This window comes from Ensifer sp. B1-9, assembly GCF_050474445.1.
In the GTDB taxonomy this organism is placed as follows: Bacteria; Pseudomonadota; Alphaproteobacteria; order Rhizobiales; family Rhizobiaceae; genus Ensifer.
The window spans coordinates 1-42,450 of sequence record NZ_JBCHVG010000032.1; the positions used below are offsets into that span (position 1 = coordinate 1).

At 62.8% G+C, this 42,450-nt stretch carries 41 protein-coding genes and 1 tRNA gene; 17 read left to right on the plus strand and 25 right to left on the minus strand.

The window, feature by feature from the left end:
* Positions 1-424: 424 nt before the first annotated feature.
* Positions 425-2,392, plus strand: a complete 1,968-nt coding sequence (locus ACQ5BM_RS33975) for a M23 family metallopeptidase (RefSeq protein ID WP_429820638.1) — start codon at positions 425-427, stop codon at positions 2,390-2,392.
* Positions 2,393-2,658: 266 nt separating this feature from the next.
* Here ACQ5BM_RS33975 and clpB read toward each other — a convergent pair whose 3' ends face one another.
* Positions 2,659-5,265, minus strand: coding sequence for an ATP-dependent chaperone ClpB (gene clpB / locus ACQ5BM_RS33980; RefSeq protein ID WP_429820640.1), 2,607 nt, complete (start codon positions 5,263-5,265; stop codon positions 2,659-2,661).
* A 272-nt stretch (positions 5,266-5,537) separates the two neighbouring features.
* Complete coding sequence (locus tag ACQ5BM_RS33985; protein WP_429820642.1) at positions 5,538-6,560, minus strand: NAD(P)-dependent oxidoreductase; 1,023 nt, start codon at positions 6,558-6,560, stop codon at positions 5,538-5,540.
* Between the two features lie 129 nt (positions 6,561-6,689).
* Between ACQ5BM_RS33985 and ACQ5BM_RS33990 the strand changes: the two genes are divergently transcribed.
* Positions 6,690-7,274: a TetR/AcrR family transcriptional regulator gene (locus tag ACQ5BM_RS33990; RefSeq protein ID WP_429820645.1), complete on the plus strand. Its 585-nt coding sequence runs from the start codon at positions 6,690-6,692 to the stop codon at positions 7,272-7,274.
* A gap of 194 nt (positions 7,275-7,468) precedes the next feature.
* On the opposite strand, the gene ACQ5BM_RS33995 is transcribed toward ACQ5BM_RS33990, so the two are convergent.
* From ACQ5BM_RS33995 to ACQ5BM_RS34015, 5 genes are all read right to left on the minus strand, one after another.
* Positions 7,469-8,125 carry a DUF4167 domain-containing protein gene (locus tag ACQ5BM_RS33995; RefSeq protein ID WP_429820647.1) on the minus strand — a complete coding sequence of 219 codons (657 nt, stop codon included), beginning with the start codon at positions 8,123-8,125 and terminating at the stop codon, positions 7,469-7,471.
* Positions 8,126-8,458: 333 nt separating this feature from the next.
* The gene (gene prmC / locus ACQ5BM_RS34000) at positions 8,459-9,328 is read right to left on the minus strand and encodes a peptide chain release factor N(5)-glutamine methyltransferase (RefSeq protein ID WP_429820650.1); all 870 of its coding nucleotides are present in this window, start codon (positions 9,326-9,328) and stop codon (positions 8,459-8,461) included.
* 3 nt (positions 9,329-9,331) lie between these two features.
* The gene (gene prfA, locus ACQ5BM_RS34005) at positions 9,332-10,414 is read right to left on the minus strand and encodes a peptide chain release factor 1 (protein WP_173520587.1); all 1,083 of its coding nucleotides are present in this window, start codon (positions 10,412-10,414) and stop codon (positions 9,332-9,334) included.
* A 71-nt stretch (positions 10,415-10,485) separates the two neighbouring features.
* Positions 10,486-12,753: a phosphoenolpyruvate--protein phosphotransferase gene (gene ptsP / locus ACQ5BM_RS34010; protein ID WP_429820653.1), complete on the minus strand. Its 2,268-nt coding sequence runs from the start codon at positions 12,751-12,753 to the stop codon at positions 10,486-10,488.
* Between the two features lie 87 nt (positions 12,754-12,840).
* Positions 12,841-14,115, minus strand: a complete 1,275-nt coding sequence (locus ACQ5BM_RS34015; RefSeq protein ID WP_173520585.1) for an aspartate kinase — start codon at positions 14,113-14,115, stop codon at positions 12,841-12,843.
* A 168-nt stretch (positions 14,116-14,283) separates the two neighbouring features.
* Between ACQ5BM_RS34015 and ACQ5BM_RS34020 the strand changes: the two genes are divergently transcribed.
* Both ACQ5BM_RS34020 and ACQ5BM_RS34025 read left to right on the plus strand, forming a co-directional pair.
* On the plus strand, positions 14,284-14,541 hold the full coding sequence (locus tag ACQ5BM_RS34020; RefSeq protein ID WP_429820655.1) for a hypothetical protein: 258 nt from the start codon (positions 14,284-14,286) through the stop codon (positions 14,539-14,541).
* A 218-nt stretch (positions 14,542-14,759) separates the two neighbouring features.
* Entirely contained in the window at positions 14,760-16,292 is a 1,533-nt protein-coding gene (locus ACQ5BM_RS34025; RefSeq protein WP_429820657.1) for an ABC-F family ATP-binding cassette domain-containing protein, read from the plus strand.
* Between the two features lie 71 nt (positions 16,293-16,363).
* Here the strand turns inward: ACQ5BM_RS34025 and ACQ5BM_RS34030 are convergent, their stop codons facing one another.
* Positions 16,364-16,879 carry a class I SAM-dependent methyltransferase gene (locus tag ACQ5BM_RS34030; protein ID WP_429820660.1) on the minus strand — a complete coding sequence of 172 codons (516 nt, stop codon included), beginning with the start codon at positions 16,877-16,879 and terminating at the stop codon, positions 16,364-16,366.
* Positions 16,880-17,028: 149 nt separating this feature from the next.
* On the opposite strand from ACQ5BM_RS34030, the gene ACQ5BM_RS34035 reads away from it, so the two are divergent.
* Entirely contained in the window at positions 17,029-17,580 is a 552-nt protein-coding gene (locus tag ACQ5BM_RS34035; RefSeq protein WP_429820662.1) for a dihydrofolate reductase family protein, read from the plus strand.
* A 111-nt stretch (positions 17,581-17,691) separates the two neighbouring features.
* Positions 17,692-18,438 (plus strand): bifunctional 2-polyprenyl-6-hydroxyphenol methylase/3-demethylubiquinol 3-O-methyltransferase UbiG, encoded by a 747-nt coding sequence (gene ubiG / locus ACQ5BM_RS34040; RefSeq protein ID WP_429820664.1) that lies wholly within the window; start codon positions 17,692-17,694, stop codon positions 18,436-18,438.
* A 15-nt stretch (positions 18,439-18,453) separates the two neighbouring features.
* Here ubiG and ACQ5BM_RS34045 read toward each other — a convergent pair whose 3' ends face one another.
* The 5 genes from ACQ5BM_RS34045 to ACQ5BM_RS34065 all read right to left on the minus strand — a co-directional run bounded on the left by ACQ5BM_RS34045 (position 18,454) and on the right by ACQ5BM_RS34065 (position 21,577).
* Positions 18,454-19,020: a GNAT family N-acetyltransferase gene (locus tag ACQ5BM_RS34045; protein ID WP_429820667.1), complete on the minus strand. Its 567-nt coding sequence runs from the start codon at positions 19,018-19,020 to the stop codon at positions 18,454-18,456.
* 105 nt (positions 19,021-19,125) lie between these two features.
* Complete coding sequence (locus tag ACQ5BM_RS34050; RefSeq protein WP_429820669.1) at positions 19,126-19,554, minus strand: DUF1178 family protein; 429 nt, start codon at positions 19,552-19,554, stop codon at positions 19,126-19,128.
* Positions 19,551-20,408 (minus strand): carbon-nitrogen hydrolase family protein, encoded by an 858-nt coding sequence (locus ACQ5BM_RS34055; protein ID WP_429820672.1) that lies wholly within the window; start codon positions 20,406-20,408, stop codon positions 19,551-19,553. The genes ACQ5BM_RS34050 and ACQ5BM_RS34055 overlap by 4 nt, the downstream gene beginning before the upstream one ends.
* 87 nt (positions 20,409-20,495) lie before the next feature.
* A complete protein-coding gene (gene grxC / locus ACQ5BM_RS34060; RefSeq protein ID WP_173520577.1) occupies positions 20,496-20,753 on the minus strand; it encodes a glutaredoxin 3 in 258 nt (85 codons plus the stop codon).
* 47 nt (positions 20,754-20,800) lie between these two features.
* On the minus strand, positions 20,801-21,577 hold the full coding sequence (locus ACQ5BM_RS34065) for a ComF family protein (protein WP_429820674.1): 777 nt from the start codon (positions 21,575-21,577) through the stop codon (positions 20,801-20,803).
* 58 nt (positions 21,578-21,635) lie between these two features.
* Between ACQ5BM_RS34065 and ACQ5BM_RS34070 the strand changes: the two genes are divergently transcribed.
* Positions 21,636-22,514: a methyltransferase domain-containing protein gene (locus ACQ5BM_RS34070; RefSeq protein ID WP_429820677.1), complete on the plus strand. Its 879-nt coding sequence runs from the start codon at positions 21,636-21,638 to the stop codon at positions 22,512-22,514.
* Between the two features lie 33 nt (positions 22,515-22,547).
* Here the strand turns inward: ACQ5BM_RS34070 and ACQ5BM_RS34075 are convergent, their stop codons facing one another.
* The 6 genes from ACQ5BM_RS34075 to ACQ5BM_RS34100 form a co-directional block, all read right to left on the minus strand.
* Positions 22,548-22,721 carry a Flp family type IVb pilin gene (locus ACQ5BM_RS34075; RefSeq protein WP_429820679.1) on the minus strand — a complete coding sequence of 58 codons (174 nt, stop codon included), beginning with the start codon at positions 22,719-22,721 and terminating at the stop codon, positions 22,548-22,550.
* 56 nt (positions 22,722-22,777) lie between these two features.
* Positions 22,778-23,098: a hypothetical protein gene (locus ACQ5BM_RS34080; RefSeq protein ID WP_173520573.1), complete on the minus strand. Its 321-nt coding sequence runs from the start codon at positions 23,096-23,098 to the stop codon at positions 22,778-22,780.
* A gap of 179 nt (positions 23,099-23,277) precedes the next feature.
* Complete coding sequence (mutT, locus tag ACQ5BM_RS34085; RefSeq protein WP_429820681.1) at positions 23,278-23,691, minus strand: 8-oxo-dGTP diphosphatase MutT; 414 nt, start codon at positions 23,689-23,691, stop codon at positions 23,278-23,280.
* A gap of 4 nt (positions 23,692-23,695) precedes the next feature.
* On the minus strand, positions 23,696-24,511 hold the full coding sequence (locus ACQ5BM_RS34090; RefSeq protein ID WP_429820683.1) for a GNAT family N-acetyltransferase: 816 nt from the start codon (positions 24,509-24,511) through the stop codon (positions 23,696-23,698).
* Between the two features lie 134 nt (positions 24,512-24,645).
* Positions 24,646-25,887 carry a bifunctional glutamate N-acetyltransferase/amino-acid acetyltransferase ArgJ gene (gene argJ / locus ACQ5BM_RS34095; RefSeq protein ID WP_429820686.1) on the minus strand — a complete coding sequence of 414 codons (1,242 nt, stop codon included), beginning with the start codon at positions 25,885-25,887 and terminating at the stop codon, positions 24,646-24,648.
* Positions 25,888-26,106: 219 nt separating this feature from the next.
* A complete protein-coding gene (locus ACQ5BM_RS34100) occupies positions 26,107-26,973 on the minus strand; it encodes a peptidylprolyl isomerase (protein ID WP_429820689.1) in 867 nt (288 codons plus the stop codon).
* Between the two features lie 242 nt (positions 26,974-27,215).
* Between ACQ5BM_RS34100 and secA the strand changes: the two genes are divergently transcribed.
* Positions 27,216-29,930, plus strand: a complete 2,715-nt coding sequence (secA, locus tag ACQ5BM_RS34105; RefSeq protein ID WP_429820692.1) for a preprotein translocase subunit SecA — start codon at positions 27,216-27,218, stop codon at positions 29,928-29,930.
* Positions 29,931-30,101: 171 nt separating this feature from the next.
* On the opposite strand, the gene ACQ5BM_RS34110 is transcribed toward secA, so the two are convergent.
* Positions 30,102-30,335 (minus strand): hypothetical protein, encoded by a 234-nt coding sequence (locus tag ACQ5BM_RS34110; protein ID WP_429820694.1) that lies wholly within the window; start codon positions 30,333-30,335, stop codon positions 30,102-30,104.
* A gap of 127 nt (positions 30,336-30,462) precedes the next feature.
* Here ACQ5BM_RS34110 and ACQ5BM_RS34115 point away from each other — a divergent pair, with 127 nt between their 5' ends.
* Entirely contained in the window at positions 30,463-31,854 is a 1,392-nt protein-coding gene (locus tag ACQ5BM_RS34115; protein ID WP_429820696.1) for a lipopolysaccharide biosynthesis protein, read from the plus strand.
* Positions 31,851-33,125, plus strand: coding sequence for a GNAT family N-acetyltransferase (locus tag ACQ5BM_RS34120; protein ID WP_429820698.1), 1,275 nt, complete (start codon positions 31,851-31,853; stop codon positions 33,123-33,125). The genes ACQ5BM_RS34115 and ACQ5BM_RS34120 overlap by 4 nt, the downstream gene beginning before the upstream one ends.
* Positions 33,126-33,167: 42 nt before the next feature.
* On the opposite strand, the gene ACQ5BM_RS34125 is transcribed toward ACQ5BM_RS34120, so the two are convergent.
* Both ACQ5BM_RS34125 and ACQ5BM_RS34130 read right to left on the minus strand, forming a co-directional pair.
* The gene (locus tag ACQ5BM_RS34125; RefSeq protein WP_429820700.1) at positions 33,168-34,808 is read right to left on the minus strand and encodes an AMP-binding protein; all 1,641 of its coding nucleotides are present in this window, start codon (positions 34,806-34,808) and stop codon (positions 33,168-33,170) included.
* Positions 34,809-34,929: 121 nt separating this feature from the next.
* Positions 34,930-35,014 (minus strand) — tRNA-Leu (locus tag ACQ5BM_RS34130).
* Positions 35,015-35,230: 216 nt separating this feature from the next.
* On the opposite strand from ACQ5BM_RS34130, the gene ACQ5BM_RS34135 reads away from it, so the two are divergent.
* Positions 35,231-35,743, plus strand: coding sequence for a disulfide bond formation protein B (locus tag ACQ5BM_RS34135; RefSeq protein WP_429820702.1), 513 nt, complete (start codon positions 35,231-35,233; stop codon positions 35,741-35,743).
* A 120-nt stretch (positions 35,744-35,863) separates the two neighbouring features.
* On the opposite strand, the gene ACQ5BM_RS34140 is transcribed toward ACQ5BM_RS34135, so the two are convergent.
* Both ACQ5BM_RS34140 and ACQ5BM_RS34145 read right to left on the minus strand, forming a co-directional pair.
* Positions 35,864-36,421: an HNH endonuclease gene (locus tag ACQ5BM_RS34140; protein WP_043623031.1), complete on the minus strand. Its 558-nt coding sequence runs from the start codon at positions 36,419-36,421 to the stop codon at positions 35,864-35,866.
* A 107-nt stretch (positions 36,422-36,528) separates the two neighbouring features.
* Positions 36,529-37,176 (minus strand): DNA-3-methyladenine glycosylase family protein, encoded by a 648-nt coding sequence (locus ACQ5BM_RS34145; protein WP_429820704.1) that lies wholly within the window; start codon positions 37,174-37,176, stop codon positions 36,529-36,531.
* Between the two features lie 54 nt (positions 37,177-37,230).
* On the opposite strand from ACQ5BM_RS34145, the gene gluQRS reads away from it, so the two are divergent.
* Positions 37,231-38,112 (plus strand): tRNA glutamyl-Q(34) synthetase GluQRS, encoded by an 882-nt coding sequence (gene gluQRS, locus ACQ5BM_RS34150; protein ID WP_429820706.1) that lies wholly within the window; start codon positions 37,231-37,233, stop codon positions 38,110-38,112.
* On the opposite strand, the gene ACQ5BM_RS34155 is transcribed toward gluQRS, so the two are convergent.
* Complete coding sequence (locus ACQ5BM_RS34155; protein WP_429820708.1) at positions 38,101-39,009, minus strand: YihY/virulence factor BrkB family protein; 909 nt, start codon at positions 39,007-39,009, stop codon at positions 38,101-38,103. The two genes, gluQRS and ACQ5BM_RS34155, sit on opposite strands and share 12 nt — an antisense overlap.
* Before the next feature lie 181 nt (positions 39,010-39,190).
* On the opposite strand from ACQ5BM_RS34155, the gene ACQ5BM_RS34160 reads away from it, so the two are divergent.
* The 5 genes from ACQ5BM_RS34160 to ACQ5BM_RS34180 form a co-directional block, all read left to right on the plus strand.
* Positions 39,191-40,024, plus strand: a complete 834-nt coding sequence (locus ACQ5BM_RS34160) for an SDR family oxidoreductase (RefSeq protein WP_429820710.1) — start codon at positions 39,191-39,193, stop codon at positions 40,022-40,024.
* A gap of 24 nt (positions 40,025-40,048) precedes the next feature.
* On the plus strand, positions 40,049-40,252 hold the full coding sequence (locus ACQ5BM_RS34165; RefSeq protein ID WP_429820712.1) for a twin transmembrane helix small protein: 204 nt from the start codon (positions 40,049-40,051) through the stop codon (positions 40,250-40,252).
* Between the two features lie 184 nt (positions 40,253-40,436).
* Positions 40,437-41,015 (plus strand): cob(I)yrinic acid a,c-diamide adenosyltransferase, encoded by a 579-nt coding sequence (locus tag ACQ5BM_RS34170; RefSeq protein ID WP_429820714.1) that lies wholly within the window; start codon positions 40,437-40,439, stop codon positions 41,013-41,015.
* A 69-nt stretch (positions 41,016-41,084) separates the two neighbouring features.
* Positions 41,085-41,876 (plus strand): rhomboid family intramembrane serine protease, encoded by a 792-nt coding sequence (locus ACQ5BM_RS34175; RefSeq protein ID WP_429820716.1) that lies wholly within the window; start codon positions 41,085-41,087, stop codon positions 41,874-41,876.
* Between the two features lie 291 nt (positions 41,877-42,167).
* Positions 42,168-42,450 (plus strand): electron transfer flavoprotein subunit beta/FixA family protein (locus tag ACQ5BM_RS34180; RefSeq protein WP_429819692.1); only part of this gene is annotated, 283 nt, incomplete at its 3' end.

Below are 42,450 nucleotides of genomic sequence, written 5' to 3' on the forward strand. Positions count from 1 at the left end.
TCAGCCTCAGCCAACCAAGGAAACTCTAGAGCGAAGGTCGTCGTCGCCAGCAGCGCCGCCGCCCTCGTCAGTGATCGGGCTTATAGACCCCACACCTCCAACACGTCAACAGACATTTTCAAAAAAAATGACAGATTTCTGACAAAGCCCGGAAACGCAGGACTTTGAGCCCCCAAAAAAGTTTTGCCTCCCCTTTTCGGCCTGTGGAGACACATTTTGGCCCTCACTTTTTCACAATCCGCCGATCTAAGCGAAATCGACGATGCGTCGCGGATGCTTTCGCGCGGGCAGACTTGGGATAGCTGGGATATCGACCCCCTCCCCTCCCCGTGATTTGACTCCATTACGCGAAAGATGCACATCTTCGCGCAACGTATCGCAGGCAAGAATACGGTTTAGAGAAATCGGGGACCCTCAGCTCGGCATGAACACCGACAAGAACATGGTCAGGTCGCTCGGCGACCAGCCGCCGATCCTTGCGCATGGCCGTCGCGCGCCCGACAGGCGCGAGATCTCCTTACGCTGGCTTTCCGGTACCTTTCTCACTGGCATCACCTCAAGTCTTCTCATGGGCGTTGCGCTTTTTGCCGCCCTCGACGGGCGACAGCAGCTTGCGATCCCTGCCGAAGCCTATGCGGCGCTCGACGCCGCGCCGAATGGCGACGAACAGGCGCGTGCCGTGCGCGGTGGTCGCATCCTTTCGCCGAAGCTCGTCGCCAAGCCGGCCGACAAGACGGTCATGGAAGTCTCCACCATGACTCATGACGGCGAGAAGGAAGTGGTCCGCAAGCAACCCTTCGTTCACGTCAAGATGGCGCTCGCCGCCAACCATCAGCCCTCGGAAAGCTATCCGGACTTTGATCCGCTGGCGATCTTCTCCGCCGACGAAGCGGACGAGGAATCCCCGGTCGCCCGCACCGGTACGCTCTACGGCTCGAACGTCGATTCCGAAGTGGCGTTGAAGACCGTCGATTTCCCGCTGCATGGCGGCGTTGCCTTCGACAGCTCGATGTCGCTCGAGGAGGTTGAGGAAAATGTCCGCACCAATGGTTCGGTCCTGACCGAGGGCAGCACGCAGGTCGCTTCGCTCTATTACGTCGACCCGCAGCGTTTCGCTTCCGAAAGCGATGGGCTTGATCTGCTTCAGGGCCTGACCGCCCGCATCGTCGAGCAGAACAAGAGCGACGCCGCCTACGAGACCATCGACGAGGAAAGCACCGAATACGCCGACGACATCATTCCGGTCAGGCGCCAGACCGATATTGCAACGGTGATGGTCAATGCCGGCTATGCCAAGGCACAGGCCGAAGACGCCGCCGGCTATATCGGCGACGCGCTCGGGGCGACGGAACTCAGCGAAGGCGATGTTCTGCGCATCGGCATCATTCAGAACGGCGAAGCGCAGAAGGGCGAAGAGGCCCGCATCGTGCGCGCCACCATCTATTCGCGCAATCGCCATGTGCTGACGATGGCGGTCGACGACAAGGGGCGCTTCGTTCCGGGTGCGGAACCGCCGAAACTCGACGCGGTCGCCACCGCCTTCGATGACAACGGCGCGCCTGTCATGACAAGCGGCTACGATTTGCCGCGGGTCTATGACGGCATCTACCGCGCCGCCCTTTCCTATGGCATGAGCGCCGACATGGTCGGCCTCGTCGTCAAGCTGCTCGCCAGCAACGTCGATTTCCAGGCGCAGCTGAAGCCGACGGACTCGCTTGAAGCCTTCTTCTCCGTGACCGACGAACGCGGCATGGCGACGGAAGACTCCGAGCTTCTCTATGTCCGCGCCAAGTTCGGCGATGCGGTCACGGCCTTCTATCGGTTCCAGGACCCGGAAGACAATTCGATCGACTACTTCGACAGCGAAGGCAAGAGTATCCGCCAGTTCCTGCTGCGCAATCCCGTGCCGAACGGCCATTTCCGCTCTGGCTTCGGCATGCGCCGCCATCCGATCCTCGGCTTCTCGCGCATGCATACCGGCGTCGACTGGGCCGCTCCGCGCGGCACGCCGATCATCGCCGCCGGTAGCGGTGTGGTGGAAAAGGCCGGCTGGGATTCGGGCGGCTATGGCAACCAGACGCTGATCCGCCACGCCAACGGCTACGTATCCTCCTACAACCACCAGAGCGCGATCGCCAAGAACGTCAAGGTGGGCAGCAAGGTCGTCCAGGGCCAGGTCATCGGCTGGGTCGGCACGACGGGTCTTTCGACCGGTCCGCACCTGCATTACGAGTTGATCGTCAACGGCAACAAGGTCGATCCGCTGCGCATCCGTCTTCCCGGCGGCAAGTCGCTTTCCGGCGACGCGCTGGCGAAGTTCGAAAAGGAACGCGATCGCATCGACGAGCTGCTGAACAAGGACGGCGCCGGCGCCGAAGTCGCAAGCAACTAAAGCGGGTCGCGATCTCTCAGATTCGCTCCTCGCGCTTTAGGTTTTGATATCGCACGACCGCTGCGCACTTTTGCACGACATGCTCTACTGCATGTTTCCTTTACTCGTAGCCGATTAAAGGACAAAAAAAGCAGCAATTCAAAGTGCTACAGCGACCTTTGCGCGTCTGATAAGACGCGCGGCGCTGTAGGCGCCCCCTCCCCTCATCAAAAATGTGCGCAAATGAAAAGGCCGCCCCGAAGGACGGCTCTGTCTTTGATGTCTTGTCAGGCGGCTTCCTTGTCCGCCGTCGCTCCGCGCTTGAAGTTGAGGCGGTCGGAGCCGGCGAGCACCTTCACGGTCGAACCATCCGGGAACTCGCCCTGCAGTATCTTCTCGGCGAGCGGATCCTGCACGTATTTCTGGATCGTCCGCTTCAGCGGACGTGCGCCATAGGCCGGATCGTAGCCCTTGTCGGCCAGGAACGCGCGGGCATCGTCCTCGAGCTCCAGCGTAATCTTGCGCTCGGCAAGCAGCTTGCGCAGCCTTTCGAGCTGGATATCGACGATCGCACCCATTTCCGAGCGGCGCAGCCGGTGGAACAGGATGATCTCGTCCACGCGGTTCAGGAATTCCGGCCGGAAGGCGGCCTTCACCACCTCCATCACCTGATCGCGAACCACATCGCTGTCCTCGTTCTCGCCGAGGCCGGTCAGATATTCGGCCCCGAGGTTCGAGGTCATGATGATCATCGTGTTCTTGAAGTCGACCGTGCGACCCTGACCATCGGTCAGGCGGCCGTCGTCAAGCACCTGCAAGAGCACGTTGAAGACATCCGGATGCGCCTTCTCGATCTCGTCGAACAGCACGACCTGGTAAGGCCGGCGGCGAACGGACTCGGTCAGAGCTCCGCCTTCCTCGTAGCCGACATAGCCGGGAGGTGCGCCGATCAGGCGGGCCACGGAGTGCTTCTCCATGTATTCCGACATGTCGATACGCATCAGCGCGGTTTCATCGTCGAAGAGGAAGCGGGCAAGCGCCTTGGTGAGCTCCGTCTTACCGACGCCGGTCGGGCCAAGGAAGATGAACGAGCCGATCGGCCGGTTCGGATCCTGAAGCCCGGCGCGCGAACGCCGGACGGCGCGGGAGACCGCCTGCACAGCGTCACCCTGGCCGACGACCCACTTCGCCAGCTCGTCTTCCATCCTGAGCAGCTTGTCGCGTTCGCCTTCCAGCATCTTGTCGACCGGAATACCGGTCCAGCGCGAGACCACATGCGCGATGTTGTCGGGGGTCACGACCTCCTGCACCATCGGATTGGCATTGGCGTTTTCCTGGCTTTCGGCATCGGCAAGCTCCTTCTCGAGCTTCGGAATGACACCGTAGGTCAGCTCGCCAGCACGCTGGAACTCGCCCTTGCGCTGGACGATCGCCAGTTCGTTGCGGGCTTCGTCGAGCTGCTTCTTGAGGTCAGCGGCACGACCGAGCTTCTGCTTCTCCGCCTGCCAGCGAGCCGTCAGCGCCGATGCCTGCTCTTCGAGCGAAGCGAGGTCGAGCTCGAGCTTCTCCAGCCGATCCTTCGACGACGCATCGGTTTCCTTCTTCAGGGCCTCGCGTTCGATCTTCAGCTGAATGACGCGCCGGTCCAGCTCGTCGAGTTCTTCCGGCTTGGAGTCCACCTGCATGCGCAGCCGTGACGCCGCCTCGTCCATCAGGTCGATCGCCTTGTCCGGCAGGAACCGGTCGGTGATGTAGCGGTTGGAAAGCGTTGCGGCAGCGACCAGCGCCGAATCCGAGATCCGGACCTTGTGGTGTTGCTCGTATTTCTCCTTCAGGCCGCGCAGGATCGAGATCGTGTCCTCGACCGTCGGCTCCTCGATCATGACAGGCTGGAACCGGCGGGCAAGTGCCGCATCCTTCTCCACGTGCTTTCGGTATTCGTCGAGCGTGGTGGCGCCGACGCAATGCAGTTCGCCGCGCGCAAGCGCCGGCTTCAAGAGGTTGGAGGCATCCATCGCCCCGTCCGCCTTACCGGCACCGACCAGCGTATGCATCTCGTCGATGAACAGGATGATCTCGCCGTTTTCGGACTGCACCTCGTTGAGAACAGCCTTCAATCGCTCCTCGAACTCGCCGCGAAATTTCGCACCGGCAATCAGCGCGCCCATGTCGAGCGCCATCAGCCGCTTGTCCTTGAGGCTTTCCGGCACGTCGCCATTGACGATGCGGAGCGCCAGCCCCTCGGCGATCGCAGTCTTGCCGACGCCGGGCTCACCGATCAGCACAGGATTGTTCTTGGTGCGGCGCGACAGCACCTGGATGGTGCGACGAATTTCGTCGTCACGGCCGATGACGGGGTCAAGCTTGCCTTCACGCGCGTCTGCCGTCAGGTCGCGCGCGTATTTCTTGAGGCTGTCGAACCCCTGCTCGGCATTGGCGCTATCGGCAGTGCGGCCCTTGCGGATGTCGTTGATCACCTGATTGAGCTTGGTCGGGGTCACGCCGGCCTTGGCAAGAATGCCAGAGGTCGCCGCCGAGCTTTCGATCGCAAGCGCCAGCAGCAGACGTTCGACGGTGACGAAGCTGTCGCCGGCCTTCTTCGCAGCCTCTTCGGCACTCGAGAAAACCCGGGCGAGCGGCTGCGACAGATAAACGGAGCCATTGCCGCCGGAAACTTTGGGGAGCTTGGCAAGTGCCGCATCATTGCCGGCACGCGCTTCGCGGGCGTCGCCCCCGGCGCGCTCGATCAGCGAGGCGGCCATGCCCTGATCGTCGTCGAGCAGCACTTTCAGTACATGCTCGGGCGTGAACTGCTGATGTCCTTGCGCCAGTGCATAGGTCTGCGCCGACTGCAGAAAACCGCGCACGCGCTCGGAATATTTTTCAATGTTCATACTTTACCTCCATAGCCCGGCAGGCCCGTCTCGTGGCACCCGTCGGTGTTTCAGGATCAAGCTCCCGCATTCGGCAAGCCTGTCAGTGTGGAGCGATCCCCGCCTTGCGCCGGATCAACGCATCCGAAGCGAATATGGGGCACCGATTTTGGAAATTAAAGAGCCGCCCATGGTCCCTCGACGGAAATCTGCAACCGAAAAATGCGGCCGCCTGACGGTTTGCCCCGCGGTCGCATTTGCCGTCGAGGAGGCGAGAACCTCCGCGGGCTTCGTTAAGCCGCGATCATCGACCGTTCGGTGAAGGACGCGCCGAACTCCTTCATGCGCCGCACATAGTAGGCGGGGTCGATCAGAACCTCCGGGAGGTAGAGACCGGGAGCCGGCGCGTCACCCCCCTCAAGGCCGAGCATGCGTTCCACGGCGAGCGCAATGCCGAGGGCGGTCAACGGCGCCTGGCCCTCCGGCTGCACGATCTCATGGCGATGATCGAGTGGCTGGCCGTCCCTGCCCCGCCCCGCCATCTCGATGACGATCTCGGTCGAAAACGGTTCGCGGCGACGCCTGCTCGCGGATTCGCTATAGGCAAGGTCCAGCCGGATGTTGGCGGCATTCGTCCGGGCCGCAAGCGCCATGACGTCGAAGGGCGAATAGGCAACCGCATCGAGTTCGACGCCGTCGACGCTGACATAGCGTGCCTTGGAATCCTCGCCGCCGGCCCAGCGAAACCTGCCATCCTTGACCGTCAAAGCCGCCGGCGCAAATCCGGTAATGCGGTTGTAGTCGGCGAGCGCAGCCGGGCCGCCCATGTCCTGTTCGTCGAGCAGGACCCCGATGCGGATCCTGTCGATCGCCGTATAGGCTTTCGCAAATTCGAGGATCGGGAAGACCGCGGCCCCGGCGAGCCAATGGCTGGCGAGCAGGATCGGCGCCTTGTCCGGCGCGTGGATATATTGCGCCATCTCCGGCCCCACCTCGAACGTGCCGCTGGACAGGCTGATATAGGGGATCCCATGGTGCTGGGCGTAGCGCATGGAGCTCAGCTTCTCATCCTTCAGAAAGATGACGACAGCGCTGAAGCGCAGCTCATCGCCAAGGCCGAGATCAGGCCGCTCCAGATCGACGCTGACGCCGACGGCGTTTCCCACCTCCCGCGCGACGGCCTCTGCCCTGCCGAGATCGCGGCCGCCGACGGCGAGCGGCAACGTGGGCTGTAGCCGACGGATGATTTTCGCGGCCTGCGATCCGACAACCCCTGAACCGCCGATCATCAAAACAGGCAGAAACTTGCTCGACATCTTCCTATCTCCTAAACGAAAAGTACCCGATTGGTTATCTAACTTACTTTTAGTAAGTTACCATTAGTAGATAAGTTGCCGAACACCGCTTTCAAGAGACGTGGCGACGCGAAAGGAGGATTGCGATCGATGGCCCCGACGAAAAGTCGAAAGCTCGCCAAACCCGAACGGCGTGCCCAATTGATCGAGACCGCCAAGGCGATCCTGCGCGAATGCGGAGCCGATGCCCTGACGCTCGGCCACCTCGCCGAGCGTGCCGGCGTCAGCAAGCCGATCGCCTATGAACATTTCGGTACGCGCGAAGGATTGCTGATCGCGCTGTCCCAGGAAATCGAAGATCGCCACGCGACCAAGCTGCAGGCCGCGCTCGCCCGGGCGCCGAAACAGCTCGGTGCGGTCGCCGACATCATCAGTTCGGTTTACATCGACTGCACCGTCGACAGTGGTGAGGAATGGCAGGCGATTTCCGGAGCGCTGCGCGGCAACGCGGACATGATCGCGACGCAGCAGCAACAGGCCGACGACTACGTCGCCATGATCGAGGCGGCACTCGCCCCCTTCGCGAAGATCTCCGCCGGCGATTTGCGTCTGCGTTGCACCGGTATCGCGGGAGCTGCAGAGGCGATCAGCCGCGAACTGATCCGAGGCCGGACGAACGAAACAGCCGCGCGTGCCAATCTTGCGGCATTGATCGTCGACAGCGTCGACCATTGATCGCCAACGGCTACTGCATGTCTCCTTAAATCGACCTCGATTGAAGGACGAAGATATGCGGCAAATCAAAGTGCTACAGCGACCTTTGCGCGTCTGATAAGACGCGCGGCGCTGTAGGCAAAGAAAAACCCGGCCATGCGAAGCCGGGTTTTTGGCATGCCCCTGAACGGGCAATGTCGTTGTCAGGCCGCCGCTTACTCGGAAGCGGCAAGCACCGGCGCTTCCGAGGCGTCGCCCGAGGGCTGGGCCTCGTCGGCAGCACCTTCCTGCGCGCTGCGGCGCGGACGGCGTGGACGCGGCGTATTGCGGCGGCGCGACGCGGCGCGGCCGGAGGCGGCCGGGGCTTCCTCTTCCATAGCCACTTCCGCCGGCGTGCCTTCGATTACCGGCTGCGGACCCGTACCATCGATAACAACGGGCTGCGGCTCGGTTGCAGGTGCTGCTGCAGGCACGGCAACCGGGGCCGGCATGTCGTCGACATAGACCTGATCCAGATCGTCCTGGTCCTGCTCGGATGCATCGTGGCCGCGGAAATCCTGACGGTCCTCGCGCTGGAATCGGTCCTGCATCTGCGCCTGTGCGGCAGCAATGATGCGGTTGTAGTGTTCGGCGTGCTGCAGGTAGTTTTCTGCTATCACCCGGTCGCCGGAACTCTGGGCATCGCGCGCAAGCGCTGCGTACTTCTCGGCGATGTGCTGGGCGGTACCGCGAATCTTCACGTCCGGGCCGGAGCTGTCGTAGGTCCGCGTCAGCGGGTTCGAGCCCTTGCGGTTGTGATTGTTGTTGTTTCCATTGTTGTTATTGTTGTTATTCCGCCCGCGGCCGCGCTTGTTTTGCTGTCCTGGCCTCATAGTACATTCACCCGAATTCTCTTGATAATGATGATCATGTGGTTTCGTCTTCCGGCCGGATCCGTTCACGCCCGACAGAACACGCACCGCTGCGCTCGCACAACGGCGGCTTCGGCGCCGACTGACGTCAAATTAACAGGTACCTGCACAAGGCACTTGTTGAACCCTAGCAACTCTTTCTTGAGAGCAATCCCCGTGGCCAGGTCATACCGGAACGAATCTTAGGTCCATGACCTTCTGCCCAGTGCGCGGGCAAACTAGCCCGCTTCCTCTGGGATTCCAAGCCCTTTCTTTGCCTGTGCAAGAAAGAAGATGCGTCAGTGCAGCATTTTTTCAACGGTTGATGTCGCGTTCGAAGATCAGGACGCGGTCATTACCACCAAGATCCTTCGCCTCTTCACGCAGACGGAAATCTTCGGCGTTAAAAAGCGCCGTCACCGCCTCTTTCTGGTCGAAACCGATTTCCAAGCCTATCACGCCATTTGTCTCAAGATGATGACCAGCCTGAGAAGCGATGGCGCGATAGGCATCAAGCCCGTCTGCTCCGCCATCAAGCGCTGCGGCCGGGTCGTGAAGTCTCACCTCCGGCTCAAGCTCATGAACGACACTGGACCGGATATACGGCGGATTTGAGACGATCACGTCGTAGCGTCCGTCCACCTTTTCGTACCAGTTGCTGAGAAGCGGCCGGAATCGATCGGCAAGACCGAGAGCGGCTGCATTCGCCGTCGCCGTTGCCAGTGCGTCCTGCGATATATCGGTAGCCGTGCCCCTTGCTTCAAGAACCTGCGACAGCAGCGCGATACAAATCGCTCCGGTACCGGTGCCGAGATCAAGAAGGGCGCAACTCCCCTTTCGCGCCACCACCTCGCGCAGGTAGGGGATCATCCGGTCGACGAGCGTCTCGGTATCCGGACGCGGCTCCAGCGTTTCCTTCGACAGTTTCAGCGGCAGGCCGAAAAATTCGCGTTCACCAAGAATGCGGTAGACCGGTTCGCGTGCCAGTCGCCGCGCCACGGCCGCCCGGATCTTCGCGGCATCCGCCTCCGACACAGGCTCCCTGCCCCGCGATACGACCGCGCTCAGCGACAGGTCGAGCAGGCCGGAGATCAGATGCCGGGCATCGAGCGCCGCATGCTCGATGCCGCCCGCCTGCAGGCGATCGCGGCTTTCGGCGACGAGGCTTGCAAGTGTTTCGGCCATGGCTCAGCCTCGCTGTTCGCCGAGCTGCGCCAACTGGCTTGCCTGATAATCGGCGAGCAGCGCATCGACGACCTCGTCGATCTCACCCATCATCATCCGGTCGAGCTTGTAGAGCGTCAGGTTGATGCGATGGTCGGTCAGGCGGCCCTGCGGGAAGTTGTAGGTACGGATGCGCTCGGAGCGATCGCCCGAGCCCACCTGGCTCTTGCGGTCGGCCGAACGTTCGCTGTCGGCGCGCTGGCGCTCCAGGTCGTAGAGGCGCGAACGCAGGACCTGCATCGCCTTTGCCCGGTTCTGGTGCTGCGACTTTTCCGAACTGGTGACGACGAGCCCGGTCGGAAGGTGGGTGATGCGCACGGCCGAATCCGTCGTATTGACGTGCTGACCGCCGGCGCCCGACGAACGCATCGTGTCGATGCGGATATCCTCGGGGCGGATCTCGATATCGATGTCTTCGGCCTCAGGCAGCACAGCGACAGTGGCGGCCGAAGTATGAATACGGCCGCTTGCCTCGGTCTCCGGCACGCGCTGCACCCGGTGCACGCCGGATTCGAATTTCAGCCGCGAGAACACGCCGCGCCCGGAAACCGTCGCAATGATTTCCTTGTAGCCGCCGGCTTCACCGTCGCTCGCCGAAAGCACCTCGACGCGCCAGCCTTTGGCGGCCGCATAACGCTCGTACATGCGAAAGAGATCCCCGGCAAAGAGCGCCGCTTCCGATCCGCCGGTGCCGGCGCGAATTTCGAGGATCGCACTCTTCTCGTCGGCCGCATCCTTCGGCAGAAGCAGGATCTGGATTTCCTGCTCCAGCGTCTCGATCGTCGCTTCGACCTCGGGCTTTTCCATTTCGGCGAGATCACGCATCTCCCGGTCGGTCGACTTGTCGGCGAGCATGGCGGTGATGTCAGCCAGCTCGGCCGTTGCCTTCTCATAGGCGCGGATCTTCGTCACGACCGGCTGCAGTTCGGAATACTCCGAGGCGAGCTTGACATAAACGTCCGCAGCTGGGCCGGCAGACATGCGGGCCTCGATCTCACCGAACCGCCGTTCCAGTTCGCGCATCTTTTCAACGGGAAGCTTTGCCAAGTCTCACTCCAAATGCGTCTCCCCTCGCCCGGATCTGGGTCCGGACGAGGGTCACGACGCGTCAATTCAACCTAAACCGGAATGCCGTTTTCCGCGGCGAAATCCACCAGCATCTGGCGAACGGGCGCCTGGTCGCGCGTGTCGTCAAGCGCCGCGTTCAGCGCGGCAGCAAGCTTGCCCGCGTCGAGTGCCAGGAGCATCGCCTTGACCGGTCCTACCGCCGTCGGCGACATCGACACCGAGCGGAAGCCTAAGCCCAGCAACGCCATGGCCGAGAGCGGCTTGCTCGCCATCTCGCCGCAGAGCGTCACCGGCGTATCGTGCCGGTCGCCGGCGCGCACGATGTCGCGCAGGATCCTGAGGAACGGTCGTCCGAGCACGTCGAAACGATCGGATACGCGGGCGTTGCCGCGGTCGACCGCCATCGCGAACTGGAAGAGATCGTTCGAGCCGACCGAGACGAAATCCACTTCGGTCATCAGCTCGTCGAGCTGCCACAGCAGCGCCGGCACCTCCAGCATCGCGCCGAACTGCAGCTTGCGCGGCAATTGTTCGCCAAGCTTCGACTGCCGCTCGATTTCCTTCTGCAAGAGATCTCGCGCAATCCTGAGCTCGGAAACCTCGGTGACCATCGGCAACATCAGCTTGAGCTCGGCACCGGCCGCAGCGCGCAGCATCGCACGAAGCTGGGTCCGCAGAAGACCGGGCCGGTCCAGCGACAGTCGGATCGCCCGCCAGCCAAGCGCCGGGTTTTCCTCTTCCGCCGCGCGGAAATAGGGAACGACCTTGTCGCCGCCGATATCGAGGGTGCGGAAGGTCACGGGTTTGCCGCCCGTCTGCTTCAGCACATTGCGGTAAAACGCTTCCTGCTCTTCCGCCTTCGGCATGGTCGAGGCGATCATGAACTGGAGTTCGGTGCGGAACAGGCCGATGCCCTCGGCACCCGCCTCGTTCAGATGCGGCAGGTCGACGAGCAGGCCGGCATTCATCTGCAGCGTGATGCGTTTGCCGTCCTTGGTCAGCGGCTCGACATCCTTCAGCGCCCGGAACTGCGCCTGGCGCCGCGCCCGGAAGCGAACCTTTTCCTCATAGGCGCGCTGCAGGTCGGCGAGCGGCCGCAAGTGCACCTTGGCATCGTCGCCATCGATGATGATCGCATCGCGGTTTTCCGCGAGCGCGACAGCCCCCGTCGCCTGTCCGATCACCGGAATGCCCATGGCACGGGCAACGATCACCACGTGGCTGGTGACGGCGCCCTCTTCGAGCACCAGGCCGCGCACGTTTTCGCGCGGGTAGTCGAGCAGCTCCGCAGCGCCCATGGCGCGCGCGACGATCACCGCATCGTTCGGGAAGTCGCTGGCCGAGAGCTTGGCGCCGTAGCCGGAAAGCTGGCGCAGCAGACGGTTGGCCAGATCGTCGAAATCGTGCATGCGCTCGCGCAGATACGGGTCCGTCAGGCGGATCATGCGCGCCTTGGTTTCGCTCTGGACGCGCTCGACCGCAGCTTCCGCCGTCAGACCGTTGCGGATCGCCTCTTCGAGCTTGCGCACCCATCCCCGGTCATGCGCGAACATGCGGTAGGTTTCGAGCACCGCCCGATGCTCGCCTTCCATCGACACCTCGCGGCGCGACAGCATGTCGTCGATCGAAATGCGCAACGACCCCAGCGCTTCGGCAAGCCGCTGCAGCTCCTGGTCGGTATCCTCGTTGAGGAGGTTGGTGACGACGATCCTCGGTTCGTGCAGGACGACATAACCGAGGCCGATGCCTTCGCCGTAGCTGTTGCCCTCGATCGAGACGGGGCGCGAGAGATCGAGCTCGAGGCCGGGCTTGGTGATCTTCTTGAGCTCGCCGGTCGCCACCATCTCGGCGAGAACCATGGCGGTCGTCTCGAGCGCCTCGACCTCGTCCTCGCGATAGTTGCGCATCGCCTTGTTCTGGACGACGAGAACGCCAAGCGCACGGCCCGTGCGCAGGATCGGCACGCCGAGGAAGGAGTGGTAGATCTCTTCGCCGGTCTCCGGCAGGTAGGTAAAGGCCGGATGCGACTGGGCATCGGACAGATTGAGCGGCCGCGCCGAGGCGGCAATGGTGCCGACGAGGCCCTGCCCCATCTTCAACTGCGCCAGGTGGACGGCGGCCTTGTTCAGACCTTCCGTCGCGTAGAGTTCGAGCACGCCGTCGGAACGCAGGACGTAGACCGAACACACTTCCGCAACCATGTTCTGCGCGATCTGGCGCACAATACGGTCAAGGCGCTCCTGCGGCTCCAGCGGTTCCGCCATAAGCTCGCGCAACCGCTTGAGGAGAACGCGCGGACCTGCGGAAAGGTCTCTCATCGCGTAGGGTCTCCCGAAATAGAGTAGACGGCGGCAGCCGGACGCGCGGCGTAAACCGCCGCGAATCCCAAATCAGTCGCCTGTCGATTAACTCTTATCGAGACCGTAAGCGGAATGCAAAGTGCGAACCGCCAATTCCGCATAGGGACCGTCGATCAGGATGGAAATCTTGATCTCGGAGGTGGTGATCGCCTTGATGTTGATGCCCTTCTCGGCGAGTGCGCGGAAGGCCGAAGCAGCGACACCGGCGTGGCTGCGCATGCCGATGCCGATGACCGATACCTTGACGAGGCCGGCCTCGGACTGAACGACGTCGTAGCCGATCTTTTCCTTGTTGTCGCCGAGCACCTTCAGCGCCTTGTCGACGTCGCCCGACGGAACGGTGAAGGTCATGTCGGTCTTCGAGCCGTCCTCGGAAATGTTCTGGACGATCATGTCGACGTTGATATGGGCTTCGGCGAGCGGTCCGAAGATCGCGGCGGAGACGCCCGGCCGGTCGGCGAGACGGCGCAGCGAAATCTGGGCTTCATCCTTGGCATAGGCAATGCCGGTTACGACTTCCTGTTCCACGATCTCATCCTCATCACAAATCAGCGTGCCGGGCGGATTGAGAAGGTCACCCATGCCCGGCGCATCGGGATCTTCGAAAGACGAACGCACGAAGGTGCGGACCTTGTGCACCATGGCGAGCTCGACCGAGCGCACCTGCAGCACCTTGGCGCCGAGCGATGCCATTTCCAGCATTTCCTCGAACGCGATTTTCTTCAGCCGCCGCGCCTTCGGCTCGATGCGCGGGTCGGTCGTGTAGACGCCGTCGACGTCGGTATAGATGTCGCAGCGGTCGGCCTTGACGGCAGCAGCGATCGCCACCGCCGAGGTATCGGAGCCACCGCGGCCGAGCGTGGCGACGCGATTGTCCGGCCCAAGGCCCTGGAAGCCGGCAACGACGGCCACCTGGCCCTCGCCCATGCGGCGGATGATTTCGGCACCCTCGATGTCGAGAATGCGTGCGGCGCCATGGGCGTTGTCGGTGCGGATCGGGATCTGCCAGCCCTGCCAGGAACGGGCGTTGATGCCCATCGACTGCAGCGCGATTGCAAGAAGACCCGAGGTCACCTGTTCGCCTGACGCGACGATCGCGTCGTATTCGCGCGCGTCGTAGAAGGGCGAGTTGGCGCCGGTGGCCTTCGGCATGTTCTGCACCCAGCCAACCAGTTCGTTGGTCTTGCCGGACATGGCGGAAACGACGACGGCGACTTCATGGCCGGCATCGACCTCGCGTTTCACATGGCGGGCGACATTGTGGATGCGGTCCAAATCAGCGACGGAGGTTCCGCCGAATTTCATCACGATGCGTGCCATGTGCCTCTACCGGTACCCAATTTTGCGCGCGCAGGGCGCGCGTGACAGGAAAGCCCCCGCCGGCGCCCGACGGTCAAAAAGCTTGGGAGACTTCTCGGACATCGGCAGTCACCGCTTCGGGGAGCGGAAAGTCGCGGCGTCTCTTAGCGGATCAGGGGGCCGCACGCAATGGCAAGCGGACACGGATTCGGGCCTCGCCGCCGGCTCGGACAGGTACGTTTCGCAACAATATTGCCAAAGGAATGGCATGACGGAAATATCTGTGCCGCAGGAGCCTGCAATGCCGCGTTGAAAATTACCGGCGCCGATGCTAAAGGTGGCTTGCAACTCGAATTCGAGAAAGGGGGGCTGCACGTGATTACATTCTTCCGGCACCACCGCCAGCGTGGCCCCGTCCAAGCCCTGCAGATGCGTTTGCAGGGCTGACCGGACATACTTCGCAATCTCGCGAACCTATCCCTGGTCTGCCCAGAGTGATGCAGTGCGGAACCGTTCCGGTTTGAACGCCTGCATCGTCTTCTATTACCGAGTGACGGCCCGAGTGCAGCAGCTTTGCTGTCGCGGGCTCGACCATCCGCCAACCACGGCATGAGCTTGCCGCCCACGGATGTCTCACCGTCGCTCGCGCAGTCCAGAGAACGACCATGGCCTTGATCAATATCCGCAACCTCGGCGTCAGCCTGAGTGCACCGCTTTTTTCCAACCTCAATCTCTCCGTCGCCGCCGGTGATCGCATCGGCATCGTCGCCGCGAACGGCCGCGGAAAGTCGACCCTCTTGAAATCGATCGCCGGCACCTTCGACCCAACCGCCGGCGAGATCACGCGTTCGCGGGGCCTGACCATCGGCCACGTCGAGCAGAACGTGCCTGCTCCCCTGCTACCTCTCTCCTTCCACGATGCCGTTCTCTCGGCCCTTCCGGCCGATCAGGCGGAGAACGAAGCCTGGCGCGTCGACATCGTGCTCGACTCCCTCGATGTGCCGGAGGCTCTGCGCCGCCGCTCTGTCTCGGAACTGAGCGGCGGCTGGCAGCGGCTGGCGCTTCTTGCCCGCGTCTGGGTCACCGATCCGGATGCGCTGCTGCTGGACGAGCCGACCAACCATCTGGACCTCGCCAAGATCGCCCGGCTCGAAGCCTGGCTGAACGCCCTGCCGCGCGACGTGCCGGTGTTGGTCGCCAGCCACGACCGCGCCTTCCTGGATGCGACCACCAACCGCACGCTGTTCCTCAGGCCCGAGCAGTCGCCGATCTTCGCGCTTCCCTACTCACGCTCCCGCGCAGCGCTCGACGAGGTCGATGCTTCCGAGGAGCGGCGCTACCAGCGCGACATCAAGGTGGCGCAGCAGCTTCGCCGCCAGGCTGCCAAGCTCAACAATATCGGCATCAATTCCGGCAGCGACCTGCTGACCGTGAAGACGAAGCAGTTGAAGCAGCGGGCCGAGCGGCTGGAGGACGCGGCAAAGCCCGCGCATCAGGAACGTTCCGCCGGCGCGATCCGGCTCGCCAACCGCGGCACCCACGCCAAGATCCTGGTGACGCTGGACGATGCGGCCGTCGAAACGCCGGACGGAACCCCACTCTTTCGCACCGGCAAGCGCTGGATCTGCCAGGGCGACCGCATCGTCCTGCTCGGCGAAAACGGCGCCGGCAAGACGCGGCTCGTCAACCTCATCCGCGCTGCGATTGAGGAACCCGGCCGCGCGCCCGAGCCTCTGAAGGCGACACCCTCGCTCGTGCTCGGCTATAGCGACCAGGCGCTTGCGGGATTGTCCGACGACGAGACGCCGCTTGCCGCGCTCTCCCGCCGCTTTTCGCTCGGCGATCAAAGGGCACGCACCCTGCTCGTCGGTGCCGGCGTCGGCATCGACATGCAGGAGAAGGCGATCGGCCGGCTTTCCGGCGGCCAGAAGGCGCGCCTCGCCATGCTGGTCCTGCGCTTGAAGGAGCCGAATTTCTACCTGCTCGACGAGCCGACCAATCATCTGGACATCGAGGGCCAGGAAGCGCTCGAGGCCGAGTTGCTGAAACACGAGACAAGCTGCCTTCTGGTGTCCCACGACCGCAGCTTCGTGCGCAATGTCGGCAATCGCTTCTGGCTGATCGAGAAGCGCCGCCTTGTCGAAGTCGACGACCCGGAGGACTTCTTCGCGTCCACCGCGGCGAGCGAGCTCGGGTAGCGACGGTGTCAGCGTGCCCGCACTCATCGCATCGGTGACGCCCGCGAAGGGCGGGCGTCACCGATCGGATCCTAGGAAGGCGGCCGGGCGATCACGCAGGCAACCCAGCCACCCTCGAAGACATGCTTCAGCCGCGCCTCGACCATCCATCGATGACGAAGGGCCGCGGCTTCGAGCCGTGCAACGACCTCGTCGGCATCAGTGGACGGCTCGTCATGGAAGAGAAAGAGCCGTCCTTCCGGCTTCAACAGCCGCACCAGCGCGGCAAACTCACGGGTGGGATCGCCCCGCGTGAACACGCCGACGCGCATCGCGAATGCCTTGTCGAAACGGCGACCGGCCAGATCGAGTGACCCGAGGTCAGCGACCTGCAAAGTGGCCCGACCGGCAGCAACATATCGGTCGTTTCGCCGCGCCGCCGCTGCGATCATGGCGGCCGAGCGATCGATGGCCGCAATCTCCCCGTCGACAAGCCGCTCGCAAACCCTCGTCACCGCAACGCCGTGGCCGCAGCCGATTTCGAGAAGCTGATCCGAAGGCTGCGGCGCAACGACGGCGACTGCCCAGCCGATCCTGTCCAACGACATCTGAATTCCCCTGCATCGCAGATTCGACGAAACTAGCACGGTGACGTGCTTCGGCGCGAACTAATCTGATGCAACAATTAAACCACTTGCAATATTAGATCAGTTTTGACAGTCTCCTCCAAACACAGCACCGCAACGGGAGAAAGACAATGCGCAAGGTCATCATGTGGGACATGGTCAGCGTCGACGGCTTCTTCGAAGCGCCGGGACATGACATTAGCTGGTTCGTCTTCGAGGACGAACTCGCCGCCTATATCGGCGAAACACAGCTCGAAGCGGACACTTTGCTTTTCGGCCGCGTGACCTATGAAATGATGGCTGCCTACTGGCCATCCGCCGAGGGCGACATTGCTACCTTCATGAATGGCGTCGAGAAGTTCGTCTTCTCGCGCACCCTGACATCCGCCGATTGGCACAGGACAACGCTCGTGGCCGGCGACGCCGCCAAGGAAGTCGAGCGACTGAAGCAACGCGATGGCGGCACGATCTTCGTATTCGGCAGTGCGGATTTCGCAGCGGGCCTGATCGAGAAGGGTCTCGTCGATGAGTATCGTCTCGGCATCAATCCCGTGCTTCTCGGTGGCGGTGTGCCCCTGTTCAAGCCGGGCCTGAAGCGGACGAAGCTGAAATTGACCGACACACGCCCGCTGAAATCGGGCGTAGTCATCCTGCACTACCAACCGGAGGCGGACGCGCTGTAGGAGACAGAACATCGCTCCCACCTGGTCTGCGCTCATCTGGCCCATCGCCGGCTCTTGACTTCCCTGCCTGATCGTCCGACTTCACCAGGGAAGATGCAAGGAGACGGCGACATGAGCGAGACCGCACGCACGACGATCGACCAGAGCGAGGTGGACCGCTTTTCCGCCATGGCAGCGGAATGGTGGGATCCGACGGGCAAGTTCAGGCCACTGCACAAGTTCAACCCCGTTCGCCTCGCCTATATCCGCGACAAGGTGGCCGAGCATTTCGGCCGCGATCCCAGGGGCCCGCAACCGCTGAAAGGTCTGCGGCTGCTCGATATCGGCTGCGGTGGCGGCCTTCTATCGGAACCAATGGCGCGCATGGGCGCCGACGTCCTCGGCGCTGATGCCTCTGAGAAGAACATCGGCATCGCCAAGACGCACGCGGCCGGAAGCGGTGTGGCGGTCGACTACCGCGCCGTGACCGCCGAAGCTCTCGCCGAAGCCGGCGAGAGCTTCGATATCGTGCTCAACATGGAAGTGGTCGAGCACGTTGCAGACGTCGATTTCTTCATGACCACCTGCGCCCACATGGTTCGCCCCGGCGGGCTGATGTTCGTCGCCACGATCAACCGCACGATAAAGGCGGCGGCGCTTGCCATTTTCGCGGCCGAGAACGTGTTGCGCTGGCTGCCGCGCGGCACGCATCAGTACGAAAAGCTGGTGCGCCCGGAAGAGCTGGAGAAGCCGCTTGTGGCCAACGGGCTCGAAGTCACCGAGCGCACAGGCGTCTTCTTCAATCCGCTCGCCAATCAGTGGAACCTGTCCAAGGACATGAACGTCAACTACATGATCGTCGCCAAGCGCCCGCTGTAAACGCTGCCGGCAGGTTCAGCCGGCCTGCCGACGCTCCTGCCATTCACGTCTCAGCAGCGCATAGACGAATTCGTCGCCCCAGATACCGTTGAACCGGTCGTTCTCGATCAGATGCGCCTCGCGGCGCATGCCGAGACGCTCGACGACGCCCACCGAACCCTTGTTGAGCGCATCCAGCCGGGCGAAGATCCGGTGAAAGCGCAGCGTCGAAAAACCGAGATCGAGCACGGCCCGCATCGCCTCGGTCGCGTATCCCTTGCCGGCAAAGGCGGGATTGAAGATGTAGCCGGTTTCCGCCTGCTCCGCCGCCCGGCTTGCGAGCTTCAGCAGCACCTCGCCGATCAGGGCGCCATCCTCCTGCCGCTCGACGGCAAAGACTGCGACATCTCCGTCTTCATCGAGACGCGGCTTCGACGCCTTGACGAACTTCGTCCGCGCCGCCACTTCGTCCAGAGGTTCGGAATAGAGATAGCGATAGACTTCCGGCAGCCGATGATAGGCGAAGAAGGCCGGAAAATCGTCGGGCGCGAATGGCCTGATGACGAGGCGATCAGTGGAAATGCGTAGCTCGGACAATGTCATTGGCTGAAAATCTCCCATTGCGAAGCCGCGACATGGGAAGCAAGACGTTGTTTTTAAAGTGCCGTCGGCAAAGTTTGCAGCATCGGACAGGCGTTGGGCCGCGCGTCAGTTGGCCTCGTCCGGCAAGATCGGCAGCGGCGCGACCGCAATTCCTTCTTCGAGAAGCGCTACGGCCTCTTCCGCCGTCGCCTTGCCGATCAGGCCGCGTTCTTCCGCTTCGCCATAATGGATCTTGCGCGCCTCCTCGGGGAAGCGCTCGCCGACATCCTCGGCGTTCTCGCGCACGGTCTTTACCAATTCGCGGATCTTGGCGATCGTTTCCTTCTGCGCCTGGTCCATGATCACCGCCCGCGTTGCCTCCTTCTTGCGCGCGGTCGCGACCGACGGCGCCATCAGTTGCTTGGCAACGGATGTTGAACTGCAAGAAGGACAGGAAATCAGCTTGCGGTCGACCTGGCGGTCGAAATCGTCACTCGACGAGAACCACCCCTCGAAGGAATGGCCATTGTCACAGGAAAGCGTATAGCGGATCAAGCGGCGACGCCTCCTTTCCCGGTTGGCGCCACTTCGTTGAGCACGAAACTGCGGGCGTTCTTCAAATTCGGTATCTTGGCGCGTGCCGAATGCACGGAGGCGACATCGATTTCGGCAAGCACGATCGCCTCACCGGTCGGGCCGGCCGAAGCAAGCACTCTGCCCCAGGGATCGATGATCATCGAGTGGCCGAAGGTCTCGCGCCCGTCCTCATGCGTGCCCCCTTGCGCAGCAGCGATGACGAAGAGGCCGTTCTCGATCGCACGGGCACGAAGCAGGATTTCCCAATGTGCCTCGCCGGTCTGGCGTGTGAAGGCGGCGGGCACCGACATGATCTCGGCGCCGGCCACCGCCTGCTGCCGGAAAAGCTCCGGGAAGCGCACGTCGTAGCAGATGGTGAAACCAAGCTTGCCGAAGTCGAGATCGGCGATGCGTGCCGTGCTGCCGGGCTGATAGGCGGCGCTTTCCCGCCAGCTTTCGCCGTTGTCGAGGTCGACGTCGAACATGTGGATCTTGTCGTAGTCGCAGATCTTCCCGCCGTCCGGCCCGAACAGCAGGCCGCGATTGGCGATCTTGCCATCGGCAAGCGCGATCGGCGTCGAGCCGACATGGAGATAGATGCCGAGTTCACCGGCAAGCTTCGCCGCTTCGCCGGCAATGATGTCGTTTGCCTCGTCCTTCAGGACTGCGCGCAGAGCCGCCCGGTCTCGCTGGAGCGCGCCGGTCATTTCCGGCGTCTGGATATAGGTCGCGCCCTGGGCAGCCGCCTCACGCACCAGTCGCAGCATCGTCTCCGCATTCTTGCGCGGATCGACGCCGGAACACATCTGAATGGCTGCGGCCTTGAAGGTCATCTTGCTTTAACTCCTGGCGCGCGCCGCTGCAGAGCGAACAGCCTCTCTCGCTCTAGCGACTTGCAAAACATCGGGTCGTCAGGCGCTTCAGGCGGCAAGCATCGCGTCGAGCTTGCCGGCCCGTTCCAGCGCGTGCAGGTCGTCACAGCCGCCGACATGGATGTCGTTGATGAAGATCTGCGGGAACGTCGTGCCGCCGTGCGCCTTCTCGATCATCACCTGCCGAACCGTCGGATCATAGGTAGCGTCGTGTTCGAGGAAGGACACGCCCTTGGTTTCCAGTAGTTTCTTGGCGGCCGAACAATAACCGCAGAACTGACGCGTATAAATGACCACTGAAGCCATGATCCTGGTTCGCTCCTTCGCCGGCAACCGTGCCGGACAACTGATTGTCATATAGGACCGGATATGGCTCTTGCAAAGGTCAAAACCGTGACCGGTCCGGCTCCCGCCCGTTTCAGCGCGCGGGTCGCTGCCGAGACGGTTGCACCGGTCGTATATACATCGTCAACGAGAATGACGCTTTTCCCACGGAGACCCGCTTTGCCGCTTTCCGAGACCGCGAAGGCACCGCGCACATTGTCTTCACGGGCCTGCCGGGCAAGGCCCACCTGCCGGCTCGTGCGTCGGACACGCATGAGCACATCGGCTTGGTAGGGCCTGCCGGAGAGCCGCGCCACCGCCCGCGCCAGTTCCGCCGATTGATTGAACCGGCGCCTCCAGAGCCGGAAGGCATGCAATGGCACCGGAATGATCGCGTCGGCCGAGGCCACCGCACCGTCGCTCGCTCGGATCATCCACTCCGCCATCATCGGCGCGAGATCGGTGCGGTCGCGATACTTCAGCCCATGCACCAGATCGCGGGCGATGCCCTCATGGATTGCGACCGACCGCAGACGATCGAAAGCGGGCGGATTGGCAATGGCTTCGGGCGAAACCGAGGCCGGCCCATGGTCGACCGAAAACGGTGTCCCAAGAATATCGCAATAGGGGCGCTCGATCAGCGGCAAGGTCGACCAGCAAGGGGCGCAAACCGCGCGATGATCGCCAACCATCCGGCCGCAGCCGCAGCAGACTGGCGGATAGACGATATCGACGACCCCTGAGACGAGCCCCCGCAGCAAGCGCCCCCACCCCTCCTCCGGAAACAGCGGTCTCTCCCATGCCATGCTGTTGACTTTGAACCTCCGAAGGTCTCTTTGCTGGCCAGCTTGCGGAGACAGTATCGTGGAAAAAATCTTTGACCAGAGCCTCGTCGAGGCGCATCGGGCAAGAGCGCTCAGAAACGCCGATCCGAAAGCCGGCTTCCTTCTCGATATCGTCGCACAGGAACTCGCCGAACGCGTCAGCGTGGTCGAACGTCACTTCGATCGCGCGCTGGAACTGCACGGCTATACCGGGCAGACGGCGCGGGACCTCATGGCAACCGGCAAGGTCGGTGCCGTCGAGCGCGTGGAAACGGATGCGCGTTTCGGCTCCGACCAGGCATCGGTAACGATCGCCCCGCTCGAAGAGGTTCCAGGCGAAGCGGAGAGCTTCAACCTGGTGGTTTCGCCGCTCTCCCTGCACCTGACCAATGATACGCCGGGCGCCTTCATCCAGGTTCGTCGGGTGCTGAAACCGGATGGGCTCTTCCTCGCCGCCATCCCCGGCAGCGGCACGCTGCAGGAACTGCGCGAGGCGCTTCTGGCCGCCGAGGCGGAGCTGACGGGCGGCGCCAGTCCGCGCGTCATTCCCTTCGCCGACGTCCGCGATATCGGCGCCCTGCTGCAGCGCGCCGGCTTCGCGCTGCCGGTCGCCGACACCGAAACCTACACGGTGCGTTACGATTCGCTGTTTGCCCTGATCCGCGACTTGCGCGCCATGGGCATGACCAGCCCGCTGACAGCACGAAGCCGCGTGCCCGTCTCGCGGCGCTTCTTTCTGCGGGCCGCGGAAATCTATGCCGAGCGCTTCTCCGATCCGGACGGGCGCGTTCGCGCGACATTCTCGGTCATATACCTGTCCGGATGGGCTCCGCATGAGAGCCAGCAGAAGCCGCTGAAACCGGGCTCCGCGAAGCAGCGGCTGTCGACTGCACTCGGCACGAAGGAGCAGCCGCTCTGACGGACGACGGCAGCGTTCGTTCCGGCGAGGTCTTCAGACCTGTGCGTTCTGGAATGTCGTCGCCAGCACGTTGAGGACGGTCGTGAGCGCGTCGCGGACCTGTTCGAGACCAAGAAGCAGGCTGACGGAGATGATGGCAGCGATGAGGCCGTACTCGACCGCGGTGGCAGCGCTTGCGTCGCGAAAGAGGCGTCTCAGCTTTTCCATGCGTCCCCAGTCTGGTTCGTGTTCCGAAACGCACCGGAAAACCGGATGGCGTTAGTTCAGCATCCGCTCTTGCGGCCGTCCGCATCGATGATGCAGACCGCCCCAGGCATTTCCTGCAGCACGCTGCGCCGGACCGTATAGCGCTTGGTCGTCCCGCTCGAAGGGATGGAGCCGGTGGAAATATTGTCGTAATCGACGGGTGTGTTCGCCATGATGCGCCTGTCGTTCTTCGAAGAAAGCATCGGCGTCAGGATCAGCGTCAGAGCGATCACTGCCGTTCCAAACAGCAGGGACAGATTGAGCACACCCGTCCGGCGGGACTGATTGTTCATCAGATCCTTTTCCTGAACCGTGCTCCAGAAATCGTCGTCCACCATCCCAGCCTCACACACGCACAAAGCACGGCGAACGCAAGCGCCCTTCCCAAGCTTGGTTCCACCGTACTGCCTGAAATCAATACGCCGTTCACCAACAATGCGTACCGAAAATGAATTGAGCTATCTTTGCGCGAGGGAGATAAACGATCGATTAATAATCAATCAGATTTCAGGTAGGTTCAGAGCAAATCCATAAGAAACGGGATCAACGGCTCGTCCGCCGGCGGCATCGGATAGTCGCGCAAGGCCTTCGGCCGCACCCATTTGATAGCCTGGCCTTCCCGCCCCGTCGCCACCCCTTCGTAGCGCCGGCAGACATAGAGCGGCATCAGCAGATGGAAGTCCTCATAGGTGTGACTGGCGAAGGTCAGGGGCGCCAGGCAGGCGACCTTGGTGCGGATGCCGAGTTCCTCGTCCAATTCACGGATCAGGGTTTCCTCGGGTGTCTCGCCGGCTTCGACCTTGCCGCCCGGAAACTCCCAGAGACCGGCCAGCGATTTTCCTTCCGGCCGCTGCGCCAGCAGGATCCGGCCGTCGGCATCGACCAGAGCACAGGCCGCAACGAGCACGATCTTCTTTCCGTTGACGTCCATGACCTCAAGCCCCAGGCGTTCTGTAGATGTAGCTGTAGACCTCGGAGAAACCGGCGCCACGATAGAGCGCCAGCGCCGCGCTGTTCTCCGCCTCGACCTGCAGCCAGGCTTTCCTGGCGCCGCGCAGACGTGCCCAACGCAGGCAGACGTCGAGCATCGCCTTGCCGACGCCGCGCCCGCGGACCCGTGCGTCCACGGCAAACTGCATGATGCCGGCGAGATCGTTGTCCTGAACGACGAGAGCCACGGCGGTAGGCCCGGTCTCGGCATCTTCGAACAGGAAGAGGCCGCTTTCCGGCTTGATCGCATTGATGATCTCGGCGAGCGCGGCCTTTCTCTTCGGATCGCCCTTGGCGATACCGATGCAGGCATCGACGAAGCGGCCGGTGTCCTTGATCGGCAAATGGTCGATGCCCTCGCCGAATTCACGCTCGGCAAGATCGGTCGTCATCACCAGACTGCGACTGAAGGCCGTCCAGCCTTCCGCATCCATATGGGCAACGAGTTGCGGCGGCGTCAGCGGCGTCTGGCGCACGGTCAGAGGTCGACCGTAGTCGGCAAAACGCCGGGCCGCCTTTTCAAGGCGCACCGGGATGTCGCGATAGTCGGATGGATCGAGTGGGTTGACGGAGTTGAGACGCTTGGAATCATGCCCTGCATTGAGCCGGATCAGCCAGCTTCCGTCATATTGCACCGACGCTGCCGGCCAGGCCCGGAAGCCCACGGCCTCGAGACGGCGCACGCTCGGGAGATCAACCATTACCACTTCCCCACCTTCGGCCGCGACGTCGCCCGCCGGCCGAGTATCACTCGATGTCATCTTGTTGCCCCTACTGCATGTCTCCTCAAATCGGCCTCGATTTAAGGACGAAGACAGCAGCAAATCAAAGTGCTACAGCGACCTTTGCGCGTCTGATAAGACGCGCGGCGCTGTAGCCAGCCTGGACCGGAACCTCAGCTCCGGTAGTCGCCGTTGATCTCGACATATTCCTTCGTCAGGTCGCAGGTATAGACCGTAGCGCGGCCGGATCCGAGGCCGATGTCGACGCGGATCGTGATGTCCTCGGCCTTCATGACGGCAGTGGCTGCCGCTTCCGAATAGGTGGCATCACGCTCGCCGTCGACGGCCACGCGCACATCGCCGAACCAGATCGCCAGACGATCGCGTTCGGCCATCTCACCGGACTTGCCGACAGCCATGACCACGCGGCCCCAGTTGGCGTCCTCGCCGGCGACGGCAGTCTTGACGAGCGGCGAGTTGGCGATGGAGAGCGCGATGCGCTTGGCCGCCGCGTCGTTTTCAGCACCTTCGACCGTGACTTCGACCATCTTGCGCGCGCCTTCGCCGTCACGCACGACCTGGAGCGCCAGGTCGTGCAGCAGATCATTCAGCGCCACACGGAAGGCATCGAGGCGCGCGTCAGCCGCGTCGGAGATCGTCGGCTGTCCGTCTGCTGCTGCAGCCCCCGTCGCAAAGAGCATCAGCGTGTCGGAGGTCGACGTGTCGCTATCGACGGTGACCGAGTTGAAGGTCGGGCCGACGCCGGCCGAAAGCAGGGCCTGCAGCGCTGCCGGGGCAATGTCTGCGTCGGTGACCACGAAGGAGAGCATCGTCGCCATGTCGGGCGCGATCATGCCGGCGCCCTTGGCAATGCCGTTGATCGTGACCTTGACGCCGCCGATCTCGGCCGTGCGGGTGGCGACCTTCGGATAGGTGTCCGTCGTCATGATCGCTTTGGCGGCTTCGAACCAGAAATCTTCCTTGCCGGCCGCCGCCAGATCGTCGAGTACGCCGGCAAACTTGGTTGCATCAAGCGGCTCGCCGATGACGCCGGTGGAAGCGAGGAAAACTTCGCTCTCAGCGCAGCCGACCGCCTTCGCCGCCGACTTCGCGGTCAGCGCCGTCGCCTCGCGTCCCTTCTTGCCGGTGAAGGCATTGGCGTTGCCGGAGTTGACGACGACGGCGCGCGCGACGCCGCCGGCCAGGTTCTGGCGGCAGAAATCGACCGGAGCGGAGGGGCATTTGGAGCGGGTGAAAACGCCGGCGGCGGCGGCCGGCTTGTCGAACACCATCATCAGCACGTCGGTGCGGTTCTTGTACTTGATGCCGGCGGCAGCGGTCGCCATGCGGACACCGCGTACGGACGGCATTTCGGCGAAGGTTTTCGGAGCGAGCGGGGAGACTGAGCCGGACATGGGAAACCTGCTGTGACGTGTTGGGGCCAAAGCATTTCCAGGAAAACTGCGTAGCGGCTTTCCGTCAGGAAATGCGTAAGAACAAAAATCTGGAGCGGTTTACAACCGAACCCGCTCCCGATCTATCTTGCGACAAATGCCCGAACGGTTTTCACCGCCGGGCATCAGCGAAAAGCGGTGATGGCAGGCCCCCGCCAATGGCAGGACCTGCCGATCGAATTACTTGGCTTCCTGAGTTCCCTGCGCCTTGTTGGCCTCGTCATAGGCCTTCTTCAGAGCCGGATCGGAAATCTCGACGCTTGCATCCTTCTTGGCGGCAGCAAGCAGCTCAACGTATTTGTCACGCATGACAAGCTGACGAACCTGCGGCTCGACCTGCTCCAGCGTCGGCGGAGCCTGCGGGCGCTTGTCTTCGACCAGGATCACGTGGAAGCCGAACTGCGTCTTGACCGGGGTCTTGGTGTAGGCACCCTTTTCGAGAGCGAAGGCAGCCGCTTCGAATTCCGGCACCATGCGGCCCTTGGTGAAGTAGCCGAGATCGCCGCCATCGTCCTTGTTCGGATCGGAAGACTTCGCCTTGGCCAGTTCGACGAAGCTCTTGCCGGCGTCGAGTTCCTTGATGATTTCCTTGGCCTCATCCTCGGTCTTGACCAGGATATGGCGCGCCTTCACCTCTTCCTGCGCCGGGATCGCCGCGATCTCCTTGTCGTAGCGCGCCTTCACCTCTTCCTTGGTGATCGCGTCGACCACGTGCTTCTTGAAGTAGGCGTTGTGCAGTTCGCGCGCGGTCAGGTAGGCGACGCGCTGCTTGAAGGTCGCATCCTCCTGCAGGCCTTCCTTTTCGGCCGTCTTCGACAGGAGCTTGACGTCGATGATCGCCGAAAGGGCGGCGGCACGCTTCTGTTCGTCCGGCATCTGCTGAAGCTGCGGGTCAAGACCACCAAGCGCCAGGTTGAGTTCGGACTGACGCACTTCCTCGCCGCCAACCTTGGCGATCACCGGATCGGCGTCTTCCGCCCGCGCGCCACCATGAACGACCATTGCCGCAACCAGTGCCGCGCCGGCCAGGGTTTTCAACTTGGACATGCTCACTTACCTTTCAATTGGCCTTCAGCGCGATTGCGTCCGGCTTGTAGCGGCTGCACACCACCAGAATGTGGCGGTTCTGTAGCCGTCCGGCAGTGCAAGTGCGTTGACATAATTCGACCCCCCTCTTATCTGTCACGCAACCTCGCGTCCAGAACAGTTTCCGGGCGTTTCGCGGCATTGCGCGGTTTTTGCGGCGCGGCCACGGGACCCCAGGCAACAAAAAAGAAAGGACCATTCATATGGTCAGTCTCGGCGGCATAGCCCGCAAGTTGTTTGGTTCCGCCAATGATCGCCGCGTGCGCGGCTACAAGGGTCGGGTGGATGCCATCAACGCTCTTGAAGCCGAAATGAAGGCCATGTCGGATGAGGCGCTCGCAGCCAAGACGGTGGAATTCCGCAAGCAGCTGGAAGAGGGCAAGACGCTCGATGACCTCCTGGTTCCGGCCTTCGCCGTCGTGCGCGAAGCTGCTCACCGCGTCCTCGGTCTGCGTCCATTTGACGTCCAGCTCATCGGCGGCATGATCCTCCACGAACGTGCTATCGCCGAAATGAAGACCGGTGAAGGCAAGACCCTCGTCGCGACCCTCCCCGTCTACCTCAATGCACTTGCCGGCAAGGGCGTGCACGTCGTTACCGTCAACGACTACCTCGCCCAGCGCGACGCCGGCACCATGGGCCGCGTTTACAGCTTCCTCGGCATGACGACCGGCGTCATCGTCCACGGTCTGACCGACGAGCAACGCCGCGACGCCTACGCCTGCGACATCACCTACGCGACCAACAACGAGCTCGGCTTCGACTATCTGCGCGACAACATGAAGTACGAACGCGGACAGATGGTCCAGCGCGGTCACTTCTTCGCCATCGTCGACGAAGTGGACTCGATCCTGGTCGACGAAGCGCGCACGCCGCTGATCATCTCCGGTCCGCTCGACGACCGCTCCGATCTCTACAACACGATCAACGATTTCATCCCGCTGCTTTCGCCCGAGGACTACGAAATCGACGAGAAGCAGCGCTCCGCCAACTTCTCGGAAGATGGCACGGAGAAGCTCGAGAACCTGCTGCGTCAGGCGGGTCTCTTGAAGGGTGAATCGCTCTACGACATCGAAAACGTCGCGATCGTCCATCACGTCAACAACGCATTGAAGGCCCACAAGCTCTTCACCCGCGACAAGGACTACATTGTCCGCAACGGCGAGATCGTCATCATCGACGAGTTTACCGGCCGCATGATGCCGGGACGGCGCTATTCCGAAGGCCAGCACCAGGCGCTCGAAGCCAAGGAAAAGGTGCAGATCCAGCCCGAGAACCAGACCCTCGCCTCGATCACCTTCCAGAACTACTTCCGCATGTATTCCAAGCTCGGCGGCATGACCGGCACGGCGGCAACCGAAGCGGAAGAGTTCGGCAACATCTACGGCCTCGAAGTGGTCGAAGTGCCAACCAACCTGCCGATCAAGCGTATCGACGAGGACGACGAGGTCTATCGTACGCAGGGCGAAAAGCTGAAAGCCATCATCGACGAGATCAAGTCGGCGCATGAGCGCGGCCAGCCGATGCTGGTCGGTACGACCTCGATCGAAAAGTCCGAACAGCTTGCGGATCTCCTCAAGAAGTCCGGATTCGGTAAGTTCCAGGTCCTGAACGCCCGCTATCACGAGCAGGAAGCCTTCATCGTCGCCCAGGCCGGCGTGCCGGGTGCGGTCACGATCGCCACCAACATGGCCGGTCGTGGTACCGACATTCAGCTCGGCGGCAACGTCGACATGCGCATCCAGCAGGAGCTTGCCGACGTCGAGCCCGGTCCGGAGCGCGACCAGCGCATCGAAGCGATCCGCGCCGAAGTGCAGAAGCTGAAGGAGCAAGCGCTTGCTGCCGGCGGCCTCTACGTCCTCGCGACCGAGCGTCACGAGAGCCGCCGCATCGACAACCAGCTTCGCGGCCGTTCCGGCCGTCAGGGCGACCCGGGCCGTTCGAAGTTCTACCTGTCGCTCCAGGACGACCTGATGCGGATCTTCGGCTCTGACCGCATGGACAGCATGCTGCAGAAGCTGGGCCTCAAGGAAGGCGAAGCGATCGTCCATCCCTGGATCAACAAGGCGCTCGAGCGCGCCCAGAAGAAGGTCGAAGCACGCAACTTCGATATCCGCAAGAACCTCCTGAAATACGACGACGTTCTCAACGATCAGCGCAAGGTGATCTTCGAGCAGCGCATTGAGCTGATGGATGCCGAAAACGTCACTGAAACCGTGACCGACATGCGCACCGAAGTCATCGAGGACATGGTCAGCAAGCGCATCCCGGAGCGCGCCTATGCCGAGCAGTGGGATGTCGAAGGTCTGAAGGCCGACGTTCAGCAATACCTCAATCTCGACCTGCCGGTCGTCGAATGGGCTGCCGAGGAGGGCATCGACGAGGCCGATATTCTCGAGCGCGTCACCGCCGCTGCCGAGAAAGAAGCGGCGGATCGCGCCGAACGCTTCGGCCTCGAGATCATGCAATATGTCGAACGCTCGGTCGTGCTGCAGACGCTCGACCATCTCTGGCGCGAGCATATCGTCAATCTCGACCACCTGCGCTCGGTCATCGGCTTCCGCGGCTACGCACAGCGCGATCCGCTGCAGGAATACAAGTCCGAGGCTTTCGAACTGTTCCAGGCTCTGCTCGGCAACCTGCGCCAGGCGGTAACCGCACAACTCATGCGCGTCGAACTGGTGCGCGAAGCCGCCGAAGCGCCGCAGCCGGCACCGCCGGTCATGCACGGCCACCATATCGACCCGCTGACCGGCGAAGACGATTTCGGTGGCGACGCTGGAACGCTTCTGGCCCCCGCTCCCGTGCAACGCGATGCGAACGATCCGTCGACTTGGGGCAAGGTCTCGCGCAACGAGCTCTGCCCCTGCGGGTCCGGCAAGAAGTACAAGCACTGCCACGGCGTCTACGAGGCATAAGCGAGACGAGGGATAGCCTGGGGTTTCGCCCGGCGCCCATGCCCTTTTGCAGAAATGCCGCCTTCGGGCGGCATTTTCGTTTCCGCTTACTCGCACTCCAAGGCGCAGAAGGGCGCAGCGGCCTATCGAAACTCAAAGCGCAAGCAGTTGATCTGAAAGACAGCGACGCCCTTAACGATCGAACGACTTGGCGTAGGCGATCAGGCTTTCGAGCGCGTGAATGCCCGTGCGATTGATGTGGCGGCGGCCGAGCGTGGCGTTGATGCGGAAGGCGAGCTCCTCGGCATCGGCCGTTTTCAGATCAGAAAGCCGCTCGATGCCGATCTCCTCGAGATAGCCGATCATGCGCGGGCCGATCGATTTCGCCCGCATCATCCGCTCTCGCTCACCATCGCTTATCGGCATGGCCTCGTCTCGCCAATACAACCGCACTGAACCGTTTGTTAACGCTGTTCTGGCAGTAGTGAAACCCTGTATTGCGTAATCTCAGGGTGTTCTCGTGTTCATGGCGGTATGTCAAACGGCCGGACGAATGCTGCCGTCGGCGATGAGACACCGCCTGTCCGCGATGATCGGCGCAGTTGCTGCCATCTTGACCGGCTCCGACGTGAAGAACACGGCTCGCCGCATGGCGCTCGTCGCCTTCACGGTTCGCATCCTCAGCGCAGCCATCGCTTTCCTGTCGCAGATCATCCTGGCCCGGATGATGGGCGAGTTCGAATACGGCATCTTCGTCTTCGTCTGGGTCCTGGTAATCCTCTTCGGCAGCCTCTCCTGCGTCGGCTTCCATTCCGTCGTGATCCGCTTCCTGCCGGAGTATCAGGCGACTGCTGCGCTCGACGAAATCCGTGGCGTGACGACGGCAGTGCGTGTTTTTGCCCTCACCTCCGCCACCGCGGTCGCCGTCGTCGGCTTGCTCGGCATCTGGCTCTTTTCAGAGCGCATCGAGGCCTATTATCTCGTGCCGCTCCATCTCGGCCTCTTCACCCTGCCGATGATCGCCCTTGGCGACGTCATGGACGGAACGTCGCGGGCCCATGGCTGGGCGCTCTCCGCCATGAGCCCCACCTTCATCATTCGCCCGCTGCTGGTCCTCGCCTTCATGGTGGCCGCGGTCTCGGCGGGCGCGCCGCACACGGCGCAAACAGCCATGGTCGCGGCCATGGCCGCCGCCTATGTCACCACCGTCTCGCAGTTCCTCGTGCTGACCTATCGTCTCCGCTCGCGTTACGTGGTAGGGCCGCGGCGGATCGAGCTTGGCCGCTGGCTCCGGGTTTCGATCCCCATCTTCCTGGTCGATGGCTTCGGCTTTCTGCTGACCAACTCCGACGTCGTGATCGTCGGCCTCTATCTCGATCCCGATGACGTCGCGATCTATTTCGCCGCCGCCAAGACCATGGCGCTGGTGCACTTCGTCATGTTCGCCGTCAAGGCGGCGGCGGGCCCCCGCGTTTCGAACGCCATGGCCCGTGACCGCAGGCAGCTCGCGGGTATCGCGATCGAAAGCGCGCGTTGGGCCTTCTGGCCGTCGCTGCTGGTCGGCGCGCTGGTCCTGCTCGCGGGCCCGTTCCTGCTCTCGCTCTTCGGGCCTGCCTTTGTCACCGGCATGCCCTTGATGATGATCCTCTTCGGCGGCATTCTCGCCAAGGCCTTCGTCGGGCCGGCGGAAACGCTTCTGACCATGGCGGGCCAGCAGACGCTCTGCGTGATCCTTTACGCCGGCGCGCTGGTTGCCAACATCGCACTCAACCTCAGCCTCATTCCTCTTCTCGGACTGACCGGCGCCGCTCTTGCAACCGCAGGTGCAATGTTCGTCGAGGCGATGTTGCTGCATATCGCCGTCCGGCATACCTTCGGCTTCGCGCTCTTCGCCTTCGCGAGCGTGCAGGCCGGTAATGATAACAACGGGACTGTCCATCCATGATCGGCAATACCAATCTTCCGAGCGATGCAAACAGCCGGGCCGCCCGAGTCCTTGGCGGGCTGGCGCAATCTGGCGATGCAGGCCCGACTGCGGAACATATGATCGAGGTCGGCCGCCCTGGACGCCATCTCGCCATCTACCCGGCGAAGGCCGGCTACGATTTGCAGCGCGAGCTCGACTTCCTGTCGAACCGGGCCCTGGAACCGAACGTTTTCTTCACCGGGCGCTTTCTCGCCCCCGCGATGCCCCGTCTTGAAGACCGGGTGATCCGCCTCGCGATCATGCGTGACAACGATGAACGCCGCAGCCGGTTGCGGTTTCTGATGCCGTTCTCGATCGAAAAGCCGGGCTTCTCGATCGGCGCGCCGATCATTCGCGCCTGGTCCAACCCTTTCGGTCCGCTCGGCGTCCCGCTGCTTGACGCAGAGGATGCGGCCGAAACCATCGACAACTTGTTCGAAGCCTTCGCTGCTCCGTCGACCGGCCTGCCCTCGGTGCTCGTTCTTCCCGATATGCGCCTCAACGGCAAGGTGGCCCGCCTCACGCGCGCCGTCGCTATCGGCCGCAACCTGCCGCTGACGGTAACGGACACCTACAGCCGCCCCATGCTCGAAAGCCTGCTCGACGGGCCGACCTATCTGCGCAACGCCATCAGCCCGGCGCATTTCCGCGAGCTGCGGCGGCAGTGGAACAACCTGGAAAAACAGGGCGCGCTGAACTATTCCGTCGCCCGCCAACCCGCCGAGATCCGCCTGCGCATGGAGGAATTCCTGGCGCTCGAAGCGTCCGGATGGAAAGGAAAGGGTCGCAGCGCCATGGTGCTCGACCGGTTCCGTGCGGCCTTTGCCCGCGAGGCGATCACCAATCTTGCCGACGGCGACAGCGTTCGCATCCACACGCTCGACCTCGATGGCCGGGCGATCGCATCCATGGTGGTGTTCCTGATGTCGGGCGAGGCCTATACCTGGAAGACGGCCTATGACGAACGCTATGCCAAGTTCTCCCCGGGTAAGCTGCTGCTGGCCGAGCTGACGGAATGGCACCTCGACGATGCCAACATCGCCCGCTCCGATTCCTGCGCCGTGCCGGATCACCCGGTCATGAGCCGTTTCTGGCAGGAGCGCGAGGAGATGGGCACGCTGGTCATCGGGCTGCAGCAGACCCGTGACCGCGAAGTGCGCCAGGTCGCAGCCCAGCTTCATCTCTACCGCAACACCCGCAACATGGCGCGCATGCTGCGCGACAAGATCAAGGCACTGGCCGGGCGCTAAATTGAGAGCCGTTCCGGCTGAGCCGCGCGACCGCTCGCGGCCTCAATCGCCGCGGGCCTCCGCTGCCGCCCGTTCACGCAGGAATCGTCTGATAACCTTGCCCGAGGTCGTCAGCGGCAGGCTGTCGACGAAGGCGATTTCGCGCGGATATTCGTGCATCGACAGCCGGGTCTTTACCCATTCGCGAATGGAGGCCGCGACCCGCTCGTCACCGTCCACGCCCGGCCGCAGGACGACATAGGCCTTGACGATCTCCGTGCGAACCGGATCGGGTTTGCCGACGGCAGCGGCCAGTTGCACATCCGGGTGACCGGCAAGGCAATCCTCGATTTCGCCGGGGCCGATGCGGTAACCGGACGAGGTGATGACGTCATCATCGCGGCCGAAGAAGGTGAAATACCCTTCCTCGTCCATCACGCCCTGGTCGCCCGTCGTCATCCAGTCGCCGATGAACTTCTTCTCGGTCGCCGCCTCGTTGCCCCAATAGCCGAGGAACATCACCGGATCCGGCCGCTTCACCGCCACCTGGCCGACACTGCCGGGCGGCAGTTCGTGCCCCTCGCCGTCGATGATCGCCACCCGGTGGCCGGGTGCCGCCTTGCCCATCGATCCAGGTTTGACGACGCCGAGATCGGCTGCCGAGGAGATGACGATGTTGCACTCGGTCTGGCCGTAGAATTCGCTCACTTCGAGGCCGAGCGCTGCCTTCGCCCATTCATAGGTTTCGCGGCCGAGAGATTCCCCGGCCGAGCCGATGGTCCGGAGATTGAGGCGGTAGTGCTCGCGCGGCTTCTCCACCGCCTTCATCAGCCGGAGCGCCGTCGGCGGAATGAAGGCGTTGCGCACGTCCATCTCTTCCAAGATCCGAAACGCCGTATGCGGATCGAACTTCTGCGCCGGCGACGACACGACGGGCACGCCATGCAGCAGCGACGGCAAAAGCGCATTGAGCAGCCCTCCCGCCCAGGCCCAGTCCGCCGGCGTCCACATCCGGTCGCCAGGCTGCGGCAGGAAGTGATGATGGAACTCGAAGCCCGGAAGATGGCCGAGCAGCACACGGTGTCCATGCAGCGCGCCCTTCGGCGGGCCCGTAGTACCCGAGGTGTAGATCATCAAAGCCGGATCGTCCGGGCCGGTATCCGCCGGCACAAAGCCAACGGGATCACGCGAGGCAAGCGAAGAAAAGGCAATCGTACCTGGCTGCGGCTGATCTTCCGCCAGCACCACCAGGCGCAACTCCGGCAACCGATCCCGGATTGCGGCCACGCGCTCGAAGCCAAAGTTGTTGGTGACAACAGCCGAAACACCGGCGTCACGCAGCCGGTATTCGAGCGCCTCGACACCGAAGAGCAGCGCCAGCGGCAGCGCGATGGCGCCGAGCTTGTAGATCCCCGCATGGGCAATTGCCGCCTCGAACCCTTGCGGCAGCAGGATCGCGACGCGCTCGCCGGGCGCAATGCCCTCGCCTGAGAGCCCTTGCGCGAAGGCGGAGGATTGCCGGGCGAATTCGCCATAGGTCAGCGTCCGATGGGCGCCACCGGGATCGAAATGCTCAAGACAGACACGCTCCGGCTCCCGTGCAGCCCAGGCGTCGCTGACCGCCACGCCGATATTGAACTTTTCCGGGATCTGCCAGCGAAAGGCGCGGTAGAGTTCGTCGTAGGTCTCGATTTTCGGTAACATGACGCTGCCATGACAGATTTGTGCTGCAGCGCACCTAACACTTTCGCGCGCGGCTGTTCAATGACCGCTGCGGCGTCCGGCATGTCGGACCGACGATGGATGTGAAGAAAGTGTATTGTGGTGGTGCCCCATGCCGGGGTCGAACCAGCACTCCTTTCGGAACTCGATTTTGAGTCGAGCGCGTCTACCAATTCCGCCAATGGGGCTCAGGGAAATGCGATATCAGCGGCTCGGATTTACACGAAGGATTTCGCGATGGTCAACCATCATTTTCAAGATGCCACGCGGACAATCACGAAAGCGTGCGGACCTGTCGCGGCCACCACGATTTACAGCGCGCGTGATCCTGCCTAAGAAGACGCCATCCAGTTTGCACTGCGGCAAGTGCCGGTTTCCATAGGCCTGCCGCCCGCGAGGTATAGATGATCGACGCCGCCACCCAATCCCGCCAGCATCTGCTGATCGCCACTGTCGTGACCCTCGGCATGGCGGCAACCGTCGGCGGGGCGCTCGGCTTCGAGCATATTGGCGGCTATATCCCCTGCGCGCTCTGCCTGCTGCAGCGCGATCCCTACTACTGGGGCATTCCGGTCGGCATCCTCGCCATCATCACCAGCGCGCTGAAACTGCCCGTGTGGCTGACGCGCACGCTGCTTGCCATCGTCGGCATCCTGATGCTCGTCGGCGCCGGCATGGGCGTCTATCACGCGGGCGCGGAATGGCACTTCTGGGAAGGCCCTTCCACCTGTGCCACGACGGCGCAGGGCGTGTCGTCCAATGTCGGCGACCTGCTCGGCGACCTCGATTCAAAGCATGGCCCGTCCTGCACGGAAGCCGCATTGCGGGTGCTCGGCCTTTCCTTCGCCGGATGGAACGTGATCGCCAGCCTGATCCTCGCAGCGATCGCGCTTCGCGGCGCTGCAAGGGCGCGCTGATCCCGGATCGCTCCAGGAAAACCGACACCATCGCGTGACAACCCGACGAGGGTTGGCGAACGCACGCACCTGCCCTGATCCCGCTCCGGGGCTTGATCCGGCAAGAAGGCACGAACAGCGTCAGGGCTGCAGTTCGACGTCCCAGTAGAGATAGTCCATCCAGCTTTCATGCAGATGGTTCGGCGGAAAGAGCCGGCCGTTGTTGTGCAGGTCCTGTACCGTCGGCTGGTAGGGCCTCTGGTGCGGGAACATGCCGGCCTGCTTCGGCAGCTTGCTGCCCTTGCGCAGATTGCAGGGAGAGCAGGCTGCGACGACGTTGTCCCATGTCGTCTGGCCGCCGTGAGCGCGAGGCACCACGTGATCGAAGGTGAGATCGTCGGGCGAACCGCAATACTGGCATTCGAATTTATCGCGCAGGAACACGTTGAACCGGGTGAAGGCCGGGTGGCGCGAGGGCTGCACGTAGCTCTTGAGGCAAACAACGCTCGGCAGTCGCATCGAGAAACTCGGAGACGACACCGAATGTTCGTACTCGGCAAGGATGTTTACGCGGTCAAGGAAGACGGCCTTGATCGCGTCCTGCCAGGACCAAAGCGACAAGGGGTAGTAACTCAGCGGCCGATAGTCAGCGTTCAAGACGAGCGCTGGTAAGGCCTGTGGTGAGACTGCAATCGTCAAGCGTATTCTCCTGATCGATTCGGCATCTGCACCTTCTATATTAGGCCCGTTGCAACAGGATTGTGAAGCCGGAAAGAAAAATGCGCTCGCTGGATTCGCTTTTTCCTTCAAGGTGTCACAGGAACAGCATCGCGGCGCATTTCCTGTGCGTAATAGGCCCAGAAGAGCCGCGCGGCGACGCTACGCCAGGGCGACCAGGAGGCGGCGAGCGAATCAATTTCGCGTGCGGTCGGGCGCAATTCGAGGCCCAGTCCGTGGCCGATCGCGTTCTGCAGCGCCACGTCGCCGGAGGGGAAGACATCTGGATGGCCGGCGCAAAACAAGAGATAGACCTCCGCCGTCCAGCGTCCTACGCCCTTGATCGCCGTCAGATCCCGGATCGCCTCGGTCGCTTCGGCGTCGCAGATCGCATCGAGATCGATCTCGCCTCCGACCACCACGTCGGCGACGCGACGCAGCGCATCCGCCTTGGCGCGTGAAAGCCCGATTGCGCGGCAGTCCTCATCGCTGAGCGAAATCACCCCGGATGCCGTGACCTCGCCGAGCCTCTCCTCCATCCGTCGCCAGATCGCCGCGGCACTCACCTTCGAGACCATCTGCGACACGATGATGCTGGCAAGGCCGCGATAGCCCGGATCGGTTCGCCGGAGCGGCACCGGCCCGGCCTTGGCGACCACGTGCTCCAGGCGCGCATCCAGCATCACCAGACCGGAAAGCCCGGCCTCGATATCCTCATGTGTCCGGATGATCCGCATGATGCCTCCACAAAGCGGATGATTTTTATACCGCTTCCATGGCAAAGGGAAAGGATGCCAGACACGCCACCCGTTTTCCGCTTTGCCCCCAGCCCGAACGGCCTGCTTCACCTCGGCCATGCGCTCTCCGCGATGCTGAACCACGACATGGCGAAGGCCACGAACGGCCGCTTCCTGCTGCGCATCGAGGATATCGACCAGACCCGCTGCCGCCCGGAATTCGAGACCGCGATCTCCAGGGATCTCGCCTGGCTCGGCCTGGACTGGGAGCGCCCCGTGCGCCGCCAGTCGGACCACCTCGATGCCTATGCGTCAGCGCTCGAACGGCTGAACGAGCTTGGCGTGGTCTACCCCTCGGTCATGACCCGCGGCGAGATCAAGGCCGCCGTCGCCGAGGCCGAGGCGGACGGCCGGACCTGGCCGCGCGATCCGGACGGCAGCCCGCTCTATCCCGGTCGCGAACGCACCTGTTCGGCGAGCGAGCGAGCAGACTTGCTCGCAAGCGGCAGAGCCTATGCCTGGCGGCTCGACATGCAGAAGGCGATCAGCCTCCTCGGAGGCACCCCCCTCACCTGGGACGAGAGCGGCGCCGGCCCAATGGACGAAGCCGGCGTCATCCTGGCCAACCCTGCCGCCTGGGGCGACGTCATCCTGTCGCGCTCCGATGCACCGTCGAGCTACCATCTGTCCGTCGTCGTCGATGATGCGCTTCAGGGCGTCACCCATGTCGTGCGCGGCCGCGATCTCTATCACGCGACCTCCGTGCACCGGCTGCTGCAGCGGCTTCTGGACCTGCCGCAGCCGCTTTATCACCACCACCGTCTGATCCTCGGACCGGATGGCCGCAAGCTGTCCAAGAGCAACCAGGATACCGGCATAGCGGCATTCCGCGCCGCCGGCCGCACTCCGGAAGAGGTCCGGGCATTAATCGTCTAGATCCTGCTCTTCGCGAACGGCCTCGTTTCCATTGCGGAACTGAAAGCTCCGCCGCACCATACGCTTGACCCGGTATTTCAGGATCGCGGCATTGATCTCGGCGCCGATAATGAAGATGGCCGCGATCATGTAGAGGAACACGAGCACGATCATGATCGACGCCAGGCCCGCATAGGTCGAGACATAGGTGGCGAAGGTCGCGAGATAGGAAGCGAAGGCGTAGGCGCCGATCGTCCAGCAGACGAGCGTCAGCACGATGCCGGGGAGCACGTCGACCACCTTGCGGTGGCCATCGGGCAGCCAGAGATGCGACACCAGAAGTCCACCGGTCAAAACGACCAGGGCGAGCGGCAGGCTCCAGTTGTCGACGGTTGCCAGCACGCCGCCGAACCATGGCCACCATTCGCCGGCGTAACGCACCGCCAGCGGCACCGCGACCAAGAGGATGCTGAGCGCCGCCAGGATCAGCACGCCGGCGAGCACGAAGCCGAGGCTCGCAAGCCGGGTCACGTACCAGTAGCGGCTCTCGCTGACACGATAGGCGCGGTTCAGCGAGACGCGCAGCGCCTCCACGCCGTTGGAGGCGAAATAGGCCGCGGCAAGAACGGAAACGGTCAACAGCCCACCGCGCGGGATCGTCAGCACCCGCACGATCTCGTCGGCGACAGGCTTGGCGATCGATTCCGGCCAGGCGTCGAAAATCAGGTGCACGGCCGTTTCGGCGAACTGATCGGCGCCGAGAAAGCTACCAAGCGCGGTACCGAAGATCAGAAAGGGAAAGACGGCAAGCAGCGACGACAGAGCCACATGGCTTGCCATCGCCCAACCGTCATCGAGGCTGAAATGCCAGAGCGCATCGAATACGACTTTCCAGGTGATGCGTATGAATGCTGGCATCCACTCCAATCCTAAAGGGCCCCGAGACCGCACATTCCCGCGCCGCCGTCCCGGTACCGTTTCCTTGGTTTGACACGATCGCAATGGCGACAACGCTGGCGGGTTCCGGCATGCGCAATTCAATTGTATCCCGCCGATGAATATGGGAAACGGAGGCAGGATTTCTACAGGAATCGATCGGATGACTGATCGCCCCACAATCATTGTCACCGGATGTTCATCCGGGATCGGCGCCTATTGCGCGCGCGCGCTCCATGCCGATGGCTGGCGGGTCTTTGCCACCGTGCGTCGGGAAGAAGACCGCCAGTCCCTTGAAGCCGAAGGCATCGAAACCTTCCTGATGGACTATACCAAGCCGGAAACCATCGCCGCCCTGGCCGACACAGTGCTCGCGCTTTCCAGCGGACGGATCGACGCGCTGTTCAACAACGGCGCCTACGGCCAGGCGGGTGCGGTCGAGGACCTGCCGACCGAAGCGCTTCGGCTCCAACTCGAAACCAATGTCATCGGCTGGCACGACCTGACGCGGCGGGTGATCCCGGCCATGCGGGCGCGCGGCAGCGGCCGCATCGTGCAGTGCTCCTCCATCCTCGGCATCGTGCCCTATCGCTGGCGTGGCGCCTACAACGCCTCCAAGTTTGCGATCGAGGGGCTGTCGCTCACCCTCAAGATGGAACTTGCCGGCAGCGGCATCGAGGTGAGCCTCATCGAGCCCGGGCCGATCGCCTCCAACTTCACGACCAATGCGATCGCCTATATCGAGCGCTTTATCGATCTCAAGAATTCGGTGCACCGCGTCGAATACGAACGACAGATGCGGCGCCTCAGGGGCGAGAGCAAACCCGCCTCCGGCAAGCTCGGCCCCGATGCGGTTTATGCGGTTTTGAAGCACGCGCTGACAGCAAAGAAACCCAAACCGCACTATATTGTAACAAGGCCCGCCAGGCAGGGCGCGCTTCTGAAAAAACTCCTGCCGGCTGCATTGTTTTATCGCATCATCGGCCGACTTGGCTGAAGTAGAATTGCAAGGAAGAGTTCGATGTCCAGCTTCTTTACCGGCCTGACCCTGTTCATCATGGGCTTGGTCGTGATCGTCCTGATCCGTGGTCTCGTGAACATGGCGAAGGGCGGCAGCGGCAACACCTCCAACAAGCTGATGCAGGCACGCGTGCTGTTGCAGGCGATCGCGATCGTCCTGATCATGGTGACGCTGTGGCTCACCGGCGGCGGTCGACCGACCTAAATGACGCAATTCCGGACGGAAAGCCGTTCCACACCTTTCCTGGAATTGCCCGACCTGGATGACGCAATTCCGGACGGAAAGCCGTTCCACCTTTCCTGGAATTGCCCGACCTGGGTGACGCAATTCCGGACGGAAAGCCGTTCCACACCTTTCCTGGAATTGCTCTAGAGGATCGTGACGATAGATGGTGAAGCTCAACAAGATCTACACCCGGACGGGTGACAATGGCACCACCGGGCTCGTCGCCGGCCCGCGCCGCCTCAAGAGCGACCTCAGGGTCGACGCCTATGGCGCGGTCGATGAGACCAACGCCTTCGTCGGCCTGGCGCGACAGCACACGGCCGATATCTCCGCACTCGACGACGCGCTGATGCGGATCCAGAACGACCTCTTCGATCTCGGTGCCGATCTCGCGACGCCGGATACGGGCGAGCCGCCGCAATATGAGCCGCTCCGCATCGTGGCGGCGCAGGTGACCTGGCTCGAGACGGAAATCGACCGGCTGAATGCCGAACTCGAACCCTTGCGTTCCTTTGTGCTTCCGGCCGGCAGCCCCGCTTCCGCCGCGCTGCATGTCGCCCGCACCGTCGCGCGGCGGGCCGAGCGGCAGATGGTGGCGCTCGCCAATGTCGAAGGCGAGATCGTCAGTGCCGAAGCGATCGCCTATATCAACCGGCTCTCCGATTTCCTGTTCGTCGCGGCGCGCTCGGCAAATGACAAAGGTCAAGCCGACGTCCTTTGGATTCCCGGAAAAAACAGATAACGTCCGCTTCGACATCGTTCCCCCGACCAGGATGGGAACCGTGGCATGATCCGCGCTTCGGGAGACCGCATGTTCATACCGCTTCACGATACGAACACCCTGAAGCACATCAAGGTCCAGTACGTCACGATCAGCCTGATCGCCATCAACATCGCCGTCTGGCTGATCACCGGCCCCATTGCCTCGGAGGAGTTCGCCAACGCGGCCATCCTCGGCTTCGGCTATATCCCGGCGCTCATCTTCGACTATGCCCAGCTCGACCCTTCGCTGGTCATCGTTCCCGACGGCTTCACCTTCATCACCTATTCCTTCCTGCATGGCGACTTCATGCATCTGGCGATGAACATGCTGTTTCTGTGGGTGTTCGGCGACAATGTCGAGGACGCGCTCGGGCATTTCCGCTACCTCGTCTTCTATCTCCTCTGCGCCGCCGCAGGAGCGCTTGCCCATGGGCTTTTCGACCCGGCCTCCGAAGCGCCGCTGATCGGCGCATCCGGCGCGATCTCCGGCGTCGTTGCCGCCTATTTCCTTCTGCATCCGAAGGTGCGGGTCTGGGTTCTGGTGTTCTTCCGCATCCCGCTGCCCCTGCCAGCCGCCATTCCGCTGGCCTTCTGGATCGGCCAGCAGTTCTTGATGCTGGTCGTCGATCCCGGCAGCGGCGTTTCCTGGAGCGCCCATGTCGGTGGCATAGTTGCCGGCCTCGTCCTGGTGGTCATTTTGCGACGCCGCGATGTGCCGCTTTTCGACCGCACCCTCGTCACGCCGCGCGCCGTCCGGCATAAGGCGGAACCCATTACGGCCGGACAACAGCCGCCTGCGGATGCGACAAAACCGCCGATGCCCTGGGGGCGCCAGACCTGAGCCCGCCCTCGCCGCTCCCACTCGTTCGGCGCGGATCGGGCGCCATTTCAAGGACTTGCCTGACACTGGCCATGCCTTGACGACCCGCAGGCGACCGGCCCCGGAAGCCGCTTGCCATCCGCCTATCTTACGTGTACGTAAACGTCATTCCAATTCTCGGGGTTATATCGATTTAGCGCCATGCACAGCGATTGTAATTGGAGAAAAAACGCGTATCGATGTCGCCAACCGACAATCAGGCGGCTCCGTTAAGGCGCATTTTCCTGCGAAAGCTCTTGGAGGGAAGAATCCATGAAAATACTTGTGACGGTGAAGCGGGTGGTTGACTACAACGTCAAGATCCGCGTGAAGGCAGACGGTTCGGGCGTCGAGCTTGCGAATGTGAAGATGTCGATGAACCCGTTCGACGAAATCTCGGTCGAAGAGGCGCTGCGATTGAAGGAAGCCGGCAAGGCGAGTGAAGTCGTCGTCGTTTCCGTCGGTCCGGCCAAGGCCGAAGAGACGCTCAGGACCGCGCTCGCCATGGGCGCCGACCGCGCCATCCTCGTCGAGACCGAAGACCAGGTCGAGCCGC

Excerpts from the sequence above, each read along its gene's own strand:
- ACQ5BM_RS33975 (WP_429820638.1), top strand. The coding sequence starts at position 425 with ATGAACACCGACAAGAACATGGTCAGGTCGCTCGGCGACCAGCCGCCG.
- clpB (WP_429820640.1), bottom strand. The coding sequence starts at position 5,265 with ATGAACATTGAAAAATATTCCGAGCGCGTGCGCGGTTTTCTGCAGTCG.
- ACQ5BM_RS33985 (WP_429820642.1), bottom strand. The coding sequence starts at position 6,560 with ATGTCGAGCAAGTTTCTGCCTGTTTTGATGATCGGCGGTTCAGGGGTT.
- ACQ5BM_RS33990 (WP_429820645.1), top strand. The coding sequence starts at position 6,690 with ATGGCCCCGACGAAAAGTCGAAAGCTCGCCAAACCCGAACGGCGTGCC.
- ACQ5BM_RS33995 (WP_429820647.1), bottom strand. The coding sequence starts at position 8,125 with ATGAGGCCAGGACAGCAAAACAAGCGCGGCCGCGGGCGGAATAACAAC.
- prmC (WP_429820650.1), bottom strand. The coding sequence starts at position 9,328 with ATGGCCGAAACACTTGCAAGCCTCGTCGCCGAAAGCCGCGATCGCCTG.
- ptsP (WP_429820653.1), bottom strand. The coding sequence starts at position 12,753 with ATGAGAGACCTTTCCGCAGGTCCGCGCGTTCTCCTCAAGCGGTTGCGC.
- ACQ5BM_RS34015 (WP_173520585.1), bottom strand. The coding sequence starts at position 14,115 with ATGGCACGCATCGTGATGAAATTCGGCGGAACCTCCGTCGCTGATTTG.
- ACQ5BM_RS34020 (WP_429820655.1), top strand. The coding sequence starts at position 14,284 with ATGGCAAGCGGACACGGATTCGGGCCTCGCCGCCGGCTCGGACAGGTA.
- ACQ5BM_RS34025 (WP_429820657.1), top strand. The coding sequence starts at position 14,760 with ATGGCCTTGATCAATATCCGCAACCTCGGCGTCAGCCTGAGTGCACCG.
- ACQ5BM_RS34030 (WP_429820660.1), bottom strand. The coding sequence starts at position 16,879 with ATGTCGTTGGACAGGATCGGCTGGGCAGTCGCCGTCGTTGCGCCGCAG.
- ACQ5BM_RS34035 (WP_429820662.1), top strand. The coding sequence starts at position 17,029 with ATGCGCAAGGTCATCATGTGGGACATGGTCAGCGTCGACGGCTTCTTC.
- ubiG (WP_429820664.1), top strand. The coding sequence starts at position 17,692 with ATGAGCGAGACCGCACGCACGACGATCGACCAGAGCGAGGTGGACCGC.
- ACQ5BM_RS34045 (WP_429820667.1), bottom strand. The coding sequence starts at position 19,020 with ATGACATTGTCCGAGCTACGCATTTCCACTGATCGCCTCGTCATCAGG.
- ACQ5BM_RS34055 (WP_429820672.1), bottom strand. The coding sequence starts at position 20,408 with ATGACCTTCAAGGCCGCAGCCATTCAGATGTGTTCCGGCGTCGATCCG.
- grxC (WP_173520577.1), bottom strand. The coding sequence starts at position 20,753 with ATGGCTTCAGTGGTCATTTATACGCGTCAGTTCTGCGGTTATTGTTCG.
- ACQ5BM_RS34065 (WP_429820674.1), bottom strand. The coding sequence starts at position 21,577 with ATGGCATGGGAGAGACCGCTGTTTCCGGAGGAGGGGTGGGGGCGCTTG.
- ACQ5BM_RS34075 (WP_429820679.1), bottom strand. The coding sequence starts at position 22,721 with ATGGAAAAGCTGAGACGCCTCTTTCGCGACGCAAGCGCTGCCACCGCG.
- ACQ5BM_RS34080 (WP_173520573.1), bottom strand. The coding sequence starts at position 23,098 with ATGGTGGACGACGATTTCTGGAGCACGGTTCAGGAAAAGGATCTGATG.
- mutT (WP_429820681.1), bottom strand. The coding sequence starts at position 23,691 with ATGGACGTCAACGGAAAGAAGATCGTGCTCGTTGCGGCCTGTGCTCTG.
- ACQ5BM_RS34090 (WP_429820683.1), bottom strand. The coding sequence starts at position 24,511 with ATGACATCGAGTGATACTCGGCCGGCGGGCGACGTCGCGGCCGAAGGT.
- argJ (WP_429820686.1), bottom strand. The coding sequence starts at position 25,887 with ATGTCCGGCTCAGTCTCCCCGCTCGCTCCGAAAACCTTCGCCGAAATG.
- ACQ5BM_RS34100 (WP_429820689.1), bottom strand. The coding sequence starts at position 26,973 with ATGTCCAAGTTGAAAACCCTGGCCGGCGCGGCACTGGTTGCGGCAATG.
- secA (WP_429820692.1), top strand. The coding sequence starts at position 27,216 with ATGGTCAGTCTCGGCGGCATAGCCCGCAAGTTGTTTGGTTCCGCCAAT.
- ACQ5BM_RS34110 (WP_429820694.1), bottom strand. The coding sequence starts at position 30,335 with ATGCCGATAAGCGATGGTGAGCGAGAGCGGATGATGCGGGCGAAATCG.
- ACQ5BM_RS34115 (WP_429820696.1), top strand. The coding sequence starts at position 30,463 with ATGCTGCCGTCGGCGATGAGACACCGCCTGTCCGCGATGATCGGCGCA.
- ACQ5BM_RS34120 (WP_429820698.1), top strand. The coding sequence starts at position 31,851 with ATGATCGGCAATACCAATCTTCCGAGCGATGCAAACAGCCGGGCCGCC.
- ACQ5BM_RS34125 (WP_429820700.1), bottom strand. The coding sequence starts at position 34,808 with ATGTTACCGAAAATCGAGACCTACGACGAACTCTACCGCGCCTTTCGC.
- ACQ5BM_RS34135 (WP_429820702.1), top strand. The coding sequence starts at position 35,231 with ATGATCGACGCCGCCACCCAATCCCGCCAGCATCTGCTGATCGCCACT.
- ACQ5BM_RS34145 (WP_429820704.1), bottom strand. The coding sequence starts at position 37,176 with ATGCGGATCATCCGGACACATGAGGATATCGAGGCCGGGCTTTCCGGT.
- gluQRS (WP_429820706.1), top strand. The coding sequence starts at position 37,231 with ATGCCAGACACGCCACCCGTTTTCCGCTTTGCCCCCAGCCCGAACGGC.
- ACQ5BM_RS34155 (WP_429820708.1), bottom strand. The coding sequence starts at position 39,009 with ATGCCAGCATTCATACGCATCACCTGGAAAGTCGTATTCGATGCGCTC.
- ACQ5BM_RS34160 (WP_429820710.1), top strand. The coding sequence starts at position 39,191 with ATGACTGATCGCCCCACAATCATTGTCACCGGATGTTCATCCGGGATC.
- ACQ5BM_RS34165 (WP_429820712.1), top strand. The coding sequence starts at position 40,049 with ATGTCCAGCTTCTTTACCGGCCTGACCCTGTTCATCATGGGCTTGGTC.
- ACQ5BM_RS34170 (WP_429820714.1), top strand. The coding sequence starts at position 40,437 with ATGGTGAAGCTCAACAAGATCTACACCCGGACGGGTGACAATGGCACC.
- ACQ5BM_RS34175 (WP_429820716.1), top strand. The coding sequence starts at position 41,085 with ATGTTCATACCGCTTCACGATACGAACACCCTGAAGCACATCAAGGTC.